Origin of the sequence: Pseudomonas fluorescens (genome assembly GCF_902497745.1) — a bacterium.
GTDB classification, from domain to species: domain Bacteria; phylum Pseudomonadota; class Gammaproteobacteria; order Pseudomonadales; family Pseudomonadaceae; genus Aquipseudomonas; species Aquipseudomonas fluorescens_BM.
Genome location: NZ_CABVHJ010000007.1, coordinates 110131 through 167137, shown reverse-complemented (window position 1 = coordinate 167137; position 57007 = coordinate 110131). Strand labels below are relative to the sequence as shown.

Here is a 57007-nt window from a genome sequence, read left to right as displayed (position 1 = left end):
GCCCATCCATTCGTTGCCCTGCCAGCGCAGGACGGTGGCGGGCAACGAGTACAAGGCAACGTCACTTTCATTGAGAAACTGCGGGGCAATCACCAAGGTGTGCGTGGTTTGTCCCGCCAGCTCGGCCGCACTCTCGGCGCTTTTGCGATAGGTCTCGGCGTTGCGCAATCGGCCATGAATGACGATCAACACTCGCTCGATCTTCTCCGGCGCAGGCCCGATGCCCACCGCCATTTCCCCGGCCTTGAGTTGCAAGCGACCGGGGCTGATCGCATCGACACCGGCGGCTTGCGCAGTGCTGCCAACAATCAGTAACGCTAGAAGCCATTTATGCATTTACAGGTTTTTCGCCGCGAAGGTGTCGCACTGGCCGACCTGGCCCTGCGCGAATCCGGTTTTGAACCAGCGCACCCTTTGCGCCGACGTACCGTGAGTAAACGAGTCCGGCACCACACGGCCCTGACCCTGTTGTTGCAGGCGATCATCACCGATGGCGTTGGCCGCATTCAAGGCTTCTTCGATGTCACCCGGTTCCAGCCAGTTCAAGCGTTTCTGTGCGCTATAGGCCCAGACACCAGCGAGGCAGTCGGCCTGCAGTTCCTGGCGCACCAGCAAGCCGCCATCGCCTTCTATCTGCCGGCCTTGCTGGCGGGCTGTCTGAATTTTCGCCGAGACGCCAAGAAGCGTCTGCACATGGTGTCCGACTTCATGCGCGATCACGTAGGCCTGAGCGAAGTCACCGGCGGCCTTGAAGCGTTGTGACATTTCCTGGAAGAACGCCATGTCCAGATAGACCTTCTGGTCGGCCGGGCAATAGAACGGGCCGGTCGCCGAGGTCGCAAGCCCGCAGGCCGAGTTGACCCGATTGCTGAACAGCACCAGGGTCGGGTCTTTATATTGCCGGCCAGCCTGCTGGAAAATCGTGCCCCAGGTGTCTTCGGTATCACCAAGGATCGAGCGGACGAATTCGGCTTGCTCATCGTTGGCCGGCGGCGCCTGACGGGTTTGTGAGGTGGGCGCGGCTTGCTGGCCCGATTGCCCGGCGAGCTGACCGAGAATCTGCAGCGGATCCTGGCCGGTGATCCAGCCAATACCGACGATCAGCAGAATCGCGCCCAGGCTCAGGCCTTTGCCACCGCCGAAGCGCATGCCGCCACCGCCGCCGGCATCATCACCACGGGCATCGACGACGTTGTCACTGCGTCGGCCTTTTTTCCATAGCATGTAGGAATCCTCTTCTTATCCGGTGGAGAGTAACGTGGTGATGAGTGTTGCTGCTGTGCGAGAGTGGCGCCAGTCCGGTCGTCAGACATTAGGATTGGACTGACAGTTCGATCACTGGTGTGGCATTGATTCACGCTGTTGTCACGGACTATAACTGCGCGCCGTCAAAGGTCCTGCAGTCGCCCTCAGCGTCATTGAATCCGGTATTGAACCATTTGATGCGTTGCTCGGAGGTGCCGTGAGCGAACTCCTTCGGGTTGACGGTGTTATTCGCCTTGCGCATCAAGTAGTCATCACCGACCATGGAGGCGGCCGTCAGCGCTTCATCAATATCTCCGGGTTCCAGCCATTTGAAGCGCTCTTGCGCGTGGTGCGCCCAGACGCCTGCCAGACAATCGGCTTGCAACTCCAGACGAACACTCAGCCCGTCCGCCCCTGGATATTTTTGCCCCTGCGCCTGGGCTTGCTCAAGGCGTGTGAGCACCCCGGTTTCGTTCTGAATATGGTGCCCGACCTCGTGAATGATCGCATAGGCCTGAGCGAAGTCGCTGACGGTTGAGGACTGGACGGCCACTTCTCCCAGTGTTTCGAGATTGATGTAGATCGTTTTATCCTCAGGGCAGTAAAACAAGCCCATTTCATTCGGGCGCTGTGGCCCGCAGCCCGTCGCGACTTTTTCATCAAACAGAACCAGTGCTGGCGGCTGATACTGTTTGCCCTGTTGCGCAAACAGTTCAGTCCAGACTTCTTCGCTGCTTCCCAAGATGGACTCGACGAAGAAGCGATGCGGGTCATCATGGATCTGAAGCTGGTGCTGGATGGCCGCCTCCGTTTGTACCTTGGCGATCACTGCGGCTTCCGGGCCGAATGCTTTTTCAATGTCGGCCCAGAATGTCGCCGAAATGCCCAGCACGGAGGCAACCAGGCCGGCGGCAAGGATTTTCCCTGTCGGGCTACGGACATCCTTGTCCTTTCGTTGGTCGTTTACGTTTTCGCTGCGTTTTGCCTTGTTCCATAACATGATCGATTTCTCTCATAGGTTGATTGGGCGTTTATCGCCGGCCCTATGAATAACCGCAGCGGAAAATGCGTGCAGGACAGATCTGTAAGAGCACGTAAGACGTTTGCCCGGAAATGAGAGAAGTCGACCATTTTCCTCGTCAGTTATCGAATTCGTCCCACACGGGGGCAAACGCCGGATTGACCTGGCGTTCGCGTTTCGACAAACCGGCGATAAGCGCCCGGTCTGCCGGGTCCAGGTCGACATTCAACGCCTGTAGGTTGGCCAGTTGATTGGCCCGACTGCTGGCCTTGGGAATCGCTGCGACGCTGGCCTGCTCGAGCAGCCACTTGAGTGCGACTTGCGTTGGTAACACGTTATGTTTTTCGGCGATCTGTTGGATCTGCGGGATGTCCGACACCTTGTTACGCGCCAGCGGGGTGTAGGCCGTCAGCGCCATATCGTGTTGCCGGGCGTAGTCGAGCAGGGCGTTCTGGCCGAGCAGGACGTGGTACTCGACCTGAATCGCTGACAGACCAATCCCATATTCCTCGACGACTTTGCGTAGCAGGGGCAGCGGAAAATTCGCCACGCCGATGTTGCGCGCCAGACCTTGCTCTTTGAAGGAGGCCAACGTGGCGAGGGTGCTTGGCAAATCCCAGTCGGTTGTCGGCCAATGAATCATGAACAGATCGACGTAATCACTGCGCAGGGCTGTGAGGCTGCGATCCATGGAGTGGCGCATCGCGTCGGGTTGCAGCTGGTCCCACCAGACCTTGGTGGTGACATGAATCTGTTCGCGCGGTGTCGGCGTATTCGCCAGTGCTTGTCCGACGGCGTCTTCGTTGTTGTAGGCCGCCGCCGTGTCGATGTGTCGATAACCCAGTTCCAGCGCTTGCTCGACGGCGTGGGTGCATTCGTCACCGAGCATTGGCCAAGTGCCGAGGCCAAGTTTTGGCATGTTCAAACCCTGGGCGTTAACGATGTGCTGCATGGTCGATCTCCTGTTCGAAAGCAGTGATGTCGGCAATATGCCGGGCGGCGATGTAACCGAAAGTCAGTGCCGGGCCGAGGTTGATCCCGCCCGCCGGGTAGTGGCCGCCCATGATGCTGGCCATGTCGCCACCCGCCGCGTAGAGGCCGGCGATGGGTTGTTCGTGGGCGTCCAGCACTTGCGCGTGGGGGTTGACCTTGAGTCCGGCGAAGGTGCCGAAGCAGCCCGGCTGGACTTTCACGGCATAGAACGGGCCGCTGTCTATTGGGGCAACGCAGGGGTTGGGAAGGTTCGCCGGATCACCCTGTTTGCGGTTGTAGGGTGTTGTGCCGCGGCCGAACAACGGGTCTTCGCCATGGCGGGCATGGCGGTTGTATTCGTCGACGGTGTGGCGCAAACCAACCGGATCGATGCCGCAAGCGTTGGCTAATTCTTCAACGGTGTTGCCGGTTTTCAGGTAACCGCTGCGGATAAAATCTGACACCGGCAGCGGAAATGGCCGCGATATGCCCAAGCCATAACGCCGTTGAAAGGCGCGGGTGCAGATCAGCCAGGACGCTACTTCTTCGCCTTCCGGCGCAGCGGCAACCATCGCGCTGACGTAATCGTAGTAACCGTTGGCTTCGTTGACGAAGCGCTGGCCGTTACTCAGCACGCCGATGATCCCGGGTTTGCCGCGCTCGATGATGTGTGGGAAATGGCCGGTGCTGCCGTCGGAATGGGGCACTTGCGATACCGGCGCCCACGCCACGGGCGAAGCCATATCGGTGTTGACCCGCGCGCCGACGCTTTCGCCCAAGCGCAGGCCATCGCCGTTGACGGCCAGCGGTGGCAGCGCCCAATGCTCGTGACCGGTCGGCGTGCGCGGGAACAGGGCTTTGCGCCGCTCGATGTCATTGGCAAAACCACCGGCGGCGAGCACCACGGCTTTGCGTGCGTGGATACGGACCGGCCCTTTGCTGCTGTTGATCACTGCACCCGAAACGCGATTGTCGTTGCGCAGCAGTTCCGTCACAGGCGCCGATTCCCACAGCAATACGCCGAGGTCTTCGGCGGACTTCGCCAACCGCGCCACCAGCGCCACGCCGTTGACCAGTTGCATCGCCCGGCCATGCACCGCGAGGTCGAACAGGTGCCGAGTGAAGCGTTGGGCCACATGCCATGCGGCTTTCAACGAGCGCGTCAGATTGAGGAATGCCGACAGATCCGCCCCGGCCATGATCGGCATGCCCATGAAGGACGTTTCGCGCATCGTTGTACGAAGGCGCTTGAGCAGGCGTCCGACCTTGCGTCCATCGTAAGGCGCAGCGATGACCGATCGGCCGCCAGTGCCAGCGCCCGGCGTATCGCCATGAATGTCGGCAATGGCATTGCCATCGGCAAATTGCAGGGCAGTGTGCTGCTCGAAAAACGCCACCATGTGCGGCCCCGCTTCAAGGAAGGCGTCGACCATGGCCGGGTCAAAGTGCGCGCCCAACTCATGGCGTAAATAGGTGCGCGGTTGTTCGATGTCTTCGACGATTCCGGCGCGACGGGCCAGCGGATTGCACGGCACCCACGCCCAGCCGCCGGACCAGGCAGTGGCGCCACCGAATACCGGGTCTTTCTCGACAACGATGACTTTCAAGCCATGCCACGCGGCAGTCACTGCGGCCGACAACCCGGCAGCGCCGGAACCGACGACCAATGCGTCGCAGTCGATATCAGGGAGTTCGGCAGACATGAAAGCAACGCTCCAGCGGTGATTGTTTTTGGAATTTGATTCCAGAAAATACCCAGTGCGGAAGTTGATCGACAAGTCTTGATCCAACAAAGCGGGCGTTTATCGAACAGACGGTTCCAGATTTCGCTTTGCCGCCGATGTCTTCTAGAATCGGCGAAATTTCCTTTGGATCTCCCCATGGCTGGCAGTCAAATCGAACGGGTTTTCAGCGTGCTGGAAAGCCTTACCAGTGATTCGCGCGGGCTGCCGATGCAGACCCTGGCCGAGCAACTGGATATTCCAAAAAGCGCGACACACCGCCTGCTCGCCGAGCTGATCCGTTTGGGCTACGTGCGGCAGAATCCGGAAACCTTGCGTTATCACTTGTCGACCAAACTGGTGGCGATGGGCTTTCAATACCTGTCGAGCAGCGGTGCCGACATCGTCCAGCCGGTACTCGACCGACTGGCGCAGGAAACCGGTGAACTGGTGCGTCTGGGCGTGATCGACGGCGAGCGCCAGACCTGGATCGCCAAGGCGCAAGGCGCGCGCAGCGGCCTGCGTTATGACCCGGACATGGGCCGCGATGCGCCGCTGTTCTATACCGCGTCCGGGCATGCGTGGCTGGCATGCATGAGCGATGCAGAGGCGTTGGCGATGGTCGAGCGTCAGGCTGCGGAAGTGCCAGTGGGTGTCGGGCCGAATGCGCCGCGCTCGAATATCGAACTGCTGGAGCGGCTGCGTCTGGCTCGTGAGCAGGGTTATGCCTGTGTTGAAGAAAGTTCGGCGGTCGGCACTTCGGCGATTGCGGCGGTGGTGAGGCATCCAACGGATGGTCGGGTGATCGGTGTACTCAGTATCGCCGGACCGAGTGCGCGAATGCCGGGGGCGCGCTTGCATGAGCTGGCGCCGTTGTTGCTGACCTTCACCGAAGAATTATCAGCAGCAAGCCTGGCCTCTGAATTGTTTATCTGATCCGAATTCACAATTCACATAGGCCCCCTGTGGGAGCGAGCCTGCTCGCGAAAGCGGTGTGTCAGTCACTTTTATTTCATTGACGTACCGCATTCGCGAGCAGGCTCGCTCCCACATTTGATTTTGAGTTGTTCAGGAAAATTGTGCGGTGTTCGCACGGTTCTGCGGTTGATGGGTGTTTGATTCTGGAACTCGGTTCTAAATTGTTTCTGGAGTGATATTCCAACAACAATCACAAAAGGACCGTACCTTGAATTCGCCCCTTCGAATCGCCCTCATCGGCGCCGGCAACATGGGCCAGCAACATTATCGGCACCTGCAAACCCTCACCGAAGCGACGCTGTGCGCGGTGGCTGATCCTGGGCCGCAAGCCGCAGCTCTTGCAGCTGAATGGGGTGTCAGGCATTTCGCCGATCATCGTCAGATGCTTGAGCTCATCCGGCCAGACGCAGTCATCGTCGCCAACCCGAATAATCAACACGTCAGCACCGCACTCGATTGTCTGGCGGCGGATGTGCCGGTGCTGCTGGAGAAGCCGGTCGGGGTGCACATCGATGAAGTGCGCAAACTGGTTGCTACGGTTAAAAGCAGCGGCGTGCCAGTGCTGGTCGGCCATCACCGGCGCCACAACCCACTGATCGTGCGCGCCCGTGAGCTGGTGCAGAGCGGGGCGCTCGGGCGGTTGACCACGGTGACCGCACTGTTTCAGTTGCGCAAGCCGGACAGCTATTTCGAGATCCCGTGGCGCCGCGAACCGGGTGCCGGGATGTTGCTGACCAACCTGATTCACGACCTCGATCTGTTAAGGCATCTGTGTGGTGAAGTACGCTCGGTGCAAGCGGTCACCGACAACACCGTGCGCGGTTTCGCCAACGAAGACAGCGCGGCGGTGTTGCTGCAATTCGAGGGTGGCACATTGGGAACCCTGAGCGGGTCCGACGCAGTGGCTGCGCCTTGGAGTTGGGAGCTGGATTCCGGTGAGAACCCGGTGTATCCGCGTCAGGCCGATCAGCCCTGTTATCTGCTGGCCGGGACCGCTGGCGCCTTGAGCATTCCGCAACTCAAGCGTTGGCATTACGCCGCTGATCAGGTCGACGCCGGTTGGCATGAACCGTTGTTGCTGGTCGAAGAGTCCTACAGCGGTGACGATGCTTTGCGCTTGCAGTTACAACATTTCGTACGCGTCGCGCGGCGTGAAGTCGAGCCGCTGGTGAGCGCGGCCGACGCTGCGCGCACTTTGGCGCTGATAGAGGCCATACGCGAGGCCGCCGCCACGGGCCGTACCTGCACCCCTGTGTTGATCGAGGCTTGAACATGAGTGAACGAATCCTGTCCCTGGCCAGCCTCACAGTGCTGGAGCTGTCGCCACCGCAAATGGTTGAAGTGGCTGCGCGTGCCGGTTACAGCCATGTCGGCTTGCGCCTGGAACCGGCGACGCCTGAGGAATATCACTTTCCGTTGGTAGCCGATGGTGATTTACGGCGTCAGACATTGGCGCAGTTGCGTGACACTGGCATCTGCGTGCTGGACGTGGAAATCCTCCGTTTGAAGCCGCACACCGTTGTCGCCGATTTCGAGAAACTTCTGACGGTCGGCGCGGAATTTGGCGCTACGGAATTACTGGTCGCCGGTAACGATTCTGACGAACAGCGGCTGACCGAGAACTTTGCGGCGCTGTGTGATTTGGCGGCGCCTTACGGGTTGCACCCGCATCTGGAGTTCATGCCCTGGACCGATGCGCGCGATCTTCAGCAAGCGCTGCGCATTGTCGAGAACGCGGATCGGGAAAACGCTGCGGTGCTGATTGATGCGTTCCACTTTGATCGTTCGGCATCACGTTTGGAGGATCTGGCTAAAGTGCCAGCGTCGCGTCTGCGTTATGCGCAATTATGTGATGTGGCGGGACCGCGACCGTCAGACATGGCCGAGATTTTGCGTCAGGCGCGCAACGAGCGGCGGTTTCCCGGCGAAGGCGATTGCGACTTGCTCGGGTTGTTGAAAGCGTTGCCGGCTAATATCCCACTGAGTCTGGAAATTCCCACGGTGAAACTGTTGGAGCAAGGGGTGAGTGGACTGCAGCGGGCGCAGATGGCGATTGATAAAACCCGGGAATTGTTGGCGCGGCTGTGAGCGGTGCTGCGCATCTATCGCGGGCAAGCCACGCTCCCACAGGAATGGCATCGTCCATGTCAAACGGGGCTTGCCTGCGAAGCTTTTGATTTTTTATGGCAACACAAGGAAATCCAATGACCGTCAGCACCCCGCTTTCCGGAGTCAACCAACCCTTCAAGGGGATCTTGCTGATTGTCGTGGCAACCTTCCTGTTCTCCAGTCACGACGCGCTGTCGAAATACCTGTCCGGTTTCTATCCCATCGTGATGGTGGTCTGGGCGCGCTATCTGGTGCACACCTTGCTCATGGCGGGGATTTTTCTGCCGCAATCCGGGTTACGCGTCCTACGCACAAAGAAGCCGTTGTGGCAGTTGGTTCGGGCACTTTGCCTGCTCGGCACCAGTCTGTTTTTCACCACGGCGCTGTTGTACATCCCATTGGCGGAAGCCACGGCGGTCAACTTTCTTGCGCCGGTCCTGGTGACAGCATTGTCAGTGCCGCTGCTCAAAGAGCGGGTCACACGTGGCCAATGGATTGCAGTGATTTGCGGTTTTATCGGCGTGCTGATCATCGTCCATCCCGGCGGTGAGTTGTTCACACCGGCGGTATTGCTGCCGTTCTGTTCGGCGCTGTTTTTCTGCTTCTATCAGTTGCTGACGCGCAAGCTCGCCGAAATCGATAGCCCGACCACCAGCAACTTTTTTGCCGGGCTGTGCAACACACTGGTAATGAGTGCGCTGGTACCGTTCTTCTGGCAGGTGCCAACGCTGACCCACGCCGGGCTGATGCTGGCGCTGGGCAGTTGCGGGATGACCGCGCATTTGTTTTTGACCCAGGCGTTTCGTCATGCGGCACCGGCGCTGCTGGCGCCGTTCGGTTATTGCCAGATCGTGTTCGCGGGGTTGTTGGGCTGGTTGCTGTTCAATCACACGCCGAGTCTGTTGACGATTATCGGCATCGCAGTGATCTGTTGCAGCGGACTGGCGGCAGCGTGGCAGCAGAGCCGTCGCTGAATAAAATGATCTGCCCTTGTGGGAGCGAGCCTGCTCGCGAAGACGGTGAGTCAGTCAACATTGATGTTGAATGAAAGTCCGCATTCGCGAGCAGGCTCGCTCCCACAGGGTATTAGTTGTTTTATTCGGTGACGGTCGGAATCTTGCGCGGTGCCATGAAGTACATCCACGTCAGCGCAATGAAGTACATCGCCGGAATCAGGGTGAACAACACGGTGTAGTTGTTGTTGGTCACAGTGAGGATGTGGCCGACGATCTGGGTCATGAACATCCCGCCGATCGCTGCGCACATACCACCGAAGCCAAACACCGTGCTCATCATGTGCTTGGGCGTGTAGTCCATCACCAGGCTCCAGATGTTCGCCGTCCAGGCCTGGTGCGCACCGATGGCCAGAGAGATCGCCGCGACTGCAACCCACAGATTGGCTGAACCGGCCGCCATGACCACGCCGATGATGCAGCAGGCAAACAGGAACATCGACAGCAGGCGCGCCTTGATCGAGTTCATCCCGCGACCGATCAGGAACGAAGACAGAATGCCGCCGCCGACGCTGCCGAAGTCAGCCGTCACGTAGATGATGATCAGCGGAATACCCATCTGGGTGACGTTGATGCCCAGGTTGTATTGCTGATTGAGAAACGGTGGCAGCCAGTACAGGTAGAACCAGAACACCGGTGCGGTCAGCGAGTAGGCGAGGGCGAAGGCCCAGGTGCCGCGCATACGGAGGATTTTCGAGAACGGCACGCGGGCCTGTTCCGGTTCGACTTCTTGCTGGATGTAGTCCAGTTCGGACTGTTTGACGCTCGGGTGATCTTCCGGGTTGAAGTACTTCAAACCCCAGAACAGCAACCAGATCCCGCCCAGTGCCGACATGCACAGGAACGCCGCTTGCCAGCCCCAGACGTGCAGGACCAGCGGCAGCAGCATTGGCGTGAACATCGCACCGACGTTGGTACCGGCGTTGAAGATGCCGGTGGCAACCGCACGTTCACCAGCCGGGAACCACAGGCGTGTGGTTTTCACGCAGGCCGGGTAGTTCGCCGCTTCGGTGAGACCGAGGATAAATCGGCAGACCATGAAACCGACGGCCGAAGTCGCCAGACCGTGGGCACCGGTGGCCAGGCTCCACAGCAGCACAGCGCAGAAGAACACGCGTTTGACGCCGACCCGGTCGATCAGTCGGCCTTGCAGGACGAAACCGATCGCGTAGCCGACCTGAAACCAGAAGTTGATGTTGGCGTAATCCATCGCCGTCCAGCTCATTTCCTTGGCGAGGATGGGCTGCATGACGCCGAGGGCGGCGCGGTCGATGTAGTTCAGGGTAGTGGCGAAAAACACCAGCGCCAGCATGCCCCAACGGGTCTTGCCGACGGCCATGGCGCCGCGGATCTTGTCGCCGATGCCACCCGAGGCAGTGCTCATGGCCGGAGCCATGCGGGAAGTCTGTGAAGGAATCATGTGTTCCACCCGTTTTTGGATTTGTTATTTGGTGTGCTTTTTTCTTTGCACGCTGCGACCGGTGGTTCAGATCCGGACTCAATGTGCGGTCGATGTTGGGCAGTGGACGAAAAATCGTCAATTCGCCAAACCGCCATTGTGTTCGATAATCGCACGCAAAACTAACCGGGTAGTACACTTTAAATTGCTGCCGCGTTCGATGCAGCCAATAATTTCCCTACTATAAAAACCCATCCCATGTAGGAGCTGCCGCAGGCTGCGATCTTTTGATTGTGCTTTTGACGAATAAAGATCAAACGATCGCAGCCTTCGGCGGCTCCTACAGTAAAGATAAAGCGGCGCAGTCCGGGAGTTGAAACATGCAGCGTTCCATTGCCACCGTTTCCTTGAGCGGCACCCTGCCGGAAAAACTCGAAGCCATCGCCGCCGCCGGGTTCGACGGGGTGGAGATTTTCGAAAACGACCTCCTGTACTACGACGGCAGTCCGCGGGAAATTAAACAGATGTGCGCCGATCTCGGCATCGCCATCACCCTGTTTCAGCCGTTCCGCGATTTCGAAGGCTGCCGCCGCGATCGCCTCGCGCGCAATCTCGAGCGGGCCGAACGCAAGTTCGACCTGATGCAGGAACTGGGCACCGATCTGGTGCTGGTCTGCAGCAATGCCTCGGCCGACAGCGTCGGCGATCAACAAATTCTAGTCGATGACCTGCGCTTGCTGGCAGAGCACGCCGGTGCACGCGGCTTGCGCATCGGTTATGAAGCGCTGGCGTGGGGCCGTCACGTCAACACTTATCAACAGGTCTGGGACATCGTGCGTCAGGCCGATCACCCGAACCTTGGCGTGTTGCTCGACAGCTTTCATACCTTGTCGTTGAAGGGCGATCCGCGCGCTATCGCCGACATTCCCGGCGACAAGATCTTCTTCGTGCAGATGGCTGACGCGCCGATTCTGCAGATGGATGTGTTGGAGTGGAGCCGGCACTTCCGCTGCTTCCCTGGGCAGGGCGAGTTCGATCTGCCGGGGTTCCTCGCGCCGATTATTCAAAGCGGTTACACCGGGCCGCTGTCGCTGGAAATCTTCAATGACGGCTTTCGCGCCGCGCCGCCACGGGCCAATGCCGCCGACGGTTTGCGTTCGCTGCTATATCTGGAAGAGAAAACCCGCCAGCGTCTGGAGCAGGAAACCAAACCTGTGGCCAACCGCGAAATTCTCTTCGAAACGCCGAAGGCCAGCGAGTACAACGGCATCGAGTTTCTTGAGTTTGCCGTTGATGAAAGTCTCGGCGCCAAGCTGTCGAACTGGCTGGAGCGCCTCGGGTTCGTCAAGGCCGGGCAGCATCGTTCCAAGAGTGTCAGCCTGCTGCGTCAGGGCGATATCAATCTGATCCTCAACTCCGAACCGTATTCGTTTGCTCACAGCTTTTTCGAGGCTCACGGCCCGTCGCTGTGCGCCACCGCCGTGCGGGTCAAGGACAGCGCCAGTGCGCTGGCCCGCGCCGTCGCCTACAAAGGTCAGCCCTATCGCGGACTGGTCGGCCCCAATGAGCTGGAGCTGGCGGCAGTGCGCGCCCCGGACGGCAGCCTGATCTATCTGGTCGATGAACTGGCTGATGTCTACGGCACCGATTTCAATCTGCTGGCCGATGCGCCGGCACGCGGTGGTCTCAAGCGTATCGATCACATGGCCATGGCGCTGCCAGCCGACAGCCTCGACAGTTGGGTGCTGTTCTACAAGAGCCTGCTGGATTTCGAGGCGGACGATGAAGTGGTGCTGCCCGATCCATATGGTCTGGTAAAAAGTCGTGCACTGCGCAGTCGCGATAGCTCAATCCGCTTGCCGCTGAACATCTCCGAGAACCGCAACACCGCGATCTCCCATGCGCTGTCGAGTTACCGTGGCTCCGGCGTGCACCACATCGCCTTCGATTGTGACGACATCTTCGCCGAAGTCAGTCGCGCCAAAGAAGCCGGCGTACCGCTGCTGGATATCCCGCTGAACTATTACGACGATCTCGCCGCGCGTTTTGATTTCGACGATGAATTCCTCAGCGAACTGGCGTATTACAACGTGCTTTACGACCGTGACGCGCAGGGCGGCGAGCTGTTCCACGTCTACACCGAGCCGTTCGAAGGGCGCTTCTTCTTCGAGATCATCCAGCGCAAGAACGGCTATGCCGGTTACGGCGCGGCTAACGTCGCGGTGCGTCTGGCGGCGATGGCCAAATCACGCAGTGGCGCCGTTCGCCAGGCGAAGTTGTAGGAAATTCGTAAACGCGCGATTAAACACGGGCTGCGCGGCTTCCTTCACTGTGCTGCGCGGCCCATAATCGCCGCCTGTGCAGTGATGGCCGTGAGCCCGCAATGACGATGAATACAGAACTTTCCGCAGCTCCTGAAGTGTCCGCTGTAGAGCCGCGCAAGAGTCGCAAGAACAACCCGGAAAAAACCCGCGAGAACATCCTGCAGGAGGCGATCGTCGAGTTCGTCCAGCAAGGCTTGTCGGGGGCTCGCGTCGATGCGATTGCCGAGCGTATCCACACCTCCAAACGCATGATCTATTACTACTTCGGCAGTAAGGAGCAGTTGTACGTCGAGGTGCTGGAAAAGCTTTACGGCGATATCCGCAGCACCGAAAACCGTCTGCACCTGGCCGAGCTGGCGCCGGTTGAGGCGATCCGGCGATTGGTCGAGTTCACCTTCGATCACCACGACCGCAACGTCGATTTCGTGCGCATCGTCAGCATCGAAAACATCCACAACGCCGAATACGTGAAGCGTTCCGATGCGATCAAGGCGATGAACAACACCATTCTTGATTCACTCGGCGAGATTCTGCGTCGTGGCGCCGAAGAGGGTGTGTTCCGCGCGGGGCTGGATGCGCTGGATGTGCATTTGCTGATCAGCTCGTTCTGCTTCTATCGCGTGTCGAACCGGCACACATTTGGCGAGATCTTTCAGATCGATCTGCCGGATGAAAGCATCAAGCAGCGGCATCGCGAGATGATTTGCGAGTCCGTTTTGCGCTACCTGCAAGCCTGACGTATATCCCCTTGTGGGAGCGAGCCTGCTCGCGAAAGCGGTGTGTCAGTCAGTAAATATGTTGACTGAAGGTACGCCTTCGCGAGCAGGCTCGCTCCCACAGGTTTTTAGCCATTCATGCTTTGAAAATGCGCCAGCATTCGCTGCGCATCCGGCACCACGCCACTGAACAATTCAAACGCCTTCACCGCCTGAAACACCGCCATGTTACCGCCATCCAGCGTCCGGCAGCCCAGCGCGCGGGCGTTGCGCAGCAGTTCGGTTTCCAGCGGGAAGTACACAATCTCCGCCACCCACAATTCCTTGCGCAGCAGCTCGACCGGCACCGGCATGCCTGGCAGTTTGGCCATGCCCATCGGCGTGGTGTTCACCAGACCGTCAGCCTGATTCAGCGTGCTCGGCAGATCATGCCCGGCCACCGCACGACCAAAGCCAAAATGCTCATTGAGATTATTCGCCAGGCTTTCGGCGCGCTCACGGTCGACGTCGAAAATACTCAGTTGCTGTACGCCTTCGCTCAATAGGGCGTGGGCCACCGCCGCGCCCGCACCACCGGCGCCCATCTGGACCACACGTTCACGGGCAGCGTCCTTCAGCCCCCGGCGAAAACCCTCAGCGAAACCGAGACAGTCGGTGTTATGGCCAACACGCTTGCCGTCCTTCAGCACCACTGTGTTCACCGCGCCGATGCCTTTGGCTTCCGGCGACAGTTCATCGAGCAGCGGGATGATCGCTTGCTTGCACGGGAAAGTGATGTTCAGCCCGGTATAATTCATCCGCTCGGCCGCCAGCAGCAGGTCGGAGAGGGCGGTGCTGTCCATTTTCAACTGATCGAGATCGATCAATCGATAGAGGTAGCGCAGACCTTGGGCATCACCTTCGTGCTCATGCAGCGCTGGCGTGCGCGAGGCCTGAATGCCGGCGCCGATCAGCCCGGCGAGTATTACGTTAGAGCGAGACATGCGCGTTACCCCTTCAGCCGCTGGCTGAAATGTTCCAGTGCCAGTCGATAGCCGTGACTGCCAAAACCGGCCATTACCGCCGTGGCAATTGCCGAGACAAACGAGTGATGACGAAACGGCTCGCGGGCGTGGACGTTGGACAGGTGTACTTCGATCACTGGCAATTCACTGGCAACCAGTGCATCGCGAATCGCCACCGAAGTGTGCGTCCACGCCGCCGGATTGATCACGATCCCGGCGCAACGACCGCGAGCCGCGTGAATCCAGTCGAGCAGTTCGCCTTCGTGATTGGTCTGGCGAAACTCCACGGCCAGGCCGAATTCTTCCGCAGCGCGACCGCACAACGCCGAGATGTCCGCCAGGGTTTCGTGACCATAAGTCGCCGGCTCGCGGGTGCCGAGCAGGTTCAGGTTCGGGCCGTTGAGCACCAGAACGATAGGGGGCATGAGGGGTAACTCCACTTATTGTTTTTGGCTTTGGCCGAGGGTTTCAGCCTGTGGAGATAAAATGTACTAGATGGTTACCATGGTCAATTGAACAAAAAAGGCCTTCGCGATTTATGTTCGGTGATCGCACAAACAAATGAGCGCCCACAAAAAAGCCGTCAATCACGACGGCTTTTTCGTATCTGCTATGGCGCAATCAACGCCGGGTCAGCAACACACCCGATTCCATGTGATGCGTCCATGGGAACTGGTCAAACAACGCGCACTGGGTAATACGGTGCGTGTCGTGCAACTGGGCGATGTTCGCCGCCAGGGTTTCCGGGTTGCAGGAGATGTACAGGATGTTGTCGAAGCGACGGGTCAGCTCGCAGGTGTCCGGGTCCATGCCGGCGCGCGGCGGGTCGACGAACACACTGCCGAACTCGTAGCTCTTCAGGTCGATGCCTTGCAGGCGACGGAACGGGCGCACTTCGTTGAGCGCTTCGGTCAGTTCTTCGGCGGACAAACGCACCAGAGTGACGTTATCCACAGCGTTTTCGCTGAGGTTGCTCAATGCAGCGTTGACCGAGGTCTTGCTGATCTCGGTGGCCAGCACTTTGCGCACGCGCGTGGCGAGCGGCAGGGTGAAGTTGCCGTTGCCGCAGTACAGCTCCAGCAAGTCATCAGAGCGATCGCCCAAAGCTTCATACGCCCAGTTGAGCATCTTCTGGTTCACCGTGCCGTTTGGCTGGGTGAACGCGCCTTCCGGCTGGCGATAGCTGAAGGTGCGACCGCCGACTTCGAGTTTCTCGACCACGTAATCGAGGCCAAGCACTTCGCGTTTGCCCTTCGAGCGACCGATGATGCTGACGCCGAGATCCGCCGCCAGCTTCGTCGCCGCTGTATGCCAGTGTTCGTCCAGCGGACGGTGATAGCACAGGGTGATCATTGCATCGCCGGCCAGCGTGGTCAGGAATTCCACCTGAAACAGCTTGTGGTTCAGCGCCGAACTGGCCTGCCATGCCGCCTTCAATTGCGGCATCAACTGGTTGATGCGCAGGCTAGCGATCGGGAATTCTTCGATCAGGATCGGCGTGCGTTTGTCGTCCTGAGCGAACATCGCGTAATGCCGCTCGCCACCCTCGCGCCACAGGCGGAATTCGGCGCGCAGACGGAAGTTCTGCAGCGGCGAGTCGAACACGGTCGGCTCGGGGGCATCGAACGGCGCCAGCAGATCACGCAAGCGCGTGACCTTGGCTTCTAGTTGCTCGGCGTAGGCCTGGGAATCGAAAGTCATGCGTTGAACCAACCCAACTTGATCACGAACAGAATCGACAGAATCACCAGCGCCGGGTTCAGCTCACGGGCGCGGCCCGACAGCAGCTTGATCACGGTCCAGGAGATGAAACCGAACGCGATGCCGTTGGCGATCGAGTAAGTGAACGGCATGGCCAGCGCGGTCACGACAACTGGCGCGGCAACGGTGATGTCGTCCCAGTCTATTTCCGCCAGGCCGGAAGTCATCAACACGGCGACGAACAGCAACGCCGGTGCCGTGGCGAAAGCCGGAACGCTGGCCGCCAGTGGCGAGAAGAACAGCGCCAGCAGGAACAGAATCGCCACAACGATGGCCGTCAGACCGGTACGGCCGCCCGCACTCACGCCGGCCGCGGATTCGATGTAACTGGTGGTGGTCGAAGTACCCAGCAACGAACCGGCCATGGCCGCGGTGCTGTCAGCGATCAGTGCGCGACCCATTTTCGGCATGTGGCCGTCCTTGCCCATCAGGCCGGCGCGCTTGGCGACGCCGATCAGGGTGCCGGAGTTGTCGAACAGGTCGACGAACAGGAACGCGAAAATCACGCTGACCAGACCGATGTCCAGTGCGCCTTTGATGTCCAGTTGCAGGAAGGTCGGGGCCAGCGAAGGTGGCATTGAGGTCACGCCGCCGAACGGAGTGAAGCCCATGGCGATGGACACGATGGTCACCGCGAGGATGCCGATCAGCACGGCGCCACGCACTTTCAGTGCTTCGAGGGCGACGATGAGGGCAAAGCCGAGGGTGGCGAGAATCGGTGCTGGCTGTTTCAGGTCACCGAGGCCGACCATGGTCGCCGGGTTGCTGACGACGATGCCGGCGTTGTGCAGGGCGATCAGCGCGAGGAAAAGACCGATACCGGCGGCGATTGCCGAGCGCAGCGGCAGCGGGATGCTGTTGATGATCCATTCCCGGATGCGGAAGATCGACAACAGGAAGAACAGCACGGCGGAAATGAACACCGCACCCAGCGCCACTTGCCAGGTGTGGCCCATGTGCAGAACCACGGTGTAAGTGAAGAAGGCGTTCAGGCCCATGCCCGGGGCGAGGGCGATCGGGTAGTTGGCGATCAGGCCCATGACGGTCGAACCGATGGCAGCCGCCAGACAGGTAGCGACAAACACCGCACCTTTGTCCATGCCGGTCTCGCCGAGAATGCTCGGGTTGACGAACAGAATGTAGGCCATGGCCAAGAAAGTCGTGATGCCCGCCAGAATCTCGGTGCGCACGTTGGTGTTGTGTGCCTTGAGTTGAAACAGCCTTTCCAGCATGTCTGCTCCCCGTGGCGCGCGTGGCGCCGTGAATGTATCGACCTCAACAGCAAAGCACAGACCGTCGCAAGCGCCTGAAAAATTGTGGTGGGCCGGAAAAAGCCGCGCATCATACCAGCAGCGTGAGGAATATGGCGGTTGTTGGTGTCGATCGTCGGCGAAGTTTTGCCTTGAAGCCAACTGCGCCATACTGCGCGCTGATTTTTTCGGGGTGGGGAACGCATGAGCAAGCGCTGGATGAACGCTTTCGGGTTAATCGCAACGCTGACGGCCGGGATGTCGATGGCCTGGGCGGCATCGGCACCGCCGTTGACGCAAGTGAAAGTCATCAAGGTGCAATCGCCTGCCTGCGGTCTTGAAGACATCGGCGATGGGCAGACGCAAACCCAATGCAATCACAGCGGACCGAATATCAAGGTTTACGTGCTCGAAGTCGGCTACGGCAAGAGCCAGCCTCAGGTCGCACTGGACGGTTTTGAAGTGAACGGCACACGTGCCCCGGTGTGTGCCTTTGATAACGGCAACCTGACCGAGTGCACTCCCGGCAACAAAACCGTCGGTTCTCTTTATACCTTTGATCTGGCGGGCAAGCAGGAAGGCACCTTCACCTTCAGCAACACCTCGATCAACGCGCCACGCAACACGATGTCGACCCAGCTTTACATCAAGTAACGGCTGTTGCAGCGCGATCCGGGTGAAGCTGACTACGCTTGAAGTATCACCCAGTGGATAGCGCCCATGACCTTTAGAGCCCTGATTACCCTCGCCGAGGGCATCGATGATCTGCAAAGCGTGACCCTGATCGACGTGTTGCGCCGCGCCGGGATTGAAGTTGTCGCCGCCAGTATTGAAGGACGACGCATGCTCACCTGCGCGCGTGGTACACGCCTGACCGCCGACGGCATGCTGGTCGATGTGCTGGCGCAAACCTTCGACCTGATCGTCCTGCCCGGCGGTGTTGTCGGTTCACAACATCTGGCCGCGCACCAACCTCTGCAACAGTTGCTCAAGGATCAGGCCAGCGCCGGACGCCTGTTCGCCGCCATCGCCGAATCCCCGGCCGTCGCCCTGCAATCCTTCGGCATGCTGCGCCAGCGGCGCATGACCTGCCTGCCCAGTGCCAGCCATCAACTCTCGGGCTGTACGTTTGTTGATCAACCGGTGGTGGTCGACGGCAACTGCGTCACCGCACAAGGCTCAAGCGCTGCGCTGGAGTTTGCCTTGACGCTAGTCGAGCAACTCGGCGGCAAGGCCTTGCGGGGGAAAGTGGCGGGGGAGTTGTAGTGGCTGGAGGTGTCAGGCGTGGACAGCGATCAGTTCGATAACCGGTTGCTCCCGATGCTCCGCTTGCCACAGATCGTAGTCGGTTTGTACGCCTAGCCACACACGCGCCTTGCCAATGCCGGCACGCTCAAGACGCACAGCCAGATCCGGACTGATTGGCGCATGTCCGTGTAATACACGGGAAAGATGTGGGCGCGCGAAGCCCAAGTGTCGGGCCAATTCGGTCACGCTGATGCCAAGCTCGGGCAAAACATCCATCAGCAGTGTTTCGCCGGGGTGTGGCGGGTTGTGCATGGGCATAAGCCTGCCTCCTGTCAGTGGTAGTCCAGATAATCGACCAGTTCGATATCCGAACCGACAAAACGAAAGATCACTCGCCAGTTGCCTGAAACGCTCAGCGACCAGTACTCCGTCAGTTCACCTTTCAATCGATGCAGGCGCCAACCCGGAAGGTCCAGATCTGCGGGAAGCGTAGCGCGATCCATGAACTGCAGCATGCGCGACAGCCGTTTTGCGTGGTCGGCACGAATCCCGCGAGTCGAACCTGTTTCATAGAAGCCTCGAAGGCCTTTGTGCTGAAAGGATTTGATCATGGGCTCGAGTGTAAGGCGATACATTACACTCGGTGCGGTAACTATGTACCGCACCTTTTCAGTTATTTTGTGTTTTGGAGGTTGTCAGACCTTCACCTCTTCCACCGGCACATGCATCCGATCCCGGTTAGCCAGCGTCGGGAACAACTTGATCCAAGTCGCGGTCACCACCAGCGTGCCGATCCCGCCCATCACCACCGCTGGCACAGTACCGAACCAATGGGCGGTGACGCCGGATTCGAATTCGCCCAACTGGTTTGAAGCACCGATAAACAGCCCGTTCACCGCGCTGACCCGGCCCCGCATTTCGTCCGGGGTTTCCAACTGCACGAAAGACGCGCGGATGACCATGCTGATCATGTCCGCCGCGCCGAGCACCACCAGCACCGCGAGGGAGAACCAGAATGAGGTCGACAGGCCGAAGGCAATGGTGGCGACGCCGAAGATGCCCACCGCTGTGAACATCACCCGACCGACATTGCGCTCCACGGCAAACCGCGCGAGGAACAGCGACATGCCGAGTGCGCCGACTGCCGGCGCCGAACGTAGCAGGCCGAGGCCCCATGGCCCGGTCAGCAGAATGTCTTTGGCAAATACCGGCAGCAGCGCCGTGGCGCCGCCGAGCAGCACCGCAAACAGATCCAGCGAAATCGCCCCAAGGATGTCCGGGCGGCTGCGAATGAAGCGAATCCCCGCCAGCAACGAATCCAGTGTGGCTTTGCCTTTGTTCAGCGGCGTTTGCCGCGCGGGCAGGTTGAGCATCAAGGTGCAGGCGATCACATAGAGCAGCACCGTCGGGCCATAAACCCAGACACTGCCGAACGCATAGAGCAAACCGCCGAGCGCTGGCGCGACGATGGTCGCCGACTGCTGCGCCGATTGCGCCGCCGCCACTGCCCGTGGGAACAGTGCGCTGGGCACGATACTCGGCAGCAGAGCCTGAGTGGTTGGCATTTCAAACGAACGGGCTGCGCCAAGCAGGAAGGCAAGGATGAAGATCATCTCGCGGGTGACGTGATCGGTGGCGCTACCGATGGCCAGCGCCAAGGCGATTAGCGCCTGCAGCGACTGACAGATTGCGGCGACTTTGCGTCGGTCATAGCGGTCGGCGACATGCCCGGTGTGCAGCATGAACAGCACGCGCGGCGCGAATTCGACCAGCCCGACCAGACCCAGATCGAGGACGTTGCCGGTCAATTGGTAGAGGTTCCAGCCGATCGCCACGGTGAGCATCTGAAAACCGCTGGCGGTGAAAATCCGCGCGAACCAGAAAGCGAGAAACGGGCGGTGATGACGTAACAGCAGGGGCGCTTGACTGGGCATCTGAAGGCAGGTCTGGTTCGAGGGGAATGCCGAGGTTATCACCAGTCTGTAACAGGAAGTTGCTATGACAAAAAATTTAGTTAGCCAGACATCGATTTCCGCAAGCTTGCCGCAAGAAATGTCTGGCAGAGCATCGCGGCTGCAATGAGGCAACTTGTCACGCGGCAAACGACCACGCAGTTCATCGGCAAAAATGGGACTACTCTTTCAACGTTGCTTGATCCAGATCAAGACCCCGAACGGAATTGATCCGGTGGCCAGTTGGCCAGACTCCCTGCGTTGCGATGGTTGTTTAAAAAGAACGAATCAGAATTCGCCGCACTCCATATCCGTGGGGGCAGTGGGTGCAGGCCTCCGGGTCCGCAGCCGGTACTACCTGACAGAGGAAGCCATATGTTCGGTTTAGAGGCACTAGATCTCGCCCGAATTCAATTCGCGTTCACCATCTCGTTCCACATCCTGTTCCCGGCCATCACCATTGGTCTGGCGAGTTATCTTGCGGTACTCGAAGGACTGTGGCTGAAAACCCGTAACGACACCTACCGTGACCTCTACCATTTCTGGTCGAAGATCTTTGCCGTCAACTTCGGTATGGGTGTGGTCTCGGGCCTGGTCATGGCCTACCAGTTCGGCACCAACTGGAGCCGCTTCTCGGACTTTGCCGGCGCCGTCACCGGGCCGTTGCTGACCTATGAAGTGCTCACGGCGTTCTTCCTCGAGGCCGGTTTCCTTGGGGTGATGCTGTTTGGCTGGAACAAGGTCGGGCGCGGGCTGCACTTCTTCTCCACGGTCATGGTGGCGATCGGCACGCTGATTTCGACGTTCTGGATTCTCGCTTCCAACAGCTGGATGCAAACCCCGCAGGGCTTCGAGATTGTTAACGGGCAAGTCATCCCCACCGACTGGCTGGCGATCATCTTCAACCCTTCGTTTCCGTATCGCCTGATGCACATGGCGACAGCGGCGTTCGTCGCCACGGCATTCTTCGTCGGCTCCTCGGCGGCCTGGCACTTGCTGCGCGGCAAGGACAACCCGGCCATCCGCACGATGTTGTCGATGGCGATGTGGATGGCGCTGATCGTCGCGCCGATCCAGGCAGTCATCGGCGACTTCCATGGTTTGAACACGCTCAAACATCAACCGGCAAAAATCGCCGCGATTGAAGGTCACTGGGAAAACCACGGTGATGAAGCGACGCCGCTGATCCTTTTCGGCTGGCCGGACATGAAAGAAGAGAAGACCAAGTTCGCCGTGGAGATCCCTTACCTCGGCAGCCTGATCCTGACCCACTCGCTGGACAAACAGGTGCCGGCGCTCAAGGAGTTTCCGCCGGAAGACCGGCCGAATTCGACCATCGTGTTCTGGTCGTTCCGGATCATGGTCGGCCTCGGTTTCCTGATGATCTTCACCGGTCTGTGGAGCCTTTGGCTGCGCAAACGCGACACGCTCTACACCTCGCGGCCGTTCCTGTATCTGGCATTGTGGATGGGGCCTTCCGGCCTGATCGCGATTCTCGCTGGCTGGTTCACTACGGAAATCGGCCGTCAGCCGTGGGTGGTCTACGGGCTGATGCGCACGGCGGATGCGTCTTCAAACCACAGCTTCATGCAGATGAGCATCACCCTGATCATGTTTGTGGTGGTGTACTTCGCGCTGTTCGGTGCGGGTCTCGGTTACATGATGCGTCTGGTGCGCAAAGGGCCGAAGATCAGCGAGGGCACGGAAACGCCGGACGGTGGTCCAGGCAAGAAACGCACACCGGCCCGTCCGTTGTCCGCTGCCGACGACTCGGCCGATGCCGATCACGGCGACGACGACATTCGCGTGACCAAGGAGATTTGACTCATGGGTATTGATCTTCCGCTGATCTGGGCCGTGATCATCATCTTCGGCATCATGATGTACGTGGTCATGGACGGCTTCGACCTGGGGATCGGGATTCTCTTCCCGTTCATCCCGGGCAAAGTCGACCGTGACGTGATGATGAACACGGTCGCCCCGGTCTGGGACGGCAACGAAACCTGGCTGGTACTGGGCGGTGCAGCGTTGTTTGGTGCATTTCCGCTGGCCTATTCGGTGGTTTTGTCGGCGTTGTATCTGCCGCTGATTTTCATGCTGATCGGCCTGATCTTTCGTGGTGTGGCGTTCGAGTTCCGTTTCAAGGCCAAGGACGACAAGCGTCATTTGTGGGACAAGGCCTTTATCGGCGGCTCGGTGGCGGCGACGTTCTTCCAGGGTGTGGCGCTGGGTGCATTCATCGACGGCTTGCCGGTGGTCAACCGGCAGTTTGCCGGCGGTTCACTGGACTGGCTGACACCGTTCACCATGTTCTGCGGCGCCGCACTGGTGGTGGCCTATGCCTTGCTCGGCTGCACCTGGCTGATCATGAAAACCGAAGGCAAGCTTCAGGAACAGATGCATGATCTGGCACGGCCATTGGCGTTCGTACTGCTGGCCGTGATCGGTATTGTCAGTATCTGGACGCCGCTGGCTCATCCGGATATTGCCACCCGCTGGTTCAGCATGCCGAACCTGTTCTGGTTCATGCCGGTACCGATTCTGGTGCTGGTGACGATGTACGGCCTGATCCGCGCCGTGGCGCGCAACGCCAACTACATGCCGTTCCTGCTGACCCTGGTGCTGATCTTCCTCGGCTACAGCGGTCTGGGCATCAGCCTGTGGCCGAACATCGTGCCGCCGTCGATCTCGATCTGGGACGCCGCCGCACCGCCGCAAAGTCAGGGCTTCATGCTGGTGGGCACGCTGTTCATCATCCCGTTCATCCTGGGTTACACCTTCTGGAGCTACTACGTGTTCCGCGGCAAGGTTACCCATGAAGACGGCTATCACTAAGCAAAACCCTGTGGGAGCGAGCCTGCTCGCGATGGCGTCGGTAATGGCGCCATCAATCTTGAAGAGGTTTGAAGAAAATGACTGGAAAACATTCCCTGCACGACATTGAAGAAGCCGAAAAAAAGCCGCTGTGGCAGCGGCTCGGCTGGTTGGCTCTGATCTGGGTCGGTAGTGTTGGCGCGCTGTTTATCGCCGCCAGCCTGATGCGCATGTTCATGAATGCCGCAGGTCTGACCACCCACTGAATCATCCCCGTCCCGGCGCCTTCGGGTACGGCTTTGCAACCCTCCTTGCGGAGGGTTTTTTTTGCCTGGCGGTTTACTTGCGGGCTTTGAGAATCACGAATTTCGGCGTGGCAGCCACTTGCTCGACGCCGCGAAACAGCCGCGCCAGTTTGCTGTGGTAACCCAGGTGACGGTTGCCGACGATGTACAGCGCGCCACCCACCACCAGCGCTTCGCGCGCCTGCTGGAACATACGCCAGGCGAGGAAGTCGCCAACCACCTGCTGCTGATGGAACGGCGGATTGCACAGCACCACGTCCAGCGATTGTGCTTCCTGCCCGGCCAGACCATCGCCGGCACGCACGATCACCTCGCGATCACCCAACGCTGCGCGCCAGTTTTCGGCAGCTGATTGCACCGCCATGAACGACTCGTCGACCAGCGTGTAATGCGCATCGGGGTTTTGCAGCGCACTCGCGATGGCCAGAACCCCGTTGCCACAGCCCAGATCGGCAACTCGGGCGCTACCAAGGTTTTTCGGCAGATGCGGGAGGAAGGCGCGCGTGCCGATGTCCAGGCCTTCGCGGCAGAACACGTTGGCGTGGTTGAGCAATTCGATCGACGGTTCGTCGAGGCGATACCGCGAAGGGTAGGGCGAGACGGCCGGGGCTTTCGCTTCAGGTGTGGCGATCAACAGCCGCGCTTTCTTCACCGCCAGAGAGGCTTGTACCGGCCCGATGTAGCGCTCAAGCAAGTCACCGGCAGCGCGTGGCAGGTGTTTGACCATGGCAGCTGCGACCACTTCGGCACCGGGCGCGAGCTGCCCTTGCAAGCGGATCAGTTGTTCTTCCAGTAGCGCGAGGGTTTTCGGCACGCGGATCAGCACACGATCGAACGGCCCGACCAATGGCTCGCTGGCGGGTATTGCGCGAATGGCGTCGAACGCCTGGCCATTGCGCAGCAGGTTTTTTTCCAGCCCCTGAAACCCCAGAAACGAGTCGCCGCTGCTGCTGACCTTGACCTTGCCGAGCAAGCTGGCCGCCAGCGCACCGAAGCTGTCGTTGAGCACCAGTACCCGCGTGTCAGCCGTCAGTTGCTGCGCGGCCAGATGGTTGAGCAGGTATTCGTCGGCCGCATCGAAGGCTTGCAACGGTTCATTCTGCTGCTCGGGCTGGCGGATCAGGTCGAGTTGGGCGAAGGGTGTTTCAAGCAAAGGCATCGGGCGGGAACTCAGGGTAATCAACGGGGTGTTCCGCAGCCTGACAGTGTGCGGCGGAACCGACTGAGTGTAATGCAACGCAGAATGTTCACGTCATCACTCAAGAGGGTCACAAATGGTACGGTTTTTTTGCTGTTATTACCCGCATGTTTTGTAAAGGAGGCAAGGCTGATCGACTAGATGATGTGCGCTCTGACGGCGGCGATGACAGCGGAAATCTTGTTGCAGACGTTGAGCTTCTCGATCACGTTCTGCACGTGATAGTTCACCGTGCGTTCGCTCAGGCTAAGGATCTTCGATATCTCATAGGCCGTTTTGCCACCTGCGGATAACTGCAAAACCTCCAGTTCCCTTGGGGAAAGGTGTGGATGGCGGGGTTTGAGCGAATGAGGCGGCAGTGTCCGGGCAAACATTTCACTCAGATGACTGGCGGCATAGAACATGTAACCGAAATGCTCATACAGCTCCAGAGGGCTGATCGAGTAATGTTTTCGCGCCAGGCTGATAATACTGCACAAGCCACTCTGCTCGTGATGGAACGACTGCGACCAGCCATTTTGCAGTCCATGTTGCTGTAATCCCTCCCATATCGGCCGGGCTTCGGCAAATACCGATTCGCACCAGACAATGGGAGTCATTGAGTGATTGCAGTGTGCTATTAGTGGGTCGACTCTACTGTAATGGTTTTCTTCATATTGCGAGTTCCATTCTTTAGGGTAGTTATTGATTTGCAAGGTGTTAAGAGGCAGGTCCCGATGGAGTGAAACAACCGAAATTTCACAAAAGTTGAATCCGAGGTTTTCGGCGAATCGCAGCAGAATCGGATAAGCGGCATCTACTCCCTTGGCAAACGTCAGTTGTTTCAATTGTGATTCCTTCCATGTTTCCATTTCTGAACACTCCATCGACGTTGCGGGGGGGGCGCGGAATGGATCCAAAGGATCCGGCACGCAACGAAGTGTAGGATGTTTCTTACGGAGTGCTTTAAATTTTTTCGGTATTGAACATTGATGATCTGTCTATAAAGAGTTCTTAGTGCTCAGAAACTTTACATTTGAGTCTTCATGTAAAGTTGTTGCTCTAATTCTGACTTTTTTAACAGTTTAATGCTTTGACGGTGTCTGGAGACGGTTGAATACCATTATCAGTCGTCGGTGTTTCGCAGGCTCGATTTGCGCGACACTGGCAGTCACCGATCAATGGAGTGTCCCATGACCGCCAGTGCCGAGAAATACACCACGCAGACCTTGCTCGATGTTCAAACCTTGACGCCGAGCCTTTTTACCTTGCGCACCAGCCGGGATGCAGGGTTTCGTTTCCGTGCGGGGCAGTTCGCCCGGCTCGGTGTGACCAAGGCCGATGGCAGTACCGTGTGGCGTGCCTATTCGATGGTGTCGTCGCCGTTTGACGAGTTTCTCGAGTTCTTTTCCATCGTGGTGCCGGGGGGAGAATTCACCAGTGAGCTGAGCCGGTTGCAGGTTGGCGACACTTTGCTGGTGGAGCGCCAGGCATTCGGCTATCTGACCCTTGATCGCTTCGTCGACGGGCGTGATCTCTGGCTGCTCTCCACGGGTACGGGTGTGGCGCCATTCCTGTCGATTTTGCAGGACTTCGAAGTCTGGGAAAAATTCGAGCGCATCATTCTGGTGTACAGCGTGCGCGAAGCGCGGGAGTTGGCCTATCAGGATCTGATTGCCGGACTCAAACAGCGCGACTACCTCAGCGAACATGCCCACAAATTGCAGTTCATCGCCACGGTGACACGTGAAGCGCATCCAGATGCACTTCACGGGCGAATCACCACGCTGATCGACAGTGGTGAACTGGAGCGTGCGGCAGGTGTGCAACTGTCAGCGGAGCACTCGCGGGTCATGCTGTGCGGCAATCCGCAGATGATCGATGACACTCGCGCGTTGTTGAAAAAACGCCACATGAGCCTCAGCCTTACCCGCCGTCCAGGCCAAGTGGCCGTGGAAAACTACTGGTAAACAAACGGCGCCTCGCGGGCGCCGTTGTTTATCGTGCAAAAGGTTCAGGGCCGGGTGTTCTGGGCCTTGAGCAAGTCGCGGATCTCGCCCAGCAACTCTTCTTCCTTGGTCGGAACCGGTGGCAGGGTAGGAGCCACGGCTTCTTCGCGTTTCAGACGGTTGATGGCTTTGACCCCCATGAAGATCGCGAAAGCGACGATCACGAAGTCCAGAACACTCTGGATGAACTTGCCATAAGCCAGCATGACCGCAGGGGCATTACCCTCGGCGGCCTTGAGCGTGATGGCCAAGTCACTGAAGTCCACCCCACCGATCAGCAGGCCGATTGGCGGCATGATCACGTCACCGACAAACGAAGAAACAATCTTGCCGAAGGCGGCACCGATGATGATACCGACGGCCATGTCGACCACATTGCCTTTGACCGCGAAGGCCTTGAACTCACTTAGCACGCCCATAGTTATTTCCTTGTTACAGATGAGTTTGGTGTACGCAGTGTAAATCAGCAAAACGCGTCCTGCGCGAAACACCTTCTTACAATGCCCGTTTTTATCGACACATCAATCGACGATTAGTTTGCAAAGTGCCATCAATCGCGCGCGAAATATACGGTAACTCGCTGATCGAACAGCCAATTTTCTCAATCATGACGTTACGTTCTTTCTATTTATGTTCGACGTCGCAGGCCTCTAGCCTTGGCTTGGCGCATCTGGATGCGCCCCAAAATAACCAGAGGATCCTGATATGAACTCCGCACTTGGACTGGGGGCTTTTCCCCGTCGCCGCACCCTCGGTGTACTCACCGCCAGCCTGTTGACCTTTTCGGTTAACGCCGCGCCCCTGACCCGCGATAACGGCGCCGCCGTCGGCGACAATCAGAACTCGCAGACCGCCGGGGCCAACGGCCCGGTGCTGCTGCAGGACGTGCAACTGATTCAGAAGCTGCAACGCTTCGACCGTGAACGCATTCCCGAGCGCGTGGTTCACGCCCGCGGCACTGGGGCCCATGGCACCTTTACGGTCACCAACGATCTCAGCGACTTGAGCAAGGCCAAAGTGTTTGCTGCTGGCCAGAGCACACCGGTGTTTGTGCGCTTCTCTGCGGTGGTGCACGGTAATCACTCGCCGGAAACCCTGCGTGATCCGCGGGGGTTCGCCACCAAGTTCTACACGGCTGACGGCAATTGGGATCTGGTAGGCAACAATTTCCCGACCTTTTTCATTCGTGACGCGATCAAGTTCCCGGACATGGTTCACGCGTTCAAGCCTGATCCGCGTACTAACCTTGACGACGACTCGCGCCGTTTCGACTTCTTCTCACATGTACCGGAGGCAACCCGTACATTGACCGAGTTGTATTCGAACTCGGGTACTCCCGCCAGTTATCGAGAGATGGACGGTAATGGCGTACATGCTTACAAGTTGATCAACGCCAAGGGTGAAGTTCATTACGTCAAGTTTCACTGGAAGAGCTTGCAGGGTCTTAATAATCTGACGCCTAAACAAGTCGCAAAAGTTCAAGGTCAAGACTACAGTCATATGACCAATGATCTGGTGAGCAATATCAATAAAGGTAACTTCCCGAAATGGGACTTGTACATTCAAGTGTTGAAACCACAAGATTTGTCCAAGTTTGATTTTGATCCATTGGATGCCACCAAGATCTGGCCAGGTATTCCTGAGCGAAAAGTTGGACAAATGGTGTTGAACCTTAATCCGGCAAATGTATTCCAGGAAACCGAACAAGTGGCCATGGCGCCAGCGAATATTGTTCCGGGTATCGAGCCTTCCGAAGACCGTTTGTTGCAAGGTCGAGTGTTCTCTTATGCCGATACGCAAATGTATCGCCTGGGGGCCAACGCTCTGCAATTGCCAATCAACGCGGCAAAAGTTGCGGTGAACAATGGCAATCAGGATGGCGCGATGAACTTCGGCGCGAGCAATTCGGGTGTGAACTATCAGCCGAGCCGACTGCAGCCCCGTGAAGAGACGCCAAACGCGCGTTACAGCCAGTCGACGCTGTCGGGCAGCACCCAGCAGGCGAAGATCCAGCGTGAGCAGAACTTCAAGCAGGCCGGTGATCTGTATCGCTCGTTCAGCCAGCAAGAGCGTCAGGACCTGATCGACAGCTTCGGCGGCTCGCTGGCGACCACCGATGACGAGAGCAAGCACATCATCCTGTCCTTCCTTTATAAGGCCGACCCGGAATACGGGACCGGTGTGACCAAAGTGGCCAAGGGCGACCTGAGCCGGGTCAAGGCGTTGGCGGCCAAACTGGCCGACTGATCTCGACGTAGCGCACACGGGGCCTGAGTCAGGCCCCGTTCTGTTCAAGGAGACTATCGATGCGAGCCTGTTTTTTACTGTTGGCCAGTTGCCTGTCGTTCGCGGCGTGGGCGGCACCGACCGGGCAGAGTCCCGAGGCGATCAAAGCCCAACTTCAGGACTACTACTTCGACGCGGCCCGGCGCGGTGATGTGCCGATGCTCGATACGTTCATCGAGTCGGGTTATTCCCTCGATACCCGCGACAGCAAGGGCTACACCGCGCTGATTCTGGCGGCCTATCACGGCCAGGCACCCGCAGTGGAACGGCTGCTCGCTGCCGGCGCCGACGCCTGCGCTCAGGACCTGCGCGGTAACACGGCGCTGATGGGCGCAATTTTCAAAGGTGAATTACAGATTGCCCGACGCCTGATGGCCACCGATTGCAGCCCCGATCAACGCAACGGCGCCGGGCAGACGGCGGCCATGTACGCCGGTTTGTTCAAGCGTCTGGAATTGCTCGATGCGCTGAAGGCCAAGGGCGCTGATCTGGATGCCGAAGATCCGTTGGGCAACAGCGCCGCGCGTCTGGCCAGTGGTGAAATCCGTAGTGCGGCGCCGCGCTGATCGGCGGCCCGTGCGTTATCATCGCGGTTTTTGTCGGGGGTTCTGATGGCCAAGGCCAAGCGCATGTACGGCTGCACCGAGTGCGGCGCAACCTTTCCCAAGTGGGCCGGGCAGTGCGGTGAGTGTGGTGCCTGGAACACCCTGACCGAGACCATGATCGAAAGCGGCGGTGCCACGGCGCCGACCGGCCGCACCGGTTGGGCCGGACAGCAGGCACAGATCAAGACCCTGGCCGAGGTCAGCATCGAAGAGATTCCGCGTTTCTCCACCGCTTCCGGAGAGCTCGATCGCGTGCTCGGTGGCGGTCTGGTCGATGGCTCGGTGGTGTTGATCGGCGGCGATCCAGGCATCGGCAAATCGACGATTCTGTTGCAGACCCTGTGCAACCTCGCCAAGAGCATGCCGGCCCTCTACGTCACTGGCGAAGAATCCCAGCAGCAAGTGGCCATGCGCGCGCGACGCCTCGGCTTGCCTCAGGATCAACTGCGGGTGATGACTGAAACCTGCATCGAAACCATCATCGCCACCGCTCGTCAGGAAAAGCCCAAGGTGATGGTGATCGACTCGATCCAGACGATCTTCACCGAACAGCTGCAATCGGCACCCGGTGGCGTGTCCCAGGTGCGTGAGAGCGCGGCGTTGCTGGTGCGATATGCCAAGCAGAGCGGTACGGCGATTTTTCTCGTTGGCCACGTGACCAAGGAAGGCGCGTTGGCCGGTCCACGCGTTCTTGAGCACATGGTCGACACCGTGCTGTATTTCGAAGGTGAATCCGATGGACGCCTGCGTTTGCTGCGTGCGGTGAAGAACCGTTTCGGTGCGGTCAACGAGTTGGGCGTGTTCGGCATGACCGACAAGGGTTTGAAAGAGGTCTCCAACCCATCGGCGATTTTTCTCACCCGCGCGCAGGAAGAAGTCCCGGGCAGTGTGGTGATGGCGACGTGGGAAGGCACGCGACCGATGCTGGTGGAAGTGCAGGCGCTGGTCGATGACAGTCATCTGGCCAATCCGCGCCGGGTGACGCTGGGCCTGGATCAGAACCGTCTGGCGATGTTGCTTGCCGTTTTGCATCGCCATGGCGGCATCCCGACCCATGATCAGGACGTGTTCCTCAACGTGGTGGGCGGGGTGAAGGTGCTGGAGACGGCGTCTGATCTGGCGTTGATGGCGGCGGTGATGTCGAGTTTGCGCAATCGACCGTTGCCGCATGATCTGTTGGTGTTTGGTGAAGTAGGGCTGTCCGGCGAAGTGCGTCCGGTGCCAAGCGGGCAGGAGCGTTTGAAGGAAGCGGCCAAGCATGGCTTCAAGCGAGCGATCGTGCCCAAGGGCAATGCGCCAAAGGAGTCGCCTCCGGGCTTGCAGATCATCGCCGTGACCCGCCTCGAACAGGCCCTCGACGCATTGTTTGAGTGAACGCCTGACCTGTGGGAGCGAGCCTGCTCGCGAAGGGGCCGTGTCAGTCGGCATCATTGCTCAACGACACACCGTCTTCGCGAGCAGGCTCGCTCCCACAGGGTTTGATGTCGCGCCTAGATTTCGATCAGGGCGCCCAGTTCGCGCTCAAGTTCCGCTTCGTCAGCCAGATTGAGCTCGATCAACCGCCGCAAGCGCTGGATCGATTCCAGGCTGATATGCCGGCAGACAAATCCCAACTGGCCGTTTTCCTCATGGGCCAAGTGCACATCCATCTCGATATCGACGTCATCGCTCAGGTGGATGTCGACGAAGAAGTCCTGTTCGCGATCCCCCAGCCACGGCTCCGGTCGCTCGATCAGCAGTCCCTTGAGCGACAGGTCGATCAGCTTGACCGGCCAGATGAATTGGCCCTGACTCAGCTCGGTTCTGGCATCGAACGCAATACGTTTGAAACGACGTCGATTGGCGGGGTGCTCGCTCATGGCGCAATCCTCATGAAGGTTCGCTGACTATAGACCGCGAATGCGGGCGCCAGCCAATCGCTAAAGCGTCTAGACCAACGTCGGGGTATGGCCTTTGGCGCCGTAAGCGCTAAACTCGGGATGGCTGTCTTTCTTGTCCACCCTGGCTGGAATAATAAAATGAAAAATAATAATAGCCTGCTACGCCACTTACCCTGGCTAGTGCTGGCAATCGTAGGAGCGTGCGCCCTGGGCGTAGTGGCATTGCGCCGCGGCGAGGCGATCAACGCCTTGTGGATTGTGGTCGCCGCTGTGGCCATTTATCTGGTTGCGTACCGTTACTACAGTCTGTTCATCGCCAACAACGTGATGCAACTTGATCCACGTCGGGCCACCCCCGCCGTGCTCAACAACGACGGTCTGGACTATGTGCCGACCAACAAACACATTCTTTTCGGTCACCACTTCGCTGCCATCGCTGGCGCGGGGCCTCTGGTCGGCCCGGTATTGGCGGCGCAGATGGGCTACTTGCCCGGCACGCTCTGGCTGATTGCCGGCGTGGTGCTGGCGGGCGCGGTGCAGGACTTCATGGTTCTGTTCATGTCGACCCGGCGCAACGGCCGTTCCCTGGGCGACATGGTGCGTGAAGAAATGGGCCGCGTGCCCGGCACCATCGCGCTGTTCGGCTGCTTCCTGATCATGATCATCATCCTCGCGGTGCTGGCATTGATCGTGGTGAAAGCACTGGCCGAGAGCCCGTGGGGCATCTTCACCGTGATGGCGACCATCCCGATCGCGATGTTCATGGGCATTTACATGCGCTACATCCGCCCGGGCCGCATCGGCGAAATCTCCGTGGTCGGTGTGTTGCTGCTGCTCGGTTCGATCTGGCTCGGTGGGCAGATTGCCGCTGATCCGGTGTGGGCAAAGGCGTTCACCTTCACTGGCGTGCAGATTACCTGGATGCTGGTCGGTTACGGTTTCGTCGCGGCATCGTTGCCGGTGTGGTTGATTCTGGCACCGCGCGACTACCTGTCGACGTTCCTGAAAATCGGCACCATCGTCGCCCTGGCGATCGGTATTCTGATCACCATGCCCGAGCTGAAAATGCCGGCGCTGACCCAGTTCGTCGACGGCACCGGCCCAGTATGGAAGGGTGGTCTGTTCCCATTCCTGTTCATCACCATCGCTTGCGGTGCGGTTTCCGGTTTCCACGCGCTGATTTCTTCGGGCACCACGCCGAAGCTGCTGGATAACGAAACCAACGCCCGTTACATCGGTTACGGCGGCATGCTGATGGAGTCGTTCGTCGCCATCATGGCCATGGTTGCCGCGTCGGTGATCGAGCCTGGCGTGTACTTCGCAATGAACAGCCCGGCCGCTGTGGTCGGCAGTGATGTCGCTTCGGTTGCGCAAGTGGTTTCCAGCTGGGGCTTTGCGATCACGCCGGAAGCGTTGCAAGCCGTCGCGCACGACATTGGCGAAACCACCATCCTGGCCCGTGCCGGTGGTGCGCCGACCCTGGCGGTGGGTATCGCGCAGATCCTGCACAGTGTCCTGCCGGGTGAAAACACCATGGCGTTCTGGTACCACTTCGCGATTCTGTTCGAGGCGCTGTTCATTCTGACCGCAGTCGACGCCGGTACCCGTGCCGGTCGTTTCATGTTGCAGGACTTGCTCGGTTCCTTCGTGCCGGCGCTGAAACGTACTGAATCGTGGACCGCCAACCTGATCGCCACCGCTGGTTGTGTGGCGATGTGGGGCTGGTTGCTGTACCAGGGCGTGATCGATCCACTGGGCGGCATCAACACCTTGTGGCCACTGTTCGGTATCTCCAACCAGATGCTGGCCGGTATCGCGCTGATGCTTGGCACCGTGGTCCTGATCAAAATGAAGCGCCAGCGCTACATTTGGGTCACCTTGCTGCCAGCCACCTGGCTGCTGATCTGCACCACGACGGCGGGCTTCATCAAACTGTTCGATGCCAACCCGGCGATCGGCTTCCTGTCGCTGGCCAAGAAATACAGCGATGCGCTGGCCAACGGTCAGGTGCTGGCGCCGGCGAAAAGCGTTGAGCAGATGCAGCACGTGATCTTCAACGCTTACACCAACGCAACGCTTACCGCGCTGTTCCTGTTCGTGGTCTTCAGCATCCTGTTCTATGCGCTCAAGGTCGGCATCGCCGCCTGGGGCAAAAAAGAGCGTACGGATAAAGAATCGCCATTCCAGGCTCTGCCGGATGCGTAACCAGAGGATTGCACCATGTTCAATGACCTGAGTCGCCTCGGTAAATACCTCGGTCAGGCTGCGCGCCTGATGGTCGGCATGCCCGACTACGACACCTACGTCGAGCATATGCAAACCAAGCACCCGGACAAACCGGTGATGAGCTACGAGATGTTCTTTCGCGAACGTCAGGAAGCCCGTTACGGTGGCAAGGGTGGGCCGAAGTGCTGTTGAGCTGACAGCGCAAGGTTGAGGTAATCCCCTGTGGGAGCGAGCCTGCTCGCGAATACGGAGTGTCAGTTGATGAATGATTTGACTGGCACACCGCTTTCGCGAGCAAGCTCGCTCCCACATTTGTTTTTGGGTTGTTCATTCATTTTGTGAAGGAGAAAGCGTTTGTCCTCTCCCATTCCGGTCACGGTACTCAGCGGTTTCCTCGGCGCCGGCAAGACCACCTTGTTACGCCACATCCTCAAAGCCGAGCACGGTCTGAAAATCGCCGTGATCGAAAACGAATTCAGTGACGCCGGCATCGACACGCAGTTGCTCGGCGATGAACCTGTGCAAGTCATGACCCTGGCCAATGGCTGTGTCTGCTGCACCATTCACACCGACCTGACCAAGGCGCTTTACCTGCTGCTTGAGCGTCTCGACAGCGGCGAAATCGCCTTCGATCGTCTGGTCATCGAGTGCACGGGTCTGGCCGATCCAGCACCGGTGGCACAGACTTTTTTCATCGACGAAGAACTGCGCGAACGTTACCTGCTCGACGGCATCATCACCCTGGTCGATGCGGCGCACGCGGATGTCCACCTGACCCAGACCATCGCCCAGGCGCAGATCGGTTTTGCCGATCGCCTGCTGGTGAGCAAGACCGATCTGGTCGACGAAGCGACGTTCAACGCACTGAGCGAGCGCCTGACGCGAATCAATCGCCGAGCGCCAGTCCGTGTGGTTGATCACGGCAACATTGATCTGGCAGAACTGCTGGATGTGCGTGGCTTCAACCTCAACGCCGATCTCGGCGGCGGCTTGAATCTGCGCCCAGTGAGCAAGGCGCCGTCGATCGATCGTATTTCCAGTCTGGTGCTGCGTACCGATCAGCCGCTGGATATCGATCAGCTCAGCGAGTTCATGAACGAGCTGCTGGAAGAACACGGCAAACAATTGCTGCGTTACAAGGGCGTGCTGAACATCGCGGGTGAGGATCGACGCTTGGTGTTTCAGGGCGTGTTGAAGCTCTATGGTTTCGACTGGGACACCGAATGGGCCGAGGGTGAGGCGCGGGAAAGTGTGATCGTGTTTATTGCTGATGATTTGCCGGAAGAGAAGATTCGGGCGGGGTTTGCCAAAGTGGCTTCTGCCTGATGGATCTTGGTTGTCAGTGATGGCCCCTTCGCGAGCAAGCTCGCTCCCACAGTCGACCGCACTCTGTCAGTCGAATGCAATTCACTGTGGGAGCGAGCTTGCTCGCGAAGGCGATCTAACCGACAGCACATTGCTCAAGATCTGAACCGAGCAGTGTCTGCTCAAGATGATCCAGATGCCGGTTCATCAGCATCCCGGCCTTGAAAACATCCCGATTTTCCACCGCTTCAACCAGCGCCAAATGCTCCTGCCACGCGCAACAGCTGTGAGTCTGGCATTCACTCCGCGCAATCGCCAATGACGTCAGCGGCACCAGACTGCCGAGAAAATGCGCCAGCGGTGCATTCCCCGCCATCTGCGCCAAGTGCAGATGAAACTCCCCCGACAAGCGAATGGCCGCCCCACGCCGATCCTGCGCGACAGCCTGACGTTCGCGCTCGATCAACCCGCGCAAGCGTTTCAAACCTTCTGTTTGCGGGCGCTGGCAGGCCAGACGCACCAAGGTGTTTTCAGCCAGTCGCCGCGCATGCAGAGCCTGCCTCGTCTGCTCCCGATCAGGTGCGGCGACACGTGGGCGATGATTGGCGCGCAGCACAATGACTTGTTCAAGAGACAACTGCGTCAACACCCGCCGCACATCGGCACGACTGACGCCGAACATCTCTTTCAAACTGTCTTCGGTGAAACGGCTGGCCGGATCGATGCGCTGCTCGAGAATCGCGTCGAACAGTCGCGGGTACAGATCCTCCGCCGGCACTCTTACGCGGGAGAAGGGCAGGGGCGCAGTGGTCGGGTGGGTTTGCGACGGTGAAGCGAAACTGTTCATGGCCTGTCTCCAATAGAAATCAGCGACTCAGGTTGTCTTCCGGAATATTCAACTCAATCCCCATGCGTTGGCCTTCGCGCAAAATGTGCCGACGCATTTCCGCACTGGCCTGGGCGCTGTTCTTGCTGCGGATGGCGCGGACCACCGCTTCGTTTTCTTCCAGCCGCTCGGCCAGATGCTCCGGCGAATTGCGCAGTACTTCGGCACTTTGCTTGAGGGCGTTGCTGGTCTGCTGCACGACGCTCTGGAAAATCGGGTTCGAAGTCAGGGTGAACAGCTCTTCGTGGAAGGCGATGTAGGCGCTGACGCCGGCGTCACTGTCGCCGGCCTCGAGGGCTTCGCGCATGTCCATCAGGGTCAGGCGCAATTGGCCGACTTCCTTGCTGCTGATCGACTGCGCGACCAAGCCAACGATGAACGGCTCAAGGGTGTAGCGCAGTTGCAGTACATCTTCGAGACTGGCACCGGCCACCGCGCTGTCGTGGCTTTGACTGTCGCTCAATTGCGCATCGAGCACGACCACGCCTTTGCCCGGCATCGAGCGGACGAGACCCAGGGTTTCCAGGACGATTACCGCTTCGCGCAGGCTCGGGCGGCTGATGCCCAGTTGTTCGGCCAGTTCACGCTGGCCCGGCAGCATGTCGCCGGAGCGCCACTGACCACGAGCCAAAGCGGCGCGCAGTTTTTCTACGACTGAGTTGACGACGGTTGATGTGGTAATCACTTGTCTTGCTCCATGTGCCTGTAGGGGCGCCGCAAACCGCGATCAAAAGATCGTCGCTTGCGGCAGCGCCGATAGGGTTGAAATCAGAACTCCTGCTGGTGCGCCGGAGTTGCTGTTTTACGCGGCTGAAAGGTGTAGCCCTGCTGACCGCTGAGTACTTTGTTGGCGCGTTGTACGTCGATGTCTTTTTCCCAACGGGCGATGGCGACGGTGGCGACGCAGTTGCCGATGAGATTGGTGAGTGCCCGGCCGATGCCCATGAACCAGTCCACCGCCAGCACCAGCACCAGACCGACCACCGGGATTGCCGGAATCGCTGTCAGCGTGGCCGCCAGAATTACCAGTGCCGACCCGGGAATGCCGTGGGCGCCTTTGGAAGTGATCAGCGACACCAGCAGAATCGTCAGCAAATCAGTCATCGCCAGCGGCGTGCCGGTGGCATTGGCGATGAAGACGATGGCCAAGGTCAGATAGATCGAGAAACCGTCGAGGTTGAACGAGTACCCGGTTGGAATCACCAGCCCTACGGTCGAGCTGCCGATGCCGAGGTGTTCAAGTTTGCGCATGATCTGTGGCAACACGGCATCGGACGAGGCGGTGCCCATGACGATCAGCAGTTCTTCACGCAGGTATTTGAGCAGCGGCCACATGCGCAGGCCGGAAGCACGCATCACCAGACCGAGAATCACGCTGACGAAAGCGATGCAGGTCAGGTAGAACAAACCGACCAGGCTACCCAGATGTTGCAGGGAGTCGAGGCCATATTTGCTGGTGGTGAAAGCGATGGCGCCGAACACGCCGATCGGTGCCAGACGCACGATCATGCCCATGATGCGGAAGATCACATGGCTCAGTTCGTTGATCAGTCGCGAGATCCCGGAAGCCGCTTCGCCGACCAGATTCAAGGCGCTGCCGAACAGCACCGAGAACAGCAGTACTTGCAGAATGTTGTTGTCGGCAAAGGCACCGATCACCGAAGTCGGGATCAGGTCCATGAGGAACTGCGTGGTGGTGTGCATGTGCTGGCTGCGTTCGGCGAGATCGCCCATGTCGGCTGCAGACAGTTGCTCCAGATGGATATTCGCGCCGCTGCCGATGCCGGTGCTGAAGGCGAACACCAGGCCTATCACCAAAGCGATGGTGGTCAACACTTCGAAGTAGATCACCGACTTGAGGCCGATGCGCCCGACCTTCTTCAGATCGCCCGCGCCGCTGATGCCGCTGACCACCACGCAGAACACGATGAGGCCGATAAGCATCTTGATCAGTTTGATGAAGCCGTCGCCGAGCGGTTTGAGCTGGGCCGAGTATTCAGGAAGGGTCAGCCCGCAGACGATGCCGAGCACCAGTCCGAGAACCACTTGGAGGAAGATTGAACGCGAGCACCATCTGAGCATGGGAGGAATCCTGGTCGGTGTCCTGACTGCCGTGCGCGTTGAGCGCATCAGATTCAGGACTTAATTATTGTGGTCTTACCGGTATGTCCAGTGCGGGTGCAGTCTACGCTCGGTTTTTTCGGGATGACAAGTGAAAACATGAAAATTGGCATGACCGGTCTGACCGGCGGCCATAGCCGCGTAGGAGCTGCCGAAGGCTGCGATCTTTTGATCTTGTTTTTAAGATCCAGATCAAAAGATCGCAGCCTTCGGCAGCTCCTACACGGGAAATCAGGGGCAAAAAAAAACCGGCCAATCACTTGGCCGGTTTTTCATGCTGCAGATTTAACGTCGCAATTAAGCGCCGTATACCGGCAGTTTCTTGCAGATGGCTTTGACTTTCTCACGAACGGCGTCGATCACCGCTTCGTTGTTCAGGTCCGCCAGGATGTCGCAGATCCAGCCGGCCAGCTCTTTGCACTCGGCTTGCTTGAAGCCGCGAGTGGTCACAGCCGGAGTACCGAAGCGCAGGCCGGAAGTGACGAACGGCGAGCGTGGATCGTTAGGCACGGAGTTCTTGTTCACGGTGATGAACGCTTTGCCCAGAGCGGCGTCGGCGTCTTTACCGGAGATGTCCTGCTTGATCAGCGACAGCAGGAACAGGTGGTTCTTGGTACCGCCCGACACTACGTCGAAACCGCGCTCGATGAACACTTCGGCCATGGCCTGGGCGTTCAGCACCACTTGTTCCTGGTAGGCCTTGAACTCAGGCTGCAGCGCTTCCTTGAAGCAGATTGCCTTGGCGGCGATCACGTGCTCCAGCGGGCCACCCTGGGCGCCCGGGAATACCGCGGAGTTCAGCTTCTTCTCGATGTCGGCGTTGGCGCGAGCCAGGATCAGGCCGCCACGTGGACCGCGCAGGGTCTTGTGCGTGGTGGTGGTCACGACGTCAGCGAAAGGCACCGGGTTCGGGTAAACACCCGCGGCAACCAGGCCGGCTACGTGAGCCATGTCGACGAACAGGTAAGCACCGACTTTGTCAGCAATGGCGCGGAAGCGTGGGAAGTCGAGAATCTGCGAGTAGGCAGAGAAACCGGCCACGATCATTTTCGGCTTGTGCTCAACTGCCAGACGCTCGACTTCGTCGTAGTCGATCAGGCCGTTGGCATCGATACCGTATTGAACGGCGTTGTACAGCTTGCCGGAGGAGGAAACGCTGGCGCCGTGGGTCAGGTGACCACCGTGGGCCAGGCTCATGCCCAGAATGGTGTCGCCACCTTGCAGCAGGGCCAGGTAGACCGCAGCGTTGGCTTGCGAACCGGCGTGCGGCTGAACGTTGGCGTAATCGGCGCCGAACAGTTCTTTGGCGCGGTCGATAGCCAGTTGCTCAACGATGTCGACGTACTCGCAACCACCGTAGTAACGCTTGCCTGGGTAGCCTTCAGCGTACTTGTTGGTCAGGACCGAGCCTTGAGCTTCCATCACCGCTGGGCTGGTGTAGTTTTCCGAAGCGATCAGCTCAATGTGTTCTTCCTGGCGCTGAGCTTCTTGCTCCATGGCGGCAAAAAGGTCGGCGTCGTACTTGGCAATAGTCAAATCACGGCTGAACATGGCGGTCCTCAAGGATCGGGGGCAGAAAAGGGGGGCATTCTAACCCAATGGGTTTTGGATGGCATATGAAACGACATCATGTCGCAGACAAGTGGCGTTCATGACAGATGTGCGGTGCTTTTGAAGGCCTCTTCGCGAGCAAGCTCGCTCCCACAGTAATCGAGGCAGGCCTGCGATTTTGTGATCGAAATCAATCCCTGTGGGAGCGAGCCTGCTCGCGAATGCCGCGCCGCCGATCTTCAGTCGAACATGAACAGCGCGTCATTGCTGAACTGCGCCTCAAACCGTCCCGCCGGCATCGGCCGCCCGAACAGATAGCCCTGAACCTCATCGCAACCATGTTCGCGCAAGAAGTCCAGTTGCTCATGGGTTTCCACACCCTCGGCGATCACCGCCAGATTCAGGCTATGGGCCATGGCGATGATCGCCCGGGCAATCTGCGCGTCTTGCTCACCGGACGGCAAGCCATCGACGAACGTGCGGTCGATCTTCAGCACGTCGATCGGGAATTGCTTGAGGTAGTTCAGCGATGAGTAGCCGGTGCCGAAGTCGTCGACCGCAATGCTCAGGCCGAGGTTTTTCAGCCCGGCGAGAATCTGCATGGCCTCGCTGACTTCGCGCATCAGGATACTTTCGGTCAGCTCCAGCTCCAGACACGCCGGCGGCAGGCCGGTTTCGCGCAGGATCGTCGCGATCCGCGTGCCGAGCTGGCCATCGGAGAACTGCCGCGCCGAGATGTTTACCGACACTTTCGGCACACGCACACGATTCTGGTGCCAGGTCTTCAACTGACGGCACGCCTCGCTGATCACCCAGTCGCCAACGTCTACCACCAGACCAAGCTCTTCCAGCACCGGAATGAAATCCCCCGGCGGCACCAGCCCACGGCGTGGATGACGCCAGCGCAGCAGCGCTTCAGCGCCGGTCAGACGCTTGCCGTCGCCGCTGAATTGCGGTTGGTAATACAGGACGAATTCGTTCTGTTCCAAGGCGTGGCGCAGGTCGCTTTCCAGTTCCAGACGCTCCAGCGCACTGGCGTTCATGTCGGCCTGATAGAACTGGAAGTTGTTCTTGCCGCGCTCCTTGGCGTGGTACATCGCGGTGTCGGCGTTTTTCATCAACTGGCTGAGCTCGTTGCCGTCCTGCGGACTCAGGGCGATGCCGATACTGGCGGTGACAAAGAACTCGCGACCCTCGAGTACAAATGGCCGCACCAGGCTGCCGAGGATCTGCTCGGCGACATGAATCGCCCGGTTCAGCGCCATTTCGCGGCTGGAACGATGTTGCAGCAACAGCGTGAATTCGTCGCCGCCCATGCGCGCCACGGTGTCGTCATCGTCGACACAGGCCAGCAGGCGCGTGGCCATGTCTTTGAGCATGCGGTCGCCGGCGGCGTGGCCGAGGGAGTCGTTGATCGGTTTGAAACGGTCGAGGTCGAGGAACATCAGCACCACCCACGACTTCTGCCGTTCGGCCGATTGCAGCGCGGTGTGCAGGCGATCCTGGAACAGCGTGCGGTTCGGCAAATGGGTCAGGGCGTCGTAATAGGCGAGGCGGTGAATCCGCTGTTCGCTGGCCTTGCGCTCGCTGATGTCGCTGAAGAAGCACACGTAACTGGCCAGATCGCCTTCGTCGTCAAGCACCGCGGTGATGCCGACCCACGCCGGGTAATGCTCGCCGTTACGACGCTTGAGCCAGACTTCGCCTTCCCAGGTGCTGTGTTGATGCAGTTGTTTGAGTACGTAGCGCAGATGCGCGTCTTGCTGTTCGTCGACCGTGAGCATGTTCGGCAACTGGTCGAGCACTTCGCCCACCGCGTAACCGCTGACGCGGCTGAAAGCCTCGTTGGCCTGAACGATGTAGCCGGCCGGATCGGTGATCAGAATCGCCGAGGTCGAATGCTCGAAAACCGTGGCGGCCATGCGCAGGTCTTTTTCGGCGCGGCGCTGCTGACTGATGTCGCGACCGACGCCGAGCACGCCTTCGAACGCGCCATGTTCGTCCCACACCAGCACCAGACGCAGCTCGATCGGGATCTTGCGGCCATCGGCACGCAAGCAGTCGAACAGGAACAATTGCGTCTGCACCTGATTGCGCAACACCGCCAGTTGCTCGGGTTTGTCCAGCGCCTTGCTGACGCGATCCATCAGCGTGTAGATGCCGCTCAGTTGCTGCGGGTTGGCGATGGTCGATTGCCAGCCGTTCTGGAAAATCCACTCGGCGTCGTAACCCAGTACAGCCTGCACCGACGGGCTGACGTAGTTCAGCGAGAGCTTGCTGTCGGTGGAGAAAATCACGTCGCTGATGCTTTCGGCGAGCATGCGATAGCGCTGCTCACTGTCGCGCAGGGATTCGCTGGCTTCGATCTGTTCGGTGATGTCCTTGGCCACGCCGATAATTCGCGTGACCTGATCGTGTTTGTCACGGGCCAGGGCCTGTTCGCGAATATCGAAACGCCGCCATTTGCCGTCGCGATGGCGGAAGCGCAGCTGGCATTGCAGCAACTGGCTGTAACCGGCGTGGCGCTGCATCTGCCGCGAACGATGGTAGTAGTCGGCGTCTTCCGGGTGCAGCAGGATCTCCCAGAAGTACTCGCCCATCTGATGCAATTCGGTGCGGTTGTAGCCGAGGGTCTGGCCGAGGTGGTGGTTGCTGAAAATCATCCGCTGGCTGATCACGTCCTGCACATACAGATGATCCGGCACGGTGCGCACTACGTCCGACCAGAAGCCTTCGCGTTCGAGCAGCGACAGTTCGATCAGCTTGCGGCTGGTGATGTCGTTGATGCTGAGGATCACTGCTTTGTAGTCGTGCTGCTCGGTCGGCAGGCGCAACACCATCCACAGGTGTTGATCACGGCCATTGATGTCCGGCAGTTTGATTTCCAGCTCCAGCTGCTTTTGTTGCTGCAGCACGGCATCGAGGACTTGATTGCCGATCGCGCACTGGCGGTGCGGATGGCCGTCGATCAACAGCTGCCAGGCGTGCTCGCAAGAGTTGACGTTGAGCAGTTGCAATGCGACCTGGTTGACCTCGGTGACGCGCAGTTCCTGCAGCAGTTGCTGGCGTTGCTGCGGTTGGTCGAGCCAGGCCTTGAGCTGGTCGCTGGTCTGGATCTGCGCCTTGTCGAAGACCTGCTTCAGACCGGACAGATCGAGCACACAGAGGGCCACGCCGGTGCCTTCGAAAATGTCCTGATAACGGCGGCGACCCTCATGTAACTGGCGCTGACGGCGGCGCATGTTCAACAGCGCAATCACCGGCAGCATTGAGAACGCCAGGCCCAACAGGCATTTGCCGATAAATGCCGGCAGCAATTCTTCCAGCACGCGCTGGCGGTCGAACAGGCCACGCAACTGCCAGTCGCTGCTACTCAGTGGCACGGTCAGTACGGTGTTGGCCAGATCGTCCGGGGTCAGTACGCCGGGTTTGGCTGCAGGCAGCGCTTCATCGCGGCTGATGATCTGATGGTTGATGCGGTTTTCCACCAGCCACAACGGGCGGATGCCGGTTTCGCCCTGTTTGGTCAGCGAGTCGAAAAACGTTGGGGTCAGGCGCAAGGCCCAATAGCCGCGGGTGCTGCCGCTGGCCTGATGGAGTAATAGATGCACCACCGAGCCGTCATCGGCGTTGCTGAAATAATGCGCCTGGGCGCGACTGCGGCGCACCAGTTCGGTCAGGTAGTTGGCGTCGTCGCTGTCGACGGCGCTGTCGCTGATAATCCGCCCGGAAGGGCTGAGCAACGCCATGCTGCGCAGATCGGGCAGCGACTGCTGAAGCTTGCGCAGCAGCGCCTGCTGTTCGTCGGCTGATTGCGGCTGTTCGACGATCGGTAGCAGATTGAGGGCGATTTGCGCGTTCAGCGCCATGTTCAGGCTGACCTGCGAGGCGAGGTCGGCGGTGTAGTCGATGGTGTACTGACGCTGGTTTTTCTGGGTTTCGCGCAGTTGATCGAGCAGTTGCCAGAACAGCAGCGCCAGCAACAAAAGCACGAGTGTCGCCAGCGCACCCTTTAATGTACCGCGCAGGGACGAGCCGGGCGCCGGTGGGGTGCTGCTCACAGAAGCTGGCGGAGTGACATTGGACAAGCTGTAATCCTGCGGTTTGGCTGGACTGGCGCGACGTGCACTATAAGCCGGACGCCCAAAGGGCGGCTAGCATGCCTTGAGTCGTGGCGAAGTGCCAGCCCCGCGCGGCTGGACTGCCTTCCGTCATTAAGGTAGCTTTGCCGGTTACGCGGGAGCCCAGACACTGTTAAAACTACTGCGCTCGGAAATACTGCGTTGAAAACAGGCTCGGACTGCTCATTTACAACCCGTAAAGTCGAGCGCGACTCCGACCGGTCCTCGCCTGTTTTCGCCTTGTCTTTCCTTCGCTCGTTACGTTTTAACAGCGTCTGGTCCAGCTCCTAGACTCAGACTTTTTCAGCGCGCACGCATTGATAACCATCAAGTGAACGACGCGCATGGTCTGGCCGGGCTTCGCCTGCGCTGCAATCATTCATCTGTCACTGACCCAAGGTTCTCCATGGCTCAATACGGTTATCTGCCTTATTAACTTTTAGTCGTGTTTTACGATCTGCAGTCGGTCCCTCATGGCCACTAGCTTTCGAGCCTGTCCAGCATCTTTTTCTTCTCAAACCTGTGTCAGGGAGGAGATATTGGTTAGCTTTTGCTGATTTTGGGTCAAATCTAGACTCCAAAACTTAACTTTTTTGTAAGTGTTCCTATGATCGCTTCTTGTCAAGGCATGAGACGTCCGATTTTTTGTGTCACCGGCTGATGAGCGACACTGTCGCTACGAACTGCAGACACCATGAGCAAGGCGTAACACTTCATCACTGAGGAGATGCTGAGTCAGCTCTTGGCTAACTATCAGGAGTCTGAAAACCTGGTCGATGCTGACGGCATCCTCAACCAACTGATCAAAATTGACCAAGATACTGGCCGAGCGCGCACTGGATGCGCGACTGACCTACCATCTAGGCCATGGCAAGCATCAACCTATCAGCAACCCAGCTGGCAACCCCCGCTGCCGGAAACGTCGGTATCCGAATGCCGAACGGGTGGTTTTGCGCAGCCGCGTGATCGAGCTGCTTACGCAAAGCCGAAGCGATGCGGGCAGCCGGAGCATCATGCTGATGATGAAAGAGGACGGCATGCAGATCGGGCGATTCAAGGTACGTAGGTTGATGCGCGAGATGAACTTGATCAGCAAACAGCCGGGCTCCCATGCCTACAAAAAGGCTACCGTGGAGCGGCCTGATATCCCGAACGTGCTTGATCGAGAGTTCAATATTACATCCCCGAACAAGGTCTGGTGCGGTGACATTACGTACGTCTGGGCTGAAGGCCGATGGCACTATCTGGCGGCTGTCATCGACCTTTGTGCCCGTCGTGTTGTAGGTTGGGCGTTCTCATCCACGCCCGACGCCGACTTGGTAATCAAGGCATTGGACATGGCGTACGAGCAGCGTGGCAGGCCGCAAAACGTATTGTTTTACAGCCACTAGGGCAGCCAATATGGCAGCCGGGGTTTCCGTCAGAGACTGTGGCGATACCGCTTCACACAGAGCATGAGTCGTCGCGGCAAGTGCCATGATAATGCGCCGATGGAACGACTATTTCGCAGCCTAAAAAGTGAATGGATACCGACAGTGGGCTACATGAGCGCTGCGCTAGCGCAACAGGATATCGGCCGGTTCCTGATGGAGCGATACAACTGGCGGCGACCGTATAAGTTCAACGAAGGGCTAGCGCCTGCGGTCGCTGAGGAAAAACTCAATTCAGTGTCCGGGATCAGTTGACCACTACACTAGTAACTTCAAACCTGTTTAAGCGCCATGGTCGATCAGGCGGGATGCAGCTCTGAAACCTGAGGCAGTAGGCCGGATGGGTCGCATGCAAGCACACCTGCGATGCGATAAAGCTTCTCGACTGTAATATTTACTTCGCCACGCTCGATCCGGCCCATATAGCTGCGGTCGATATTGCAGGCCAGCGCCAGTGCATCCTGAGAAATCTGGCAGGTTTTCCTCTGCGTTCGGATGCGTCTCCCTAACGCTTTCGCCAACTTGTCCATGACCGTCTCAATTCCACTTGAGGCGGGACTATCCTGCGTTTGCGGACACACGAGCCACGGACTATAATCCGTATTTTTTGAAATCCACTCCTTTGGTACCTCAATGAAATCAGCCTCGTTCCATCTTTGACAGGCGTCTGTATGAGCTGCTTCAGGAGGAAAGGCGTACACGATTCACGACTCGTGAATTGCGGGATGCTTACGCCAAGCGTCTGGATGACATGAGTCTTCGTATCACCGATGTGCTGCGCTACCCATTGTTTTTCCACAAAGTGGATACATGCGGCGCCGACTGAATTGGGAGTGGCTTAGCAATTGATATACGTACTTGACCCTGCAGAACGGACTGTCTCCACCAGGACACACTGTGAGTTGGAGGGCATGGTTTTTCTCTTGACTATCTCCTCCACTCAGACCGGGATGTGTGATCGCGCTGCAATGGTCAGTTGCGCGTATGAGCTTCAGCATTACATGACTGCCGCCTCGAATGTGGAGATCAGCCATGTCCAAATGCTTTGTCCACCAGCGATCAGCCGCTCTGGCAAATGGAGCCTCGAGGATCTAGATCGAATCACTTGTTTCCAAGGCATCGCAACTGAGGACAGTGCTGTGGTGTATCGCACCTCGCAAGGCGTTTACAAAATGGGGGATCTAGACCTTCGCAGGAAGAAAACATCACGGGTATGGTTCTCGAAAAAGCGGCTAGAAAATCACCAGCCCAGAATGTCGGAGCCAGCCCATAAGTCCGCAGCTCACCAGATGTACGCTCCCCTTTACCTTAAGCCAGCACCAGTTTTTAGGTCGAATAGTCAATGATGCTTGCCAGATTCGTCCGTCTTTGCCGGGTCAGTACTGAGGATATTCTGTGCCTGAATTTAGAAACGCTGCGAAGGCCTTGTCGGACGCCCTAGAGATCGTCGTCTTCACGGGTGCGGGAATCTCTGCTGAAAGTGGCATCCCCACGTACGGCGATCCATTGACCGGTATTTGGGCTTCATACGATCCGCGCAATATGGAAACAGCCAAGGCCTTTCGTGAAAATCCTCCGTTGGTATGGGGGTGGTACCTATGGCGGCGCCAACAGGTCTCTAATGCCACCCCCAATGCTGCACATCTCGCGGTGAGCCGATTGGCCAAATCGGGGTATAACGTCTCCGTGATCACTCAAAACGTCGATGACTTGCATGAGCGAGCGGGATCCGTGGATGTACTGCATCTACACGGGAGCCTTTCTGCGCCAAAGTGCTTTGCATGCCATCGAACGGCAGCAGTACCTCCATCGCAGGTGACTTCTCTTATCGGTGGCGAGCTCGAACCGCCACGGTGTGTCAGGTGCAACGGGAAGTTACGCCCTGGCGTAGTTTGGTACGGCGAGGACTTGCCTTCAGACGTTTGGAAGTCGGCAATCGCCTCGGTGAAGAGCTGCGACGTTCTGATCTCCGTGGGTACATCTGGAATCGTTACGCCCGCAGCTGACATCCCCAGGACTGCCCTGTCGTATGGTGCGACGGTGATTCACGTCAACACGGAGGATGTCAGCACCGGCGCGCAGAATGAACTCATGCTGATTGGGAAGGCGACCGAAGTCTTCAAGAGACTGTGCGCCCTCCTACCGAGTGGGGAGTAAGCACTATGACCACTGCCTATGAGCGGACACGCAGCGTAATTGAAACGGGCGGATTTTTGGCGAGGATTTCCCGAGATAAAACCTTGCCCGACTACGTCCGCGAGCAAGCCAGGCAGTTGCTGCGTCACTACCCCACGGCAGAAGCTGTAAGACTGGCTGGGCGATGCGAAGCGATCAGGCAGGATGAAGTTTCAAAGCTCTCTGGCAGTCCGAGAGCACTGCATCCCGCACTTTCGACCTGGCCTCTTCTTGATCCTTTCTTCTACGACCCTACAATCCACGATGCTTCTCACCCGAGTGCTCCACCGGTTGTGGCTGGCTATACCGCGCTGCAACCCAGCCCTCGCACAGAGGAAAGTATGGTGGCCGCCAGCTTTCGAATATTGGGGCTGGTTGCACCCGCAGGCACGGGCTGCTTGAGCATTGAACACCGCTGCTTCACATCAGCTCGAGCGCTGGTTCTCTCCCGCGCCACTGTGGTGTTGGGGTCACCATCAAGAGCCCGTGACTGGTTTGAGGGTCGCATCCGTAGCTTGGATAAGCAGCTGCCCTGCACGCTGATGAACAACGTTCACGAACTCACTCTGGTCATGGACACTCTTTTCCGCCTCGAGCACGGAATCTTCTGATAAGCCTCTTGCTTGCGATGCTTACTGTCCAAGTGTGCGTGGAATCCGCATGCTCCCTGGCCGCTGCCGCAACGTCTCGAAGATCGGGCCCCGCAACGCATGGAGGCTTACTGCGCACTTTTTTGGAGATGTTGTCGAGACGGCTCGTTGGGCTGATTGGTACGGTCGGCGCTGGAGGCACCTATCAGGGATGGAAAACCGTGATGAGGCTTTTTGGAAGCTATTGGACGATTACCGTGTGTTCGCTGTCTTCGACGAAATCCATCATTGCGTTTGTTACAACACACTCTTAAGCAATGCTTGGTGTTGGTGCTGATACGATTTTGACCCAGCGGTGTTGCCGCTGACCGAAAACTGACCCGGTGGGGATGCGGACAAAAACCTGGACTGGTTATGCCGCGTGGCCCAGTATCTGACGATACTCAATGGGGCCTGAGAGCGCCGCGGGGAATTTTGATACGTTTCTCGTTGTACCAGCGAATGCATGAATCCAAGGCCTGAATGAACGGCTCTATGCTCTTTGACTGCCAATTGCCAGGATGAACAGTTCCGTTTTCAGCCGGCCGAAGATGCCTTCACAAGCCGCGTTGTCAGGCGATACAGTGACCCCTCGGATCGTTAGCTTAGTTATGCCAATCGTCCAGACAAAGAAAAGCCCGCTGGGTGCGGGCCTTGGTATGCGCTGGAAATTAACTACCATGTGGCTGCATCAGGGATGTGCTGCAGTTCGAACGACATACAGTCTTCGACCTCGGAAACGCCTTCTGGATCCGTACGCCATGCGTCTTGAACATCTGATCCATTCACGCCAATGGTGACGTTCAAAAGCCAAGTGAAGGTGCCGTGATCGGTGTGAGCGGACAAGGTCACATTCCACTCCTCGTCGTCTTCTTTGTACTGAGCGGGTGCGTTGAGGACCCACTCGCCTTCTGTCAGATCGCTTGAATCTAGGCGGTATTCATCATCCTCTACCTTGTAGGAGACATCACCGGACGCTGAAATTTGTAGGCCCATAAATTTTCCTGTTTATGTTTGAGGTTAGCTTGCAGGTGATGGGGAACTGTACCCTCCTCATCCTCTTGCAAATTATACGCGATCGGTCTGTCGCAAAGAAATGTCAGCCTCTCTGTAATCGTCCAACCAATCCATCTTGTGTGACTAGAGCGGACGTCATATGTGCGGCAGATGCCCCTCCATCTCACTCTCTCGTTGCGTCGGCAAGCGCGTCAGTAAATCTTTGAGGTAGGCATACCTGGGTGAACCTCATCATCTCTGCTGCTCCTGTCCGGCTTCAAATGGCCCTGTCATAAAGGTGGCGCGACAGCGCTGCTAGCGTTTCAGACTGTAATCGAGTGCTCTGCTGACGACGGGTCCTTCTGGAACTAGGTCGCTGTGGGCGAGAAAATTATGCTCGCCAGCCGTCTAGGTAGACAGGAGTCGACCGCGTGACCTGCTGTCAAGTCAGCTATCAGTGGCAATGGTGCCAAGCCTGAGGACGAGACTGGCCTAACGGACAAAAGACAGGGGAAATGAGCACCTTTAGGAGGCGCTCCCCCTGTGTTAGGTCTCTCAATAAAGTATCATACGAGTATTGATAAAGCCTGCCACGAGGCTTGGGGTAAGTAGGATGAAGGTTTTGTTTGACACCCGCAGGATCCAGAAGCTAGGGCGCGTTTCGCTTAGCGAGCAATTGCTGAGGAATGCCGGCCTACACGAAGGCGACCAAGTAGATATCTACTTTGATGCCGCCACGAAACGCATCATTATCGAGCCTGCAGCTCAGAGCAACGACCAAGCTGCTTCGGAGAAAATGGCACCAGGGAGGAAAGGTTGATGTCGAGTATTCAACGACGAGATGAGCGCTTCTCGGGACATGAGTCCTTCGTTTGCCGTTACGGATGGCTGCCAAAGCTACATCAAGCAATTATCAACAATCCCCTTGCGCTGAAAGATGAAGCTCAGGCGACGATTACGTTGGGCATTGGCCGCAACATGGTCAAGTCGATTCAATTCTGGGGTGAGGCTTTCGGGATAGTCGATGGTCGCGATTCTTCTGGCCTGCAATCCGGCCCGATTGGAAGCTTGCTGCTTTCGAAAGATGGTTGGGACCCTTTCCTCGAACAGCCTGAGTCGCTTTGGCTGCTTCACTGGTGGATTTCATCTCACGCGGAGATTGCAGTTTGGAACTTGGTCTTCGGGAGCGCAATGTATTCCCGTTTTGATCGAAAGACTCTCATCGCGGGTCTCGTGGATCAGGCATCCGCTAGCAACAAAAAGCTGGCGGTCTCCACCCTTGAGCAGCATTCAAGCATTTTCCTGCATTCGTACAAGCGGGAAGAGTCTGCAGGTGATGATACCTCGTGGTGCCCACTGCAAGATTTGGGACTTTTTGAAGAGGTCACTGCCGACGACGGCAGAACTGTTTACCTGGTAGGTAGAAATGCGCCCTTAGGTCTGTCTCCAAGAGTTTTCCTTTTTTCCTTGATTGATTACTTCGAGCGTCAAAATACCAACTCTCTCAGTCTCACCAAGATTGTTCATGGTGAATTCAGTCCCGGTAGCGTTTTCAGGTTGGATAACTTTCAAGTGAGTAGCTTGTTAGAAGGTGTAGAAAAAGAGTTTGGTGGTGTTGTGCGATTTATTGATACCGCTGATACCCAGCAAATCATTCTGGATACTACTTTCGCGCCCGCTTGGGCTGATTGCTTGCTGGGTGTGGGAGAAGAATCGAATGTCTGATCGACTGATAGATCATCTTGAGCTGGACTCCAAATTCCTGCGCTCCATTTCGCTGACTAGAGATTTGCGGTCACAAGATTCGCTCGATAGTTATCTGATCACTCCTGCTGTCTTGGCAGTGCTTCGCCAGATTGGCGGTGCGTTGAAGTCGGGAAGCGCACAACGCGCCTGGAAACTCATTGGGCCCTATGGCAGTGGTAAGTCGGCGTTAGGGTTGCTGCTAGCCCGTTTGTTAGAAGGGCAAAAGAGCTCTCATGCAATTTACAAACAGCTCATTGAGGCCTCTACAGAAGTCGCTGAGCTTTTCCCACAAGGGCAAAATCGCTTTGCACTGGCAATAAGCGGTTCGCGCGTATCGTTGGGTGACGCGTTAGCACAGTCTATTCTTGACGCACTTGAGCACCTGCCAAAAAGCAAGCTGGCTACTGAGCTTAAGCGCCAGTTGGATACGAAAGCTCAGACCTATCGTGACGTACCCCTTAACGCAGCGACGAGTAGATTGCTGAATGACTTTGTTCTAATCACCAAAGGTGCTGGATGTTCCGGTGTCCTATTGCTGATTGACGAGCTTGGCAAATTCATCGAGTACGCAGCTCTAAATCCGGAAGCCGGCGATTTGATGTCTTTGCAGCAAATCGCTGAGGTCGCATCTCATCCTAAGGACGATGGTCTACTAGTCATATCAATGCTGCACCAGCACTTTGATGCTTATGCCACAGGTGTAGGTCGGACACTTTCCGATGAGTGGCATAAGGTCTCAGCACGCTTCGATGAAGTGCCTTTTGATGAGCCGGTCGAGCGGTATGCGCATTTCGCTCTTCATGCCCTAGGCGCGGATGAAACCATTACTGAGTCGGTTACCCTGAAAAAAGATGCCCGGAGCATCTACAAGCAAGCAATTGATTTCAACTTTTTCCGCGGAACTGGTGAGAGTGAGCTGTTCTCTCAGGCAGAGCGCCTGTACCCATTGCACCCAGCAGCTCTGGCTTGCTTAGCGGTCATATCTAAGCGATTTGGTCAGAGCGAGCGTTCATTTCACGCATTCATGCGTGGATATGAGTCCGGAGCACTGAGAGACTTCGCGGAGCGTAATATTGTCGATCATTCTTCTTGGTATGGAATGAGCGAGCTTTTTGACTACCTCACGACAGGGGTAGGGCTTCGCTTCCGTGATCTTGAAGCTGAGCGACGCTGGGATTTCGCTCGCTCTGTCGTAGAGCGTAATGACGCGGAGATGACGGCGTTACAGCTTGAATTACTCAAGTCGATTGCCGTCATCGAGCTGGTCGCTCAAGTCCTCCATGTGGTGTTGACCGTTGAGCTCCTTAGATTTGCTATGGGGGAAGACCTTGGAGCTATCTCCGAAGCTTTGAGTGAGCTAACTGCCAAAAGAATCCTAGTACATCGTCCTGCGAGTCATGATTATGGTTTTGCCGTCAGTCACGCTATCAACGTCGAGGCTTTATACGAGGAAACGATGCAGCGCTCTGCTGATGAACTGATGTTCAATGGCGTTTCACAAGCCCTATCTGAAAGAAGCGTTATTGCAAGTCGTCACTATCAGCAGACAGGAACAATCCGCTCGGTAAGAGTGACTGCAGGCACGTCGGATAGAATTGCGCAGTCGATCGGTGTTCATGGTCGCCATGATGGCAGTGTGGGGCTGATATTCGCAGACGCCGAATCGTCTGCTTTAGTCGGTGCTGCTGAAGAGGTAGCTCGCTCTACTGACGACGTTTTATCGCTTACCGCAATTGTCAAAGTCGGTCCGGATGAGCGAAATGCTCTCATTGAATACTCCCGCTGGTTGATGGTTCATGACCAGGTCAAGCTTAGTCATTTAGATCCCTGGACTGAGCGTTATGTCGAGTCGAGGTTCAGTACGGCACGTGAGCGTGTTAGCCGACTGGTCTTGGCATTGCTGAACCGGCAAGCAAAAGGGTCCTCCGGTATGCAGTATTGGCATAAAGGCAAGGTGATCGCCGATAGCGGAGCAATGAACCTTAGTCAAGCCGCCTCTTGGCTGTTCGATAAGGTTTACGAGGCGGCTCCGACGATCAATAACGAATTGATCAACAAAGAGAAGCCTTCATCTGCAATCAATGCAGCTCGGCAGCGTCTATTTGACCTGCTGGATAAAAAGGTTGATTCAGAGCTGCTAGGTATCGTCGACTTCCCACCCGAACGATTGCTCTACAGCTCTCTGCTTCAATCCACTGGACTGCATCAGAAAGGGGCTGGCGGCCGTTGGTTGTTAACGGCACCGGACGGTAATTCTCCTGCCGGCATACGTAAAGTTTGGGCGGAGCTTGATAAGCAACTGATGATTGACGGGCAGGTCACTTTTGCTGAGGTCATTTCCAGTCTGGCACTTCCGCCGCTAGGGGTCCGAAGTGGGCCGGCCAGCGTGTGGTTCATGGTTTACCTTCTTGTTAACAAGGAATCGTGCGCGATTTTCGAACGAGGAAGTCTGATCCTAGAGTTGACCTCCGATCATCAGCAACGGATGTTCAGAAGCCCTCACACCTTTAGCTTCCGCCGCTTCGACATTGCAGCAGAGCGCAAAGACCTGATCAAAGATTATGCAAAGGCATTTGGAGCGGTAGGTGTGCAGTTGGGGTTGAACGCATCTTACCTGGATGCTGCGCGGGAGCTGATCCGCTGGTACGGGCGTCTTCCGCAATATTCGCAAGAGACACTGCGACTTACAAACCAAACCAAAGCCCTTCGCGACGTAATTAAAAGAGCAACCGACCCAGTTTCGTTGCTCGCCGTTGATATGCCGCGCGTGGTGAAGGCTGGGAAGGGGAAGGACGCTAGTAGCTTCCCCGATCTGCTGGCGAAAAGCCTCACTGAGCTTGGTATGGCATACCGACGGTTGCAGGATGAGGTTAGCTTTTCCATGGCGCAGGCTTTTGAGATCACAGGCCCTCTGAAGGCCCTTCGATCGCAGCTCCAGGAAGAGTGCGCTGATACTGCGCAGTCTCTTGCCGAGGTAGATCTTAAAGCCTTCATCATGCGCTGTTCGGACATCACCTTGACTGACGACAAGTGGATGGATTCCATTGCGAGTGTTGTCGTTCATAGACCCTTAGATATCTGGAAAGACAGTGACGCTCCGATATTTGCGGAGTCCGTTCTTGAGCTATGCGGGCGCTACAAGCGCTGGCTTAGGGTAGCTATGCGTAAAGGCGAGTTTGAGCGTCAAGCGCAACGCTTCGTCGGGGTGACTTTGACTCTCCCCAGCGGCGAAGAAGCAGCGATGCTATTGACCTCTGATCATGAGACCAAGATCATGGCTAATGGCCTGCTAGAGACTCTCACTAAGCAAGTGGGCGGCAATTTGAATTTGGCCGCTTCAGCCCTTGCTCAAGCGTTGCTGCAATTGCAGCAGGGCTCCACTGAACACGATGAGAATGAGCTAAGCGATGAGCAACGAACCGCAGGTTAGACATATCCTTAGCCTCTCAGGGGGCAAGGACAGCGCAGCGCTGGCGATTTACATGCGAGATCGTGTGCCAGAAATGGAATACATCTTCAGCGATACCGGCAAAGAGTTACCAGAGACGTATGACTATCTGCAGCGTCTGGAAAATTACCTCGGGAAGCCGTTGCATCGTTTGAACGCTGACCTAGGCTTCGATCACTGGTATGACATGTATGGAGGGATGATTCCCTCCAATCATCGTCGTTGGTGCACGAAGATGCTCAAGCTTAAGCCTTTTGAGGATTTCTGCGGCGACCAACCAATAATCAACTACGTTGGGCTCCGTGCTGATGAAAACCGCACGGGGTACATCAGCCATAAGACAAATATCGAAGCTGTGTACCCGTTCCAGGAGGACGGGCTAATCCTGCGCGATATTGAAGAGATTCTACGAGTTTCTGGGGTTGGGATGCCCCCTTACACGAAATGGGGAAGAACCCGCTCTGGATGCTACTTTTGCTTCTATCAGCAAAAAATCGAGTGGGTGAAGTTAAAAGAAACACATCCCGATTTGTACGAGAAAGCTAAAGAGTATGAAGTGCCCTTTGAAAAAACAGGTAACTTCTTTACTTGGAGCCAAGGTGAAAGCCTTGCGGAGCTTGAACAACCGGAGCGTATGGCTCAGATTAAGCGTGATCATGCGCTTCGCGTGGAAAGAATGGCTCAGCGGAAGGATAATTCAACACTGATTGCGGTTTTTTCCGAGCTTGACTCAACTGAGGCTCCAGATGACGATGATGATCAGGGATGCTTGGTATGCTCGCTTTAGACGAAGGAATGTAATATGTCATTCAAAGTGAAGGCTAGAGTCTTGCTGGAGCTAGGAGCAGAGCTTATCAGTTCTGATGGAGTAGCACTTTACGAGCTGATTAAAAACTCCATAGATGCCGGGACTCCAAAAATTGAAGTGCGTATAAACGTCGCATTAACCGCTTCTGGATATCAGGCTCTTGTATCTAGTATCAAAAATGGACAGGAAGATTTTATTCCCGATACGCTGCTTATAAGTAATCTAACCCGTTTTTTTGAACCAAGTACACCTCTTGCTATTCGAGAGTCGTTGGTGCAGAAGCTGTCAGGGCTTAATCGTACTGATTCTTTAGTCGCTCTTAGGGATTTTTATTGCCAGCACTCTTATATTGAGGTGGAGGACTGGGGAAGCGGGATGACACACGCTGACTTAGATAAAAATTTCTTGACCATAGGTACGCCGCATAGAGCAAGCGAGCGGCTAGTGGGCGAAGATTCCGAGGGAAAGCGTCCTATATTAGGTGAAAAAGGAATCGGTAGACTTTCCGCGATGCGACTCGGAGAGAAGTTAGAGCTAATTACTGGCACAAAAAAAGACACTAATTGGTCGAATCTGTTCGTAGACTGGAAGATACTTGGTGATAATATTGACCTCGATCTCGGTGCGTTTAGTGTAAAGGCTGAAAAAGGCAAGAAGAAGAACAGTGTAAAACCCAATGGCACTCTAATTCGAATTAGTGACATACGAAGTGATTGGTCATTCCAAAGAGTTTCCCAAGTTTCTAAATCCGAACTGTCTAAGCTTCAAGACCCTTTTGATCTTGAGGCATCTGTACTCGATTTAAGAATTAGCTTTAATGGAAAAGATGTCGATGTGATCGAGGAAATGAATCCGGATTGGCTGGCCGGATGGCACGGGTATTTTAAGATTGATTTTTCCTATAGAGACAACAATGGAGTGAGAGAGCCTGTTATTAAAGGCATCGCAAAGTTCAGAGTTCCAGAAAAGGATGGCCAGAATGTTGAGGACGAGTTGATCGATTCTGGGGAGATATATTCTGCAGGTGATGATTTATATAGCCTTCTTGCAGATATAGATCAGCCTTTGTATAAGGGCGGTACGGAAAATGGCCCAGCACGATTTGCGGGGATCCAAACGTTAGGCGAGTTTAGCGCTGTCGGTTACTGGTTTAATAGGCAGAGAAAGAGGAGGGAGCTACCTACCGAGAAATACAACGAGTTTGGTGAGTGGCTCTCTCAGTGGGCCGGTGGCTTGTTAATGTACAGGGATGGCTATCGAGTTTATCCTTATGCAGATCCCGATGACGACTGGCTTCAGCTGGATCAGAAAGCTCTCAAGCAGCGTTCTTTTAAGCTCAACCGAGGCCAATTTGTCGGTCGAGTGAAAATTAGTTCACGAGATAACCCTTTTCTGAAAGATCAAACCAACAGACAAGGTCTTTGTGACTCACCAGAGCAAAAAAAACTTGTTCAATGCCTTCAATATGTAATATGGAAAGAGCTCGGAGCCCTTGTTAAAAAATATGAGCTAAAAAGTACCTCCAAGTCTATGTCCAGTATAAAGGAGATAGATAATAAGGTTAAAGAAAGCTCCAAAGACGCTAGGGCTCAACTTCGTGAGTTAGCAAGGCAGCTTCCAGATGAAGAGAAAACAGTGCACGCTCTTCGCGGCTACGTAGAGGAGTTAGAAGCAGCTTGGTCTAAAGCTAAAACTACGATTCGAAAGCAGCAAGATCAGTCGGATGTCTACCTTCATCTTGCTGGCGCTGGAATGCTCATGGAGTTCGTAGTTCAT

General features: G+C 57.4%; 49 protein-coding genes and 5 pseudogenes (1 of these 54 cut by a window edge). 28 read left to right on the top strand and 26 right to left on the bottom strand.

Going from position 1 to position 57007, the window contains the following annotated elements:
- From F8N44_RS13200 to F8N44_RS13180, 5 genes are all read right to left on the bottom strand, one after another.
- On the bottom strand, window positions 1-336 hold the start of the coding sequence (locus tag F8N44_RS13200) for an alpha/beta hydrolase (RefSeq protein ID WP_150650593.1). Its footprint begins 618 nt before the window's first position; only the first 336 of its 954 coding nucleotides appear in the window; it begins with the start codon at window positions 334-336; the stop codon falls past the left edge of the window.
- Window positions 337-1224: a neutral zinc metallopeptidase gene (locus F8N44_RS13195; RefSeq protein WP_150650592.1), complete on the bottom strand. Its 888-nt coding sequence runs from the start codon at window positions 1222-1224 to the stop codon at window positions 337-339.
- 148 nt (window positions 1225-1372) lie between these two features.
- Window positions 1373-2245: a neutral zinc metallopeptidase gene (locus tag F8N44_RS13190; protein WP_150650591.1), complete on the bottom strand. Its 873-nt coding sequence runs from the start codon at window positions 2243-2245 to the stop codon at window positions 1373-1375.
- 139 nt (window positions 2246-2384) lie between these two features.
- Window positions 2385-3218, bottom strand: a complete 834-nt coding sequence (locus F8N44_RS13185; RefSeq protein ID WP_150650590.1) for an aldo/keto reductase — start codon at window positions 3216-3218, stop codon at window positions 2385-2387.
- The gene (locus tag F8N44_RS13180) at window positions 3202-4941 is read right to left on the bottom strand and encodes an FAD-dependent oxidoreductase (RefSeq protein ID WP_150650589.1); all 1740 of its coding nucleotides are present in this window, start codon (window positions 4939-4941) and stop codon (window positions 3202-3204) included. The genes F8N44_RS13185 and F8N44_RS13180 overlap by 17 nt, the downstream gene beginning before the upstream one ends.
- Window positions 4942-5118: 177 nt before the next feature.
- Between F8N44_RS13180 and F8N44_RS13175 the strand changes: the two genes are divergently transcribed.
- The 4 genes from F8N44_RS13175 (at window position 5119) to F8N44_RS13160 (ending at window position 9020) form a co-directional block, all read left to right on the top strand.
- Window positions 5119-5895 (top strand): IclR family transcriptional regulator, encoded by a 777-nt coding sequence (locus F8N44_RS13175; RefSeq protein ID WP_150650588.1) that lies wholly within the window; start codon window positions 5119-5121, stop codon window positions 5893-5895.
- A gap of 250 nt (window positions 5896-6145) precedes the next feature.
- Complete coding sequence (locus F8N44_RS13170; RefSeq protein ID WP_150650587.1) at window positions 6146-7207, top strand: Gfo/Idh/MocA family protein; 1062 nt, start codon at window positions 6146-6148, stop codon at window positions 7205-7207.
- Window positions 7208-7209: 2 nt separating this feature from the next.
- Window positions 7210-8025, top strand: a complete 816-nt coding sequence (locus tag F8N44_RS13165; protein ID WP_150650586.1) for a sugar phosphate isomerase/epimerase family protein — start codon at window positions 7210-7212, stop codon at window positions 8023-8025.
- 116 nt (window positions 8026-8141) lie between these two features.
- Window positions 8142-9020, top strand: a complete 879-nt coding sequence (locus tag F8N44_RS13160) for a DMT family transporter (protein WP_150650585.1) — start codon at window positions 8142-8144, stop codon at window positions 9018-9020.
- Between the two features lie 121 nt (window positions 9021-9141).
- Here F8N44_RS13160 and F8N44_RS13155 read toward each other — a convergent pair whose 3' ends face one another.
- The gene (locus tag F8N44_RS13155; RefSeq protein ID WP_150650584.1) at window positions 9142-10479 is read right to left on the bottom strand and encodes an MFS transporter; all 1338 of its coding nucleotides are present in this window, start codon (window positions 10477-10479) and stop codon (window positions 9142-9144) included.
- 359 nt (window positions 10480-10838) lie between these two features.
- On the opposite strand from F8N44_RS13155, the gene quiC reads away from it, so the two are divergent.
- Both quiC and F8N44_RS13145 read left to right on the top strand, forming a co-directional pair.
- On the top strand, window positions 10839-12740 hold the full coding sequence (quiC, locus tag F8N44_RS13150; protein ID WP_150650583.1) for a 3-dehydroshikimate dehydratase QuiC: 1902 nt from the start codon (window positions 10839-10841) through the stop codon (window positions 12738-12740).
- Between the two features lie 101 nt (window positions 12741-12841).
- Window positions 12842-13519, top strand: coding sequence for a TetR family transcriptional regulator (locus F8N44_RS13145; RefSeq protein WP_016986169.1), 678 nt, complete (start codon window positions 12842-12844; stop codon window positions 13517-13519).
- Window positions 13520-13626: 107 nt separating this feature from the next.
- Here the strand turns inward: F8N44_RS13145 and F8N44_RS13140 are convergent, their stop codons facing one another.
- From F8N44_RS13140 to F8N44_RS13125, 4 genes are all read right to left on the bottom strand, one after another.
- Window positions 13627-14481: a shikimate dehydrogenase gene (locus F8N44_RS13140; protein ID WP_150650582.1), complete on the bottom strand. Its 855-nt coding sequence runs from the start codon at window positions 14479-14481 to the stop codon at window positions 13627-13629.
- Window positions 14482-14486: 5 nt separating this feature from the next.
- The gene (gene aroQ, locus F8N44_RS13135; RefSeq protein ID WP_008084592.1) at window positions 14487-14927 is read right to left on the bottom strand and encodes a type II 3-dehydroquinate dehydratase; all 441 of its coding nucleotides are present in this window, start codon (window positions 14925-14927) and stop codon (window positions 14487-14489) included.
- A 196-nt stretch (window positions 14928-15123) separates the two neighbouring features.
- Window positions 15124-16203: a tRNA (uridine(54)-C5)-methyltransferase TrmA gene (gene trmA, locus F8N44_RS13130; RefSeq protein ID WP_150650581.1), complete on the bottom strand. Its 1080-nt coding sequence runs from the start codon at window positions 16201-16203 to the stop codon at window positions 15124-15126.
- Window positions 16200-17495, bottom strand: a complete 1296-nt coding sequence (locus F8N44_RS13125; protein ID WP_016986174.1) for an NCS2 family permease — start codon at window positions 17493-17495, stop codon at window positions 16200-16202. Before F8N44_RS13125 ends, trmA begins: the two co-directional genes overlap by 4 nt.
- 222 nt (window positions 17496-17717) lie before the next feature.
- Between F8N44_RS13125 and F8N44_RS13120 the strand changes: the two genes are divergently transcribed.
- Together F8N44_RS13120 and F8N44_RS13115 are read left to right on the top strand one after the other, a co-directional pair.
- The gene (locus F8N44_RS13120) at window positions 17718-18167 is read left to right on the top strand and encodes a DUF4879 domain-containing protein (RefSeq protein ID WP_150650580.1); all 450 of its coding nucleotides are present in this window, start codon (window positions 17718-17720) and stop codon (window positions 18165-18167) included.
- A 66-nt stretch (window positions 18168-18233) separates the two neighbouring features.
- Window positions 18234-18779 carry a DJ-1 family glyoxalase III gene (locus F8N44_RS13115; RefSeq protein WP_150650579.1) on the top strand — a complete coding sequence of 182 codons (546 nt, stop codon included), beginning with the start codon at window positions 18234-18236 and terminating at the stop codon, window positions 18777-18779.
- A 12-nt stretch (window positions 18780-18791) separates the two neighbouring features.
- On the opposite strand, the gene F8N44_RS13110 is transcribed toward F8N44_RS13115, so the two are convergent.
- The 3 genes from F8N44_RS13110 to F8N44_RS13100 all read right to left on the bottom strand — a co-directional run bounded on the left by F8N44_RS13110 (window position 18792) and on the right by F8N44_RS13100 (window position 20695).
- Window positions 18792-19079, bottom strand: coding sequence for a HigA family addiction module antitoxin (locus F8N44_RS13110; RefSeq protein ID WP_095048728.1), 288 nt, complete (start codon window positions 19077-19079; stop codon window positions 18792-18794).
- A gap of 14 nt (window positions 19080-19093) precedes the next feature.
- Window positions 19094-19372, bottom strand: coding sequence for a type II toxin-antitoxin system RelE/ParE family toxin (locus tag F8N44_RS13105; RefSeq protein WP_122607875.1), 279 nt, complete (start codon window positions 19370-19372; stop codon window positions 19094-19096).
- Window positions 19373-19456: 84 nt separating this feature from the next.
- Window positions 19457-20695 (bottom strand): MFS transporter, encoded by a 1239-nt coding sequence (locus F8N44_RS13100; RefSeq protein ID WP_150650578.1) that lies wholly within the window; start codon window positions 20693-20695, stop codon window positions 19457-19459.
- Window positions 20696-21088: 393 nt separating this feature from the next.
- Here F8N44_RS13100 and F8N44_RS13095 point away from each other — a divergent pair, with 393 nt between their 5' ends.
- The 3 genes from F8N44_RS13095 to F8N44_RS13085 all read left to right on the top strand — a co-directional run bounded on the left by F8N44_RS13095 (window position 21089) and on the right by F8N44_RS13085 (window position 23793).
- The gene (locus F8N44_RS13095; protein WP_102899941.1) at window positions 21089-22537 is read left to right on the top strand and encodes a cytochrome ubiquinol oxidase subunit I; all 1449 of its coding nucleotides are present in this window, start codon (window positions 21089-21091) and stop codon (window positions 22535-22537) included.
- Window positions 22538-22540: 3 nt separating this feature from the next.
- A complete protein-coding gene (gene cydB, locus F8N44_RS13090; RefSeq protein WP_007909749.1) occupies window positions 22541-23548 on the top strand; it encodes a cytochrome d ubiquinol oxidase subunit II in 1008 nt (335 codons plus the stop codon).
- 77 nt (window positions 23549-23625) lie between these two features.
- Window positions 23626-23793, top strand: coding sequence for a DUF2474 domain-containing protein (locus F8N44_RS13085; protein WP_080750744.1), 168 nt, complete (start codon window positions 23626-23628; stop codon window positions 23791-23793).
- A gap of 73 nt (window positions 23794-23866) precedes the next feature.
- On the opposite strand, the gene F8N44_RS13080 is transcribed toward F8N44_RS13085, so the two are convergent.
- Both F8N44_RS13080 and F8N44_RS31315 read right to left on the bottom strand, forming a co-directional pair.
- On the bottom strand, window positions 23867-24991 hold the full coding sequence (locus F8N44_RS13080) for a methyltransferase (RefSeq protein WP_150650577.1): 1125 nt from the start codon (window positions 24989-24991) through the stop codon (window positions 23867-23869).
- 176 nt (window positions 24992-25167) lie between these two features.
- On the bottom strand, window positions 25168-25881 hold the full coding sequence (locus F8N44_RS31315; RefSeq protein WP_191630888.1) for an autoinducer binding domain-containing protein: 714 nt from the start codon (window positions 25879-25881) through the stop codon (window positions 25168-25170).
- Between the two features lie 321 nt (window positions 25882-26202).
- On the opposite strand from F8N44_RS31315, the gene F8N44_RS13065 reads away from it, so the two are divergent.
- Complete coding sequence (locus tag F8N44_RS13065; protein WP_150650576.1) at window positions 26203-26979, top strand: ferredoxin--NADP reductase; 777 nt, start codon at window positions 26203-26205, stop codon at window positions 26977-26979.
- A gap of 44 nt (window positions 26980-27023) precedes the next feature.
- Here F8N44_RS13065 and mscL read toward each other — a convergent pair whose 3' ends face one another.
- A complete protein-coding gene (gene mscL / locus F8N44_RS13060; protein ID WP_007909770.1) occupies window positions 27024-27437 on the bottom strand; it encodes a large-conductance mechanosensitive channel protein MscL in 414 nt (137 codons plus the stop codon).
- Between the two features lie 286 nt (window positions 27438-27723).
- Here mscL and katB point away from each other — a divergent pair, with 286 nt between their 5' ends.
- The 3 genes from katB to radA are packed head-to-tail and all read left to right on the top strand — an operon-like array spanning window position 27724 to window position 31283.
- Window positions 27724-29265: a catalase KatB gene (gene katB, locus F8N44_RS13055; protein ID WP_150650575.1), complete on the top strand. Its 1542-nt coding sequence runs from the start codon at window positions 27724-27726 to the stop codon at window positions 29263-29265.
- Between the two features lie 59 nt (window positions 29266-29324).
- Window positions 29325-29870 (top strand): ankyrin repeat domain-containing protein, encoded by a 546-nt coding sequence (locus F8N44_RS13050; RefSeq protein ID WP_150650574.1) that lies wholly within the window; start codon window positions 29325-29327, stop codon window positions 29868-29870.
- Between the two features lie 45 nt (window positions 29871-29915).
- A complete protein-coding gene (radA, locus tag F8N44_RS13045) occupies window positions 29916-31283 on the top strand; it encodes a DNA repair protein RadA (protein ID WP_007909773.1) in 1368 nt (455 codons plus the stop codon).
- A 116-nt stretch (window positions 31284-31399) separates the two neighbouring features.
- On the opposite strand, the gene F8N44_RS13035 is transcribed toward radA, so the two are convergent.
- Window positions 31400-31768, bottom strand: a complete 369-nt coding sequence (locus F8N44_RS13035; protein ID WP_150650573.1) for a PilZ domain-containing protein — start codon at window positions 31766-31768, stop codon at window positions 31400-31402.
- A 159-nt stretch (window positions 31769-31927) separates the two neighbouring features.
- Here F8N44_RS13035 and F8N44_RS13030 point away from each other — a divergent pair, with 159 nt between their 5' ends.
- The 3 genes from F8N44_RS13030 (at window position 31928) to yjiA (ending at window position 35341) form a co-directional block, all read left to right on the top strand.
- Window positions 31928-33994 (top strand): carbon starvation CstA family protein, encoded by a 2067-nt coding sequence (locus F8N44_RS13030; protein ID WP_095121699.1) that lies wholly within the window; start codon window positions 31928-31930, stop codon window positions 33992-33994.
- 15 nt (window positions 33995-34009) lie between these two features.
- On the top strand, window positions 34010-34207 hold the full coding sequence (locus F8N44_RS13025; RefSeq protein WP_003228401.1) for a YbdD/YjiX family protein: 198 nt from the start codon (window positions 34010-34012) through the stop codon (window positions 34205-34207).
- Between the two features lie 162 nt (window positions 34208-34369).
- Complete coding sequence (gene yjiA, locus F8N44_RS13020; protein WP_150650572.1) at window positions 34370-35341, top strand: GTPase; 972 nt, start codon at window positions 34370-34372, stop codon at window positions 35339-35341.
- A 115-nt stretch (window positions 35342-35456) separates the two neighbouring features.
- Here yjiA and F8N44_RS13015 read toward each other — a convergent pair whose 3' ends face one another.
- The 5 genes from F8N44_RS13015 to morA all read right to left on the bottom strand — a co-directional run bounded on the left by F8N44_RS13015 (window position 35457) and on the right by morA (window position 43966).
- Window positions 35457-36167 (bottom strand): GntR family transcriptional regulator, encoded by a 711-nt coding sequence (locus F8N44_RS13015; RefSeq protein WP_150650571.1) that lies wholly within the window; start codon window positions 36165-36167, stop codon window positions 35457-35459.
- Between the two features lie 19 nt (window positions 36168-36186).
- Window positions 36187-36891 (bottom strand): FadR/GntR family transcriptional regulator, encoded by a 705-nt coding sequence (locus F8N44_RS13010; protein ID WP_123448187.1) that lies wholly within the window; start codon window positions 36889-36891, stop codon window positions 36187-36189.
- An 83-nt stretch (window positions 36892-36974) separates the two neighbouring features.
- Complete coding sequence (locus F8N44_RS13005; RefSeq protein ID WP_110720273.1) at window positions 36975-38288, bottom strand: C4-dicarboxylate transporter DctA; 1314 nt, start codon at window positions 38286-38288, stop codon at window positions 36975-36977.
- Between the two features lie 336 nt (window positions 38289-38624).
- Window positions 38625-39878, bottom strand: coding sequence for a serine hydroxymethyltransferase (gene glyA / locus F8N44_RS13000; protein WP_007909785.1), 1254 nt, complete (start codon window positions 39876-39878; stop codon window positions 38625-38627).
- Window positions 39879-40117: 239 nt separating this feature from the next.
- On the bottom strand, window positions 40118-43966 hold the full coding sequence (gene morA, locus F8N44_RS12995; protein WP_150650570.1) for a cyclic di-GMP receptor MorA: 3849 nt from the start codon (window positions 43964-43966) through the stop codon (window positions 40118-40120).
- A gap of 760 nt (window positions 43967-44726) precedes the next feature.
- On the opposite strand from morA, the pseudogene F8N44_RS32195 reads away from it, so the two are divergent.
- Both F8N44_RS32195 and F8N44_RS12990 read left to right on the top strand, forming a co-directional pair.
- A pseudogene (locus tag F8N44_RS32195) lies at window positions 44727-44910 on the top strand (IS256-like element ISPa46 family transposase); the annotation flags it as partial.
- A gap of 6 nt (window positions 44911-44916) precedes the next feature.
- Window positions 44917-45684: pseudogene (locus F8N44_RS12990) on the top strand (IS3 family transposase); the annotation flags it as partial.
- Window positions 45685-45728: 44 nt separating this feature from the next.
- On the opposite strand, the gene F8N44_RS12985 reads toward F8N44_RS12990, so the two are convergent.
- Window positions 45729-45959: a helix-turn-helix domain-containing protein gene (locus F8N44_RS12985; RefSeq protein WP_054997666.1), complete on the bottom strand. Its 231-nt coding sequence runs from the start codon at window positions 45957-45959 to the stop codon at window positions 45729-45731.
- 381 nt (window positions 45960-46340) lie between these two features.
- On the opposite strand from F8N44_RS12985, the gene F8N44_RS32085 reads away from it, so the two are divergent.
- From F8N44_RS32085 to F8N44_RS31710, 4 genes and pseudogenes are all read left to right on the top strand, one after another.
- The gene (locus F8N44_RS32085) at window positions 46341-46775 is read left to right on the top strand and encodes a hypothetical protein (RefSeq protein ID WP_054997677.1); all 435 of its coding nucleotides are present in this window, start codon (window positions 46341-46343) and stop codon (window positions 46773-46775) included.
- 49 nt (window positions 46776-46824) lie between these two features.
- Entirely contained in the window at window positions 46825-47586 is a 762-nt protein-coding gene (locus tag F8N44_RS12970; protein ID WP_054997665.1) for an SIR2 family NAD-dependent protein deacylase, read from the top strand.
- 5 nt (window positions 47587-47591) lie between these two features.
- Window positions 47592-48215 carry a BPSL0761 family protein gene (locus tag F8N44_RS12965; protein WP_054997664.1) on the top strand — a complete coding sequence of 208 codons (624 nt, stop codon included), beginning with the start codon at window positions 47592-47594 and terminating at the stop codon, window positions 48213-48215.
- A 104-nt stretch (window positions 48216-48319) separates the two neighbouring features.
- Window positions 48320-48519, top strand: a pseudogene (locus tag F8N44_RS31710) (diguanylate cyclase); the annotation flags it as partial.
- Between the two features lie 87 nt (window positions 48520-48606).
- Here F8N44_RS31710 and F8N44_RS12955 read toward each other — a convergent pair.
- From F8N44_RS12955 to F8N44_RS32190, 3 genes and pseudogenes are all read right to left on the bottom strand, one after another.
- Window positions 48607-48813, bottom strand: a pseudogene (locus F8N44_RS12955) (IS3 family transposase); the annotation flags it as partial.
- Window positions 48814-48908: 95 nt separating this feature from the next.
- Complete coding sequence (locus F8N44_RS12950; protein WP_150650569.1) at window positions 48909-49229, bottom strand: hypothetical protein; 321 nt, start codon at window positions 49227-49229, stop codon at window positions 48909-48911.
- Between the two features lie 156 nt (window positions 49230-49385).
- Window positions 49386-49616 (bottom strand): annotated as a pseudogene (locus F8N44_RS32190) (IS66 family transposase); the annotation flags it as partial.
- A gap of 432 nt (window positions 49617-50048) precedes the next feature.
- Here F8N44_RS32190 and F8N44_RS12940 point away from each other — a divergent pair.
- The 4 genes from F8N44_RS12940 to F8N44_RS12925 all read left to right on the top strand — a co-directional run.
- Complete coding sequence (locus F8N44_RS12940) at window positions 50049-50954, top strand: DUF4007 family protein (protein ID WP_147490901.1); 906 nt, start codon at window positions 50049-50051, stop codon at window positions 50952-50954.
- Window positions 50947-54405: a hypothetical protein gene (locus tag F8N44_RS12935; RefSeq protein WP_150650567.1), complete on the top strand. Its 3459-nt coding sequence runs from the start codon at window positions 50947-50949 to the stop codon at window positions 54403-54405. Before F8N44_RS12940 ends, F8N44_RS12935 begins: the two co-directional genes overlap by 8 nt.
- Window positions 54383-55210, top strand: a complete 828-nt coding sequence (locus F8N44_RS12930; RefSeq protein ID WP_054997661.1) for a phosphoadenosine phosphosulfate reductase family protein — start codon at window positions 54383-54385, stop codon at window positions 55208-55210. The genes F8N44_RS12935 and F8N44_RS12930 overlap by 23 nt, the downstream gene beginning before the upstream one ends.
- Before the next feature lie 15 nt (window positions 55211-55225).
- A partial coding sequence (locus F8N44_RS12925; RefSeq protein ID WP_150650690.1) for an ATP-binding protein occupies window positions 55226-57007 on the top strand: 1782 nt, incomplete at its 3' end.

What these genes read in the sequence shown, in the direction of transcription:
- F8N44_RS13195 (WP_150650592.1), bottom strand. Translation starts at nt 1,224, where the DNA reads ATGCTATGGAAAAAAGGCCGACGCAGTGACAACGTCGTCGATGCCCGT.
- F8N44_RS13190 (WP_150650591.1), bottom strand. Translation starts at nt 2,245, where the DNA reads ATGTTATGGAACAAGGCAAAACGCAGCGAAAACGTAAACGACCAACGA.
- F8N44_RS13185 (WP_150650590.1), bottom strand. Translation starts at nt 3,218, where the DNA reads ATGCAGCACATCGTTAACGCCCAGGGTTTGAACATGCCAAAACTTGGC.
- F8N44_RS13180 (WP_150650589.1), bottom strand. Translation starts at nt 4,941, where the DNA reads ATGTCTGCCGAACTCCCTGATATCGACTGCGACGCATTGGTCGTCGGT.
- F8N44_RS13175 (WP_150650588.1), top strand. Translation starts at nt 5,119, where the DNA reads ATGGCTGGCAGTCAAATCGAACGGGTTTTCAGCGTGCTGGAAAGCCTT.
- F8N44_RS13165 (WP_150650586.1), top strand. Translation starts at nt 7,210, where the DNA reads ATGAGTGAACGAATCCTGTCCCTGGCCAGCCTCACAGTGCTGGAGCTG.
- F8N44_RS13160 (WP_150650585.1), top strand. Translation starts at nt 8,142, where the DNA reads ATGACCGTCAGCACCCCGCTTTCCGGAGTCAACCAACCCTTCAAGGGG.
- F8N44_RS13155 (WP_150650584.1), bottom strand. Translation starts at nt 10,479, where the DNA reads ATGATTCCTTCACAGACTTCCCGCATGGCTCCGGCCATGAGCACTGCC.
- quiC (WP_150650583.1), top strand. Translation starts at nt 10,839, where the DNA reads ATGCAGCGTTCCATTGCCACCGTTTCCTTGAGCGGCACCCTGCCGGAA.
- F8N44_RS13145 (WP_016986169.1), top strand. Translation starts at nt 12,842, where the DNA reads ATGACGATGAATACAGAACTTTCCGCAGCTCCTGAAGTGTCCGCTGTA.
- F8N44_RS13140 (WP_150650582.1), bottom strand. Translation starts at nt 14,481, where the DNA reads ATGTCTCGCTCTAACGTAATACTCGCCGGGCTGATCGGCGCCGGCATT.
- aroQ (WP_008084592.1), bottom strand. Translation starts at nt 14,927, where the DNA reads ATGCCCCCTATCGTTCTGGTGCTCAACGGCCCGAACCTGAACCTGCTC.
- trmA (WP_150650581.1), bottom strand. Translation starts at nt 16,203, where the DNA reads ATGACTTTCGATTCCCAGGCCTACGCCGAGCAACTAGAAGCCAAGGTC.
- F8N44_RS13125 (WP_016986174.1), bottom strand. Translation starts at nt 17,495, where the DNA reads ATGCTGGAAAGGCTGTTTCAACTCAAGGCACACAACACCAACGTGCGC.
- F8N44_RS13120 (WP_150650580.1), top strand. Translation starts at nt 17,718, where the DNA reads ATGAGCAAGCGCTGGATGAACGCTTTCGGGTTAATCGCAACGCTGACG.
- F8N44_RS13115 (WP_150650579.1), top strand. Translation starts at nt 18,234, where the DNA reads ATGACCTTTAGAGCCCTGATTACCCTCGCCGAGGGCATCGATGATCTG.
- F8N44_RS13110 (WP_095048728.1), bottom strand. Translation starts at nt 19,079, where the DNA reads ATGCCCATGCACAACCCGCCACACCCCGGCGAAACACTGCTGATGGAT.
- F8N44_RS13105 (WP_122607875.1), bottom strand. Translation starts at nt 19,372, where the DNA reads ATGATCAAATCCTTTCAGCACAAAGGCCTTCGAGGCTTCTATGAAACA.
- F8N44_RS13100 (WP_150650578.1), bottom strand. Translation starts at nt 20,695, where the DNA reads ATGCCCAGTCAAGCGCCCCTGCTGTTACGTCATCACCGCCCGTTTCTC.
- F8N44_RS13095 (WP_102899941.1), top strand. Translation starts at nt 21,089, where the DNA reads ATGTTCGGTTTAGAGGCACTAGATCTCGCCCGAATTCAATTCGCGTTC.
- cydB (WP_007909749.1), top strand. Translation starts at nt 22,541, where the DNA reads ATGGGTATTGATCTTCCGCTGATCTGGGCCGTGATCATCATCTTCGGC.
- F8N44_RS13085 (WP_080750744.1), top strand. Translation starts at nt 23,626, where the DNA reads ATGACTGGAAAACATTCCCTGCACGACATTGAAGAAGCCGAAAAAAAG.
- F8N44_RS13080 (WP_150650577.1), bottom strand. Translation starts at nt 24,991, where the DNA reads ATGCCTTTGCTTGAAACACCCTTCGCCCAACTCGACCTGATCCGCCAG.
- F8N44_RS31315 (WP_191630888.1), bottom strand. Translation starts at nt 25,881, where the DNA reads ATGGAAACATGGAAGGAATCACAATTGAAACAACTGACGTTTGCCAAG.
- F8N44_RS13065 (WP_150650576.1), top strand. Translation starts at nt 26,203, where the DNA reads ATGACCGCCAGTGCCGAGAAATACACCACGCAGACCTTGCTCGATGTT.
- mscL (WP_007909770.1), bottom strand. Translation starts at nt 27,437, where the DNA reads ATGGGCGTGCTAAGTGAGTTCAAGGCCTTCGCGGTCAAAGGCAATGTG.
- katB (WP_150650575.1), top strand. Translation starts at nt 27,724, where the DNA reads ATGAACTCCGCACTTGGACTGGGGGCTTTTCCCCGTCGCCGCACCCTC.
- F8N44_RS13050 (WP_150650574.1), top strand. Translation starts at nt 29,325, where the DNA reads ATGCGAGCCTGTTTTTTACTGTTGGCCAGTTGCCTGTCGTTCGCGGCG.
- radA (WP_007909773.1), top strand. Translation starts at nt 29,916, where the DNA reads ATGGCCAAGGCCAAGCGCATGTACGGCTGCACCGAGTGCGGCGCAACC.
- F8N44_RS13035 (WP_150650573.1), bottom strand. Translation starts at nt 31,768, where the DNA reads ATGAGCGAGCACCCCGCCAATCGACGTCGTTTCAAACGTATTGCGTTC.
- F8N44_RS13030 (WP_095121699.1), top strand. Translation starts at nt 31,928, where the DNA reads ATGAAAAATAATAATAGCCTGCTACGCCACTTACCCTGGCTAGTGCTG.
- F8N44_RS13025 (WP_003228401.1), top strand. Translation starts at nt 34,010, where the DNA reads ATGTTCAATGACCTGAGTCGCCTCGGTAAATACCTCGGTCAGGCTGCG.
- F8N44_RS13015 (WP_150650571.1), bottom strand. Translation starts at nt 36,167, where the DNA reads ATGAACAGTTTCGCTTCACCGTCGCAAACCCACCCGACCACTGCGCCC.
- F8N44_RS13005 (WP_110720273.1), bottom strand. Translation starts at nt 38,288, where the DNA reads ATGCTCAGATGGTGCTCGCGTTCAATCTTCCTCCAAGTGGTTCTCGGA.
- glyA (WP_007909785.1), bottom strand. Translation starts at nt 39,878, where the DNA reads ATGTTCAGCCGTGATTTGACTATTGCCAAGTACGACGCCGACCTTTTT.
- F8N44_RS12985 (WP_054997666.1), bottom strand. Translation starts at nt 45,959, where the DNA reads ATGGACAAGTTGGCGAAAGCGTTAGGGAGACGCATCCGAACGCAGAGG.
- F8N44_RS32085 (WP_054997677.1), top strand. Translation starts at nt 46,341, where the DNA reads ATGGTTTTTCTCTTGACTATCTCCTCCACTCAGACCGGGATGTGTGAT.
- F8N44_RS12965 (WP_054997664.1), top strand. Translation starts at nt 47,592, where the DNA reads ATGACCACTGCCTATGAGCGGACACGCAGCGTAATTGAAACGGGCGGA.
- F8N44_RS12950 (WP_150650569.1), bottom strand. Translation starts at nt 49,229, where the DNA reads ATGGGCCTACAAATTTCAGCGTCCGGTGATGTCTCCTACAAGGTAGAG.
- F8N44_RS12940 (WP_147490901.1), top strand. Translation starts at nt 50,049, where the DNA reads ATGTCGAGTATTCAACGACGAGATGAGCGCTTCTCGGGACATGAGTCC.
- F8N44_RS12935 (WP_150650567.1), top strand. Translation starts at nt 50,947, where the DNA reads ATGTCTGATCGACTGATAGATCATCTTGAGCTGGACTCCAAATTCCTG.
- F8N44_RS12930 (WP_054997661.1), top strand. Translation starts at nt 54,383, where the DNA reads ATGAGCAACGAACCGCAGGTTAGACATATCCTTAGCCTCTCAGGGGGC.